The sequence below is a fragment of the Rhizobium sp. CIAT894 genome (assembly GCF_000172795.2).
Taxonomy (GTDB): domain Bacteria; phylum Pseudomonadota; class Alphaproteobacteria; order Rhizobiales; family Rhizobiaceae; genus Rhizobium.
Map to the genome: position 1 here is coordinate 1 of NZ_CP020948.1, position 57,104 is coordinate 57,104.

Below are 57,104 nucleotides of genomic sequence, written 5' to 3' on the forward strand. Positions count from 1 at the left end.
AGGTTCGCGTCGGGCCTGCGGGTAACTGTTATGGTTAACGAAATGTGACGGAAATAAAGGCGGATATAACTTCTGATTGGGGGCTTCTCGCTTTAAGATCACGGAGTTAAAGGGCTGCGCGGATCTGCGAAGCGACGGAGGAAAGGCAACCGGAGCCGTCACTGAAATAGCGGGAGTGCAACATTCCTCGATGGCGTATGGCCGGGCTCCTCAGGCTCGCAGGGCCGAGGTTGGGGTCGTTCCTCTTCCGAGCGACGTACAGAATCGACCGTGAAATTGGATAGGCAAAAGGCTCGGCATTGAAATCGCTAGTGAAAAATTGGACCTTTTGCGGAGGCTAAATCTAAGCAGCATATTACTTTTTTACGTTTGAAATCTGGAGGTAAGAGCGCCCAGATTCGATTGCTTTTCTTACGTATTCGCCGTCGTCGCCTTGACGCTATCGGCGTCATTTGATGATAGTTTTTAAAGACATTGTGAATGGGCCGATGAGTGAAAAAGTCCTGACTTCTGCCGAAAGTCTCAAAGACCAGGCCCGCGTTGCGCTGGGTCAGCGCAATCTTGTGCTTGTCGGACTGATGGGGGTCGGGAAGTCCTCGATTGGCTGGCCTCTTGCACAGCAGCTCGGCATTCCCTTTGTCGATACCGATGTCGAGATCGAGCGCGTTTCCCGCATGACGATCACCGAACTCTTTGCCGCCTATGGTGAGCTGGAGTTCCGGGCGCTGGAAACGCGTGTCCTCAGGCGTCTCCTCGAGGGTGGACCACGCGTGATCTCGACGGGGGGCGGCGCCTTCATCAACGAGAGCACGCGCCAGCACGTCAAGCGCGACAGCCTTTCCGTCTGGCTGAAGGCCGATCTCGACGTGTTGTGGGATCGCGTCAACAAACATGACGAAAGGCCGCTGCTCAAGACAGAGAATCCGAAGCAAACCCTCGAGAACCTGATGAACGCGCGTTATCCGATCTATGAGGAAGCCGATGTCACGGTTCTCTCCCGCAACGTGGGCAAGGACATCATGGTCAAGGAAATCCTGGCTGCCATCGTCGAGGGGAAGGCAGCAGAAGGCAAAATGTCATGAGTGCATGTCGGCGCGATCGGCGGTGACGGACGTGAAGACTACGATCATGGGCACAAATGTTGCGCCGACGGTTGTCGGCCCTCGACACGATGTCCTGCAGTTGACGCGAAATGGTTTTTGACGATACGGCAGGGCGATAGCTTAATTGGCGGGAACCGCCGTGGGGCAGGGGGAGCTGCGGAAGCATGGGTTTGAAACGGGCGGTGGATTTTTTCCTGGCTTTGATGGCGTCGGTGGTCCTGCTCGTTCCGATCCTTATCGTCGCTCTTTGCGTTCGCCTTACCTCGCCCGGACCGATCCTCTATTGGTCGAAACGCGTCGGCCGTTTCAATCAGATCTTCCTGATGCCGAAATTCCGCAGCATGCGCGTCGACACACCGACGGTTGCTACGCATTTGCTCGAAAATCCGGATCGGTTTTTAACCCCCATCGGCTCGTTCCTGCGCAAATCCAGCCTCGACGAACTGCCGCAACTGTGGTGCATCCTTGAGGGAAAAATGAGTTTCGTCGGCCCCCGGCCAGCGCTCTACAATCAGGACGACCTGATAGAGCTGCGGACGGCCCATGGCGTCGACAAGCTCCTGCCGGGATTGACCGGGTGGGCGCAGATCAACGGCCGCGACGAGTTGCCGATTCCGGAGAAGGTGAAATTCGACGTCGAATATCTCGCGCGGCGTTCATTCGGCTTCGACATGCGCATCCTGTTTCTGACCGCAGACAAGGTCATACGCCGTAAGGGAATCAGGCATTAACCTACCTACTTCTGATAGATAAGCGGGACGGAGGGCCTTGATTTCCGATTATTTCAGTTGCGCTCATTGCAGAAAGCGACAAGAAGGTGGTTGTCTGTTGATCTGCGAGACGCTGGTAAGCAATGTCCGAACATTCTCCTTCTGAGACACCGCGCTCAAGATGGTTCTTAGTGCCGATGCAAGCGCTCGTCGCCCCCTTGCTGGCGATGCCGCGGGTTGCCAAACGCGCGCTGGCTTTGCTGGTGGATTCCAGCTTTTGTGTTCTGACGATCTGGCTGGCCTATTGCTTCCGGCTGAACGAATGGACGGTGCTGACCGGCGTGCAGTGGCTGCCAGTCTTCGTCTCTCTGTGCATGGCCCTGCCGATCTTCATCGTCATGGGCATGTATCGGGCGATCTTCCGTTATGCCAATCTGGCTGCTTTCATTACTGTTCTGAAGGCGATTGCGATCTACGGCTTCGCCTTCATGACGATATTTACGGCGCTCAGCGTCCCGGGTGTTCCGAGAACCGTCGGTATTCTCCAGCCCTTCCTGTTGCTGATCGGGATCGGTCTGTCGAGATTGGGTATCCGCTATTGGCTGGGCGATGCCTACCAGCGGATCCTTCACAAGAATATGCTCGCGAAGGTGCTGATCTATGGGGCAGGCAAGGCCGGCCGGCAACTGGCCGCCGCCTTGACGAACAGTGCCGAACTCAATGTTGTCGGCTATCTGGATGATGATCCGCGCCTCAAGGGCGGCGTCATGGGCGGCTTGCCGATCTACGACCCCTCGGATCTTCCGGTGCTTGCCGAAGCGCTTGGCGTGCACAATGTGCTTCTTGCTCTCCCATCGGCATCGCGGCAGCGGCGCAACGAAATCCTGGAGCATATCCGCAAGGCCAGGGTGAATGTGCGCACATTGCCGGACCTCACGGCGCTCGCTCAGGGACGGGTCGCCGTCTCCGACATTCGTGAGCTGGAGATCGAAGATCTGCTGGGGAGAGAAGCGGTCGCGCCACGCCAGGAGCTGCTCGACAAGGCAATGCGCAACAAGGTGGTGATGGTCACGGGCGCCGGCGGCTCGATCGGCGGCGAGTTATGCCGCCAGATTCTGCGCAACAAGCCTTCCAGTCTGATCCTTCTCGATCAGAACGAGTTTGCGCTTTATAACATCCATGCCGAATTGCTGAAGCTGGCCGAACTGTACGAACATGAAAATCTGCAGATCGTACCGATCCTCTGTTCCGTCCGCGATCAGGATCGCATGGAGCATATCATGCAGAGCTGGCGACCTCAGACGCTTTACCATGCTGCCGCCTACAAGCATGTACCGCTTGTCGAACACAATGCCGTGGAAGGCATCAAGAACAACGTCATGGGCACACTGGTCACCGCGCGCGCGGCGCATAAATGCGGCGTCTCGAATTTCGTGCTGATCAGCACGGATAAGGCCGTGCGGCCGACCAATGTGATGGGCGCCAGCAAGAGGCTGGCGGAGATGGTTCTGCAGGCGCTCGCAGCAGAACTGACGACCGACAGAATGCGAACGAATTTTTCCATGGTCCGCTTCGGAAACGTCCTCGGCTCCTCCGGATCCGTCGTGCCGCTTTTCAGGCAGCAGATCAAGGATGGCGGCCCCGTTACGCTGACACATCCCAAAATAACCCGCTATTTCATGACGATTTCGGAAGCCTCGCAGCTCGTCATCCAGGCCGGCGCGATGGCCGACGGCGGCGATGTGTTCCTGCTCGATATGGGAGAGCCCGTTCGCATTGCAGATCTTGCCCGCAAGATGGTGGAGCTTTCCGGGTTGACGGTCCGCGACGAGAACAATCCCGAAGGGGATATCGCGCTTTCCGTTACCGGTCTCAGGCCCGGCGAGAAGCTCTATGAAGAGCTGCTGATCGGGGACAATCCGGAAACGACCGAACATCCGCGGATCATGAAAGCGCGTGAGGATTTCCTGTTCTGGCCGGAGCTTTTGAAAAAGCTCAACGGCCTCAATGCGGCATTGGATCGCAACGATATGATCGCCGCACGCGCGACCTTGGCGGAGCTTGTTTCGGGCTATTCGTCAACGGGCGAGGTTTCAGACCTGGCGTTCACCGGCACTGAAGCCACTACGGCTGCCTGAGAATCGAGCATCATACTCCTCCCTAGCGTCAGTCGCGAACGACGGGCGCAAAACCTGTGCTGCCGCGATCCGCGCAAATCAGGGCGACCAGATAGGCAAAGATCGGATCCAAGGCCTTCTGATTGAACATGATGCCAAAGCTGCCGGTTATGACGTAACTGCTGACGAGCAGAAGAGCGATCGCGATGGCCAAGTCCCGGCCCGGCCCGGCTTCCTTTCGCCACGCGCCGATCACAGGTGTCGCGAGCATCAGCGAAAGCGCTGCAATGCCGAAAATGCCGGCGTCGATCCCCGCGGTGAGAAAACCATTATGGACATGCGAATAGGTCAGTTGCGGCCTTATGCTCTCGGGCAGCTCTGCCAGCACCGAAGCCATCCGGTTTTGCGGGCCATAACCGGTCAACGGATCCTTGCTGATTGCTGACACCGCACCCTTGTACAGAGCGAACCGTGCACTCAGCGACGTGACTTCGCCGTCACTGCGTTCGAGCGATGCCATATTGTCCTGCAGCGCCTCGATGCGATGGAGGATCTGGCCGCTGCCGAGGGCAATCAGTCCCGCAAACAGCAAAGAGCCGGTGATGGCGAGGCTGCGTAAACTCAGATGGAAGCTGTGTTTGCGAAAATACCAGAGAAAGATGACGATATGGACGGGGATGACCAGCCAGGCCGAGCGCGTTCCGGAAAGCAGGACGCAGCCCAGACCGGCGGCATATCCCAGTATGGCGATTCTTTGCTCGACACTCTTGGGGGATTGAACGTTCAGAAGCGAAATACCGCCGAAAAGAACGCCTATCACGCCCAGCAGTGCGGCGTTCGAAGTCCCGGCCTCTGCCCTCTCCATCAGAAACATGATCTGCAGCAGACTGAAGAGAAAGGTGACGATCATGCCGATACCGGCGCTGAGGATAAACAGCGGCATCAGGCGGCCATCGGGAGACTGGCGCATTCGGGGCAATATCAGCCAGACCGAAAAGAAAGGCAGCAGCCGGAATATCCAGTTCAGTTCTTCGGAGTAGGGCGGATTGATGAATATGCTTGCGATCATCACCAGCGGGTAGACCGACATGCCAATGGCAACCAGCCGGTCGGATCTCGACAGGTTCAAGGCCAGCCGGCCCGTCGCCAGACAGTAGATGCCCCACACCATCGACGCCAGAAGGATGAATGAGTTAAAGTTCGGCGAAAGTCCGGGCAGGATTGCAAAGAGGAAGACCGCGATGCGGTTGTTTCGATCGAGCGCGCTTCCCGCCCCATTGTCGGGATAGAGCACTGCTATCTTCAGTTGTTTCAGATATTTCACGTGCCGATCCTGACCATGCCGATGCCGTCTGGCTAAGGATCGTGATCACGACTGTCAAGCGACCGGGGATTGGATGCAATCTATGGCTTTATTCGTCGTGGTATTCCGGCAACAGTTGCTTGAGGAGATGACGATAAAAGTTGAACGCATTTCCCACGTGGCTTGGCCGGACGATCGGCATGCGGGAATTCTGACGCGCGATTGTCGGGCTCTTGTTTTCGATCTGCGGCGCTTGCGGCCACCGGAGGGCTTTCCGTCACTCTCGGCCGCCCGTATTGGCAAAGCGACATAACTGGTATACTAGTATGCCAGAAATTTCCTCACCCTGGTATCTCATGCGACACGCATCAGAAAGCGAAGTTTTGGTCGGGCCGGCGTCGCAGCAGACCGGCAGGCTGCGTCGCGTCACCACGGCCGGCGCCATCTATGAACGCCTGCATGCCAATATCGTGTCGCTGCGAATGCCGCCCGGCATGTTGCTGCAGGAAAAGCGCATCGCCGACGATTTCGGTGTCAGCCGCACGCCGGTGCGCGAGGCGCTGCTCCGGCTTTCCGAAGGCGGGCTGGTCGATATTTACCCGCAATCGGGTACCGTCGTGTCGCGCGTGCCGGTTTCTGCGATTCCCGAGGCGGTCGTGGTGCGCAAGGCGCTCGAAGGCACGACCGTCGAGACTGCGGCTCTGATCGCCACCGCTGCGGACATCGCCCGTCTCGATACCATCATCGCCCGCCAGCAGTCGCATGTTGCGGCCGGCAATACTTCAAGTTTCCATGACGAAGACGAGGCCTTTCACGAGGCGATCGCACAAATATCGGGATATCCCGGAATCTGGACGATTCTGAAAACGGTCAAGGTGCAGATCGACCGGGCGAGGCGGCTGACGCTGCCGGTGCTGGCGCGGATGGACAATGTGGTGCACGAACACATGATCATCCGCGATGCGCTCGCCGCCCATGATGCGACGGCTGCGCGCAACGCGATGACCCATCATTTGAGCGCCGTCATTCCCGATGTCGACGAGCTGCGCTTGCGTTATCCCGATTATTTCTGCTGACGGCAGGACCGAATACGAAACGAAAAGCGAGAGAAGGAAGAAGAATGCGGCAAGGTTGGAGATGGTTCGGGCCGGAAGCGCCGGTAACGCTGGATGATGTCCGTCAGACGGGCGCGACCAATATCGTCTCTTCGCTGCACCAGGTGCCGATCGGCAGGGCCTGGACGGAGAAAGAAGTGCGCGACCGCCAGTCGCTGATCGAGACGACGCCCGGCGATCGTTCGCCGCTCGTCTGGTCGGTGGTCGAGAGCATCCCGATCCCCGATGCCGTCAAGCGCAAGGGCGGGGAGGCGAGGGCCGAAATCGAGGCGTGGATTGCCAGCCTCGAAGCGGTCGCCGCCTGCGGCATCCCGATCGTCTGCTATAATTTCATGCCTGTCGTGGACTGGACCCGCACCGAACTCGATTTCGTGACGCCGACGGGTGCGACCGCCATGCGCTTCGATCACGAGCGTTTCGCAGCCTTCGACCTCTTCATTCTGGAGCGGCCGGATGCGGCACAGCACTATTCCGCGGAAGACCGCGAACGGGCGCGTATCGTCTTCGAAGCCATGTCGGACGACGAGATCGCCGACATCACTCGGATCATCACCTCGGCTCTGCCCGGCTCGACCACCGAACCTCTGACCATTCCGGCCTTCCGGGAAAAGCTGGTCGCCTATAGCGGTATCGATGCCGCAAGGCTGCGCCGCCATCTGATCGAATTCCTGGAAGCGGTGACGCCGGCTGCCGAAGCGCGCGGCGTCAAGCTGACGCTGCATCCCGATGATCCGCCGCGGTCGCTGTTTGGCCTGCCGCGCATCGCCTCGTCGGCCGAGGATTATGCCGCTCTGTTCGATGCGGTGCCGTCGGCGGCGAACGGCATGTGTTATTGCACCGGCAGCCTCGGCGTGCGTGCCGAGAACGACCTGCCGGCGATCGCCCGGCGCTTCGCCTCGCGCATCCACTTCGCCCATCTGCGCGCCACGACACGCGAGGGGGACGGCCGGACGTTCCATGAAAGCGCGCATCTGGAAGGCGACGTCGACATGGTCGCGGTTCTCCGGGAACTGGTGGCGGAAGACCGCCGCCGCGGCCCTGACGACACGATCGTCTTCCGCTCGGACCACGGCCATCGCATGCTCGACGATCTCGACAAAACAGTCACGCCCGGTTACCCCGCCATCGGCCGCATGCGCGGCCTTGCCGAACTGCGCGGCATCCTGCACGCGCTGGGCGCCCCGCCGAACTGAGGGCGTTCCCAGGCGTAGTCGCTCTCTGGAGCTCAGGCAGCCCTTCAGAGTGCGCAACCCTTCAAAAACAGATCGGCGCACATCTTCGCCCGCGCCGCGATTGCGTCGATCTTCGGCGGCGGCTCCTGGCGCAGCATCGCGGCGCGCTGGGGCTCCATGATCATCATGCCGCGCAGCATGCCGCAGGCCGCATGCGGATCGTCGAGCGCAATCAGCCCATGGTCGATCTGCCGGCGCAGCCAATCTTCCATCAGCGTGTTGGTTCTGACGATCGCCTTTTCATAAAAGCTGTTGGCGATCTCCGGAAAGCGGTCGGACTCGCTGATGACGAGCCGGGTGACGGTGATCGTATCCAGTGACAGCGTCAGCATGCCATAGGCCGTCAGCATACGTTCCAGCCCCTGTCTGAGATCCGCCGCGGCGAGCGTGCCGGGGTCAAGCGCCATCAGAAAGCGCCCGGTCCGCTCCGTGACCATCTCGGAAAAGAGGTCCGCCTTCGTCGGAAACAGGCGGTAGAGCGTCTTGGTCGAGACACCCGCCTCCTGAGCGATGGCGGCGATGCTTGCCGCCGCATAGCCGTTCTCGTGAAATTGCCGGTTGGCCGCCTCGATAATCACGCTTCTCGTATCGTCATCGCAACGGACCTGCGGCCGGCCCCGCGGCCTTTTCTCGATTTCGTGATTTTGGACCATGATTATTTTCCAAATTCTGGTTGACATCCATTTTCTAATACATATTTTGGAAAATATCAAGTTTCCTAAAGTGCATTCCACCGAATTCAAAGGCCGCGGCCGATAGCGACAGCGACCACTCCCAGGAGAGAGACAATGTCCATCAGAACGCTGCAGGCTCTGAACAACAACGCGCCTGCCTCGGAAACCACGGCGGAAGCCGCACCGGCAACCCTTGACGCCGGCAACACGCCGCGCCTCACTGAGGCTGCCGTCGTATCGGAGACCCTCGTTCGCAAGCGCCGCGGCCGCGGATTGCTGCTGGGCGCAACGGCGATCATCGTGATCGCTGCAGGCGCCTATTTCGGCCACGACTACTGGACGGTCGGCCGCTTCCACATCTCGACCGACGATGCCTATGTGAAGGCTGACAACACGACCGTCGCACCGAAGGTTTCGGGCTATCTCGCCGAAGTGCTCGTCAGCGATAACCAGGTGGTCAAGGCTGGTCAGCCGCTTGCTCGCATCGACGACCGCGACTTCAAGGCTGCTCTCGACCAGGCCAGGGCCGATGTCGCCGCGGCGGAAGCGACGCTCAACGCCAAGCAGGCTTCGCTCGATATCCAGCAATCGACGATCGCCGCTGCCCGCGCGACGGTCGACGTCGACCGCGCGAACGAGACTTTCGCCGAGCAGAACAACAAGCGCTATTCGAACCTCGCCACCAGCGGCTATGCCCCGGTCCAGACGGCACAGCAGGCGGCCTCGCAGATCGCGGCCGCCCAAGCCACGATTGTACGCGACAGCGCTTCGCTCGACGCCGCCGTCAAGCAGGTCGATCTCCTGAACGCCGAGCTTGCCCAGGCGAAGGCGGCGCTTGCCCGCAGCCAGGCCGTTCAGCATCAGGCTGAGCTGAACCTCTCCTATGCGACGATCGCCGCACCCGTCGATGGCACCATCGGCAACCGGACGCTGCGTGTCGGGCAGTACGTCCAGGCCGGCACTCAGCTGATGTCGGTCGTGCCGACGAGCGCGGTCTATGTGATTGCCAATTATAAGGAAACGCAGCTCACCAACGTCCGCGCCGGCCAACTGGTGGAGATCGAGGTTGATACCTTCCCGGGCCGTATCTATCACGGCCGTGTCGACAGCCTCGCTCCGGCAAGCGGCCAGGAATTTGCTCTGCTGCCGCCTGACAACGCCACCGGCAACTTCACCAAGGTCGTCCAGCGCATCCCGGTCAAGATCGTGCTCGATGGCGACGCCGCCGTGAGCGGCGACCTGCGCCCCGGCATGTCCGTCCAGCCGAGCATCGACACCAAGGCCGATGCCGACCGCAAATAGGCGCCGGGCCAGGAGATCGTGTCATGTCCACCATTGCAGCAACAGCCTCAGCCACATCGCAGCCGCGCGCCGGCACCAAGGCGAGCACCAGGGAATGGATCGCCGTTCTCGCCGGCATGATCGGCGCCTTCATGGCGATCCTCAACATCCAGATCACCAATGCCTCGCTCCTTGAGATCGAGGGCGGCATTGGAACGGGCGTCGACAACGGCGCTTGGATTTCGACCTCCTACCTCATCGGCGAGATCATCGTCATTCCGCTGACGGCTTATTTCAGCAACGTCTTCTCGTTTCGCCGCTATATCCTGGTCAACTCCATCCTTTTTCCGCTGTTCTCGATCGCCTGTGCCTTCGCTCACGATCTCGGCACGATGATCGTGCTGCGCGGCCTGCAGGGCTTTGCCGGCGGGGTGCTGATCCCGATGGCCTTCACCATGGTTCTGACCAAGCTGCCCAAATCGCAGCAGCCGCTCGGCCTCGCTATCTTCGCGCTTTCGGTGACTTTCGCACCGGCGATCGGTCCGACCATTGGCGGTTATCTCACCGAGAATTATGGCTGGCAGACGATCTTCTTCATCAACGCCGTCCCGAGTGCGATCATGGTAGCGGCGCTTGCCTTGACGCTCGACAAGCAGCCGATGCAGCTCGGTCTGCTGAGGCAAGGCGACTGGGCCGGTATCTTCACCATGGCGATCGGTCTTTCGGCGCTGCAGACGGTGCTTGAAGAAGGCAACAAGGAGGACTGGTTCTCCTCGCCCTTCATCGTCAAGCTGAGTATCGTCGCCTTCGTCTTCCTCGCCGCCTTCATCTGGATCGAGCTGACGGTGAAGAAACCGCTGGTCAAGCTCAGCCTGCTGACGCAGCGCAATTTCGGCATCGGTGTTGCGGTCAACGTGCTGGTCGGCGTCGCTCTCTTCGGCAGCGTCTATATCCTGCCGCAATATCTCGGCCAGGTGCAGCGCTACAATGCCGAGCAGATCGGCAATGTGCTGGCCTGGACCGGCCTGCCGCAGCTGCTGCTCATCCCGCTCGTGCCGATGATGATGAGGCGCTTCGATGCTCGCTACATCGGTTTCCTGGGCATCTCGATCTTCGCCATCAGCTGCTTCATGAACATCATGCTTTCGGCCGATACCGCCGGCGATCAGTTCTGGATCCCCAACATCGTCCGCGCCATCGGCCAGGCGCTGGTGCTGACGCCGATCACCGCCATCACCACAGCAGGCATCGCGCCCGCCGATGCCGCCGCCGCCTCGGGCCTGACCAATATGCTGCGCAATCTCGGCGGCGCGGTCGGCACGGCAACGCTCGGCACGGTGCTGACCAAACGCGAGCAGTTCCACTCCAACGTCATCGGCCAGTCGGTGACGCTCGGCCGCGACGAAGTCCGCAACCGTCTCGACCAGGTGACCGGCTACTTCATGTCGCACGGGGTCTCCGACCATGCGGTTGCAACGCAGAAAGCGGTCGTGGCGCTTGGGCAGATCGTCAAACGCCAGGCTCTGATCATGGGCTTCAGCGATACCTTCGCCGTTATCGGGACCGTGCTTGCCATTGCTGCGATCGCCCTGCTCTTTGCCCAGAAGCCACGCGCAGGCGGGGGCGCCGGCGCCCACTGACGCCTCCCTTTTCCAGAGAAAGCCCTTCTTCGCGCAAAGGAGAGCTTTTTTGCACAAGCCTATTGCGGAATCTCGACCGTAATGGCGAAGCTTGCCACGGCACTCGGCGCCAGAATCGTCGTGGAGGGACGTTTCGACAGTTCGCTCGAACTCCCAGCTTCCGCAGCCGTTCCATGCCAAGGCTCGATGCAGATGAAGGGGGCGCCCGGTTTGGTCCACAAAGCGAGATTGGGCAGGTTCTTGAAGCCAAAGCGCAAGCTCGGCCCGCCTTCGGCGCCGTAACGCAGCCCTTCGCCTGCGCCTTGCGGGAAGATCATCGCGTCCTGCTCGAACATTGCGTGATCCAGCACCAGCCGACCGGCCTTGAACGGCGAGGGCAGCGCCGCAGGATTGATGAGACCACCCTCCAGCCGCACGAGCCCTGGCTCGCCCGCATTCTCGAGCGTAATCGTGTGGGCCTGCCCGCCAGCACCGGGCAGCGGCCAGGCGAAGGCCGGATGAAAACCGAGCCCGAACGGCATCGCCTTTTGATCGCGATTGGTCACCTCGGCCGTCACCGTCAAAGCGCGGCCTTCAACCGCATGCTCCAAGGCCAGCTGAAAATCGAATGGATAGACCGCTCTTGAGGCTTCCGAGGCGACCAACTCGTGCCGGCACATCGTTGCTGTGGATGCTGCAAGCGTAAACTCGCTTCGGCGGGCAAAACCATGCTGGGCCATCGGGTAGACCGTGCCGTCGATCGCGATCTTGTCATCCGGAGCCTTGCCGACGATCGGAAACAGGATCGGCGACCGCCCGGTCCAGAAGGCTGCATCGCCCGTCCACAACCAGGAGCGTCCGTCGCTTGAGGTGAGCGCCTGCATCTCGGCGCCGAGAGGAGAGATGTCGACGGTGAGGTCCTGATTACCGATCCGGATCAAGGTTGGCATCGCAATTCCCTTTCGCACTGGTTCGGTACCAAGCCATACCTTTCCGCGGCGGGGATTTCCAGCCAATAGGTGGAAGGGCCGGGTACCGGCGACAGGCTATTTCCGCACCGCGCCCAATCGTGCGATCACTTCGTTCGGGATGCCGTAGCGCTGAACGGCGTCGCGATTGTTGCGCAGCCCGCACATCTCGCGCTGGATGAAGAATGCCCAGACGGCGTCGGACGCTTCATTCAGAAGCTTCTCGCGTTCCTCGGCGCTCTGGCGCTCGGGAGTCCAGGCCTTCAGGCCGGCGAGCGCCGCCTCCACCTTCAGCCCGTGACGCCCGAGTGCATCGGCCCGTTCCGACATCAGCTCGTATTCGAGGACGTTGAAGCCGTTTCTATCCTGCTGGGATTGTCTGAAGGACTGCGGCGGACGAACGCTCATTGGCACGAATTCCCTTCGGCGAAGGCTTTAATCTTAGCCAATCCGGCTCGACGGATCGAGAGGGTTCGAAACGGGCCTATCCCGGCATTTCCATGCGTGCCATAAGGGCGCCGAAAAAACTTTCCCCTGGGCCCAGCGCACATCATGATTCGTATCGAGAATATCAGCAAGCAGCTCAGCCACCGGATCCTCTTCATCGAGGCATCGGCGGCTCTGAACAGAGGCGAGAAGATCGGTCTCGTCGGCCCGAACGGCGCCGGCAAGACGACGATCTTCCGGATGATCAACGGGGAAGAGCTGCCCGATGAAGGCCAGGTCTCCTGCGAGAAGGGCGTCACTATCGGCTACTTCAACCAGGATGTCGGCGAGATGGCGGGGCACAGCGCCGTTGCCGAGGTGATGAATGGCGCCGGTCCGGTCAGCATCGTTGCCGGCGAGTTGCGCGAGCTCGAAGCCGCCATGGCCGACCCCGAAAGGGCCGACGACATGGAGGAGATCATCGAGCGCTACGGCGAGGTGCAGGCGCGCTACGAGGAGCTGGACGGCTATGCGCTCGAAGGCCGTGCCCGCGAAGTGCTTGCGGGCTTAAGCTTCAGCCAGGAGATGATGGACGGCGATGTCGGTGCGCTGTCGGGCGGCTGGAAGATGCGTGTGGCGCTTGCCCGCATTCTGCTGGCGCGGCCCGATGTCATGTTGCTCGACGAACCGAGCAACCATCTGGATCTCGAAAGCCTGATCTGGCTGGAGGAATTCCTGAAGGGGTATGAAGGTGCGCTGCTGATGACCTCGCACGACCGCGAGTTCATGAATCGCATCGTTACCAAGATCATCGAGATCGACGCCGGCACGCTGACGGCCTATTCCGGCGACTATGAATTTTACGAGCAGCAGCGGGCGCAGAACGAAAAGCAGCAGCAGGCCCAGTTCGAACGCCAGCAGGCGATGCTCGCCAAGGAAATCAAGTTCATCGAGCGGTTCAAGGCGCGCGCCTCGCATGCCTCGCAGGTGCAGAGCCGGGTGAAGAAACTGGAGAAGATCGATCGGGTGGAGCCGCCCAAGCGCCGGCAGTCGGTCGCCTTCGAATTCCAGCCGGCCCCGCGCTCCGGTGAGGATGTGGTCAGCCTGAAGAATGTGCACAAGAAATACGGCAGCCGAAGCATCTATGAAGGGCTCGATTTCATGGTGCGGCGGCGGGAGCGCTGGTGCATCATGGGCATCAACGGCGCCGGCAAATCGACGCTGCTGAAGCTGGTGACCGGCACCGCCGAGCCTGACGAAGGCAGTGTCGCGCTTGGTGCCAGTGTCAAGATGGGTTATTTCGCCCAGCACGCCATGGATATTCTCGACGGTGAGCACACCGTCTTCCAATCGCTGGAAGATCGGTTTCCCCAGGCAGGGCAGGGCCCCTTGCGGGCGCTCGCCGGATGTTTCGGCTTTTCCGGCGACGATGTGGAGAAGCGGTGCCGTGTGCTTTCGGGCGGCGAGAAGGCCCGGCTGGTCATGGCGATGATGCTCTTCGACCCGCCGAACCTGCTGGTCCTCGACGAGCCGACGAACCATCTCGACCTCGACACCAAGGAAATGCTGATCAAGGCGCTCTCGCAATATGAGGGCACCATGCTGTTCGTCTCGCACGATCGGCATTTCCTGGCGGCACTTTCCAATCGCGTGCTGGAACTGACGCCCGAAGGCGTTCACCAATATGGCGGCGGTTATACCGAATATGTGGCGCGCACCGGCCAGGAAGCGCCGGGTCTGCGGAGCTGACCGATATTTTTGGACGGCATGTCGAAGCCGTCAGGCGGCTTCGACGGTCCAAAGCACGGATTCGGCGCTCGTCGCCACGATGATGACCAAATTCCGTGGTGTTCGGAGCCCTCTTCATGCAATCGGGGACGCGCATATCGGCATGGACTGGATCAATCGCTATATCGATCAGCCGCTGCTGCACGGCGCGGCGGGCTTGTTGCGGGGCTGGCACATCCGCACGCGGCAGCCGCCGGAGCTGCTGGAGCCGACATGGAATCTCGTTGTTCTCTCCGTTCTCCTGATCGCAAGCGGGCAGGTCATGGCCGGCAGACCTTTTGCGCTGAGTGTTGCGGCGCTGATCATGCTGGCGCTGCCATCGGCGCGAAAACTGCTTTCAGCGATGAAGGCAACGGGCAATTATGGCGCCCGGGAATATAAGTCGCTGAGAGCGCGCGCCATCGCCAAACGTGAGGCGGAGTGGTCGGTGCGGATCATCGTCCTGTTTTCCTCTGCCTGTCTTCCCTTCATCGCGCGCATCGACGATCCGGTGGGAGCCTGTTTCATGCTGGGAGCAAGCGTCTGGTTCGTATTGACCGGGCCGCTCAAGGCCTATCTCGATGCTGCCGAGCCTCCCGAGCCGAATGAAGGCGACCGAACCTATAGCGGCGCCTTTTATTTCGGCTGAGCCGATGCGACGTCGCATGTGCCGGCCGTGAGATCGGCAGGGAACCAAATCGGGCGGCTTCCGTTATCTCCGCAGCAACGTAAAAGGAGATTGCGATGCTTTATTACGCTCTGGTGTTTCTCGTTGTGGCCTTGATTGCCGGCGTCCTCGGATTTGGCGGTATAGCAGGGGCTTCAGCTTCCATCGCCCAGGTTCTGTTCTTTATTTTCCTGGTGCTCTTCGTGGTATCGATCGTCATGCGCCTGATGCGAAGAGTATAGTGCGCAGAGATCAAGTTTAAATCCGGCGACATCGGACCGGTCTCCGAAAGTTGGACGTCAATTTTCGGGGACGGTTCAAGATATCGCCGGGTTTTCTCCATCACTGAAGATTTCCGTTGCGGTCGTGGTCGGCGGTCGCGAAATCCGCCATCACGCGCTGCATGAATTCACTGCGGCTGATGCGGCCGTTGTGGTCGGCGTCGGTCAACGTGAATTGCTCGACGGTCAGGATCTGAACCGTCTCGTCGGACTGGAGGCTGCCGTCCTTGTTCTTGTCGAGACTCCCGAAGGCCGTGCCCATGAAGGTTTCGTATTCGGAGCGATCGACCGTCTTGCTGCCATTGCCGTCGAGCCGGTCCATCTGGCCCTGATACATCGATCCGGGCTGCTGTTCTTGCGCCGCTGCCCCAAAACATTGGCACAGGATGAGTGTCGTCGCTAAAGCCAAGATTTTCATCGCTCGATATCCCTCCACTTATCGACAAGCCAGGCGATTGCCCACGAAACCGCCGCCGCCGATGCCGGCGGCGACAGCAAGCACTTGCCCGGTTCCAGCCCCGATCGTGCTGCCGATCAGGCCGCCGACAATCGCGCCGCCGACGGTTCCCGCAATGCAGCCGAATTCGGAATTGTGATCCGAGACGCTCTGGGGTGTCGGCCCGGACTGGCAAGCGGAGACGGCAAGGCATGCCGCCAGTGTGATGTTTGTCGTGCGTAAGCGCATTTTTTCCTCCCGATAATGGCCCGCCATCTCCAATAGAGATCGGTAGGCGTACGATTGCTCGGCCCCTGCGAAAATATCGCCTGATTATATTTCTCGAGTTCAGACTTTATTTCTGTTCGAACAGAAGGAGAATTCCGGAAAACGCCCGTAAATTCTGTGGCAATGCAAAGCAGTCATGCCGTTTCCCCCTCCGTTACAGTTTTGCGAGGGGAATTATTGCCAAATAATACAGCTATAGGGACAGCATGGCAACCTGCACGGTCATCATCGCATATGCAGCAAGGCGCCGGCGTTTGTCCGGAAAGACGACGGCAATCGCGACCGTGCCTTTCTGGCAACCATTCCTGACAAGATCGTGAAATAACCGGATGACGTGAATTAGTGCCTTCGAAATGTCCCAATGGGGCTGAACCGTAGGCATGTTTGTCGCTTGTGCCCTCCCATGCGCTTCGACAGGCGATGCGAAAAGGATGCCGGTTCGGGATTGTTTTGCGGTTCCATCCGTTATCTGTAGCCGAATCTGGTGGCGAGTAGCCGGGTATTTGCTCCCGTCACGATTTGAGAAGGAGACACTTATGAAAAAGACTTTTGCGACGGCGTTTGCCGCGGTATCGTTGAGCCTTATCGGCGCGGGGGCGGTCAATGCCGCCGACCCGGTCACCAGGACCTATGAAGAGCCGGACCTGCGCAACGGCGTGAAGATCGGTTATCTCACCTGCGATATCGGCGGCGGCACGGGTTATGTGCTCGGTTCATCCAAGGAAGCCGATTGCATCTTCCAGTCGACGGTCGGCAATGAGCTGTCGGATCGCTATATCGGCGAAGTGAGAAAGCTCGGCATCGACCTCGGCTTCACCACGCGCAGCCGACTGATCTGGGCCGTGTTCGCGCCGACGGCGGGTTATCATCGCGGGTCGCTCGCCGGCCTGTATGTCGGCGCCACCGCCGAAGCGACACTGGGTGCCGGCGTCGGCGCCAATCTCCTCGTCGGCGGGACCTCGGGCTCGATCCATTTGCAGACGGTCAGCCTGACCGGCCAGCTCGGCCTCAACGTTGCCGCCGGCAGCGCATCGATGACACTGACGGCAGACAATTGATGTGCCGTTGGCGCCCCCCGCCGCGACGCGGCAGGGGCGCCACCCATCCGAAGGGTTTTTCACGCCGCAACATGCCCCGGCCGGTCACGAAATGATGAATATTTGAATGAGCAATACCCGGCGAGGACGATATCCTGGAGCGGCGTCTGACCTCGTTCCTTGCGGGCGGTGAAATCGCCGTTTCCGGAGGTCATCCGGGAAGAGCAGCGGCTGCACGGTACATCTGGTCCGTCTATGTCGAGGCCTTCCGCCGGCGCGGCCTCGCATCGGCTCTGACCCGCAAGGCCGTCGACTATCTGAAATCGATCGGCTGCACGACCGCCGTCATCCACGCTTCGGATGCCGGCGAGCCGGCCTACCGGGCCGCTGGTTTCGAGCTGGCCAAGGAAATGCGCCTGCAGTTTCCGGCGCAGTAACGAAGGGCGATGGCCGAAGCGTCGACGCGGCGTCTTCCGCTTACGTTTTCGCCCGGCCGGGCGCGGTAAAGGCGGCGATCGTCGCCTCGTCATATTTTTAGCGCAGTAAGTCGATAATTTCGCATTCAAATATCTCCCGGCGATCGAGACAATATCCTCTCGCGCGCGACGCGCGATGCAACAAGACGCTGCTTGGTATCCTCCAACACTTTCGGTGATGCTTCCTTTGGTGTGCCGGAAGAAAATGGCGGTGCAGGAGCATATTCCAGTGCGAGCTGGATTATTTCGGCTTCTGTTCGTCCGAAAAGCGCAGCAATCACGGACAATCCGAAATCGATGCCCGAGGTTACACCGCCTGCGGTGATCAGATTGCCATCCTGAACGACACGATCCTCGACAGGCGTGGCGCCAAAGCGAGGCAGGAAATCGAGCGCATTCCAGTGGGTCGTCGCGCGTTTGCCCTTGAGCAACCCCGCCGCTCCCAGCACCAGCGCACCAGTGCAGACGGATGTGACGTAGCGCGCCTTCGCCGCGCGCTGCCGAACAAAAGCGAGCACCATTTCGTCGAGCAACAGCGCGTTTATACCGCTTCCGCCCGGAATGCAGAGAACGTCGAGCGGCGGGCATTCGGCAAAGGTCGTGGTCGGCGTCAAAGACAGCCGGGTAGAGGCCAGAACGGGCTGCAAATCCTTCCAGATCAGATGAACCTCTGTTCCTTCAGCCGAGGCGAAGACCTCGTAAGGGCCTGTGAGATCGAGTTGTTGGACATCGGGGAAGACGAGGATTCCGCAAGAAAGCCGCATGGGGGAACTCCTGATTGACTTTCCCAATCTAGTGGAACTATGATTGGCGTGTTTGCCAATAATCCCTCGGTTCATGCCAAATAACCCTCGCCGTATCGAAATCCTGACCTTCCCTGACAGCCAGCTTCTTGATGTGGCCGGCCCCTTGCAGGTCTTTGCAACGGCCAACGATCTGGCTACGCTCGGTGGCAAAGCGCGACCCTATGAGGCTGTCGTGGTGGCGCAATGCGCTCAGGTGAGAACGTCGTCGGGTCTCGCCCTGGGAGCCTCCCCGCTGCCGTCGCCAGATGCGCCGTTGGACACGCTCGTCGTGGCGGGAGGCTGGGGCGTCAATGCGGCTTGTGAAAACCGCGATCTGGTAGAATGGGTGGCATGCCGCTCAAAGGCGGCTCGGCGCACCGCTTCCGTCTGCAGCGGTGCATTTCTGCTCGCTACAGCAGGATTGCTCGACGGACGGCGTGTCGTCACGCATTGGCAGCGTTGTGCTGAATTCAGAAAACACTTTCCGTTGGTGCACCTCGATCCCGACCCCATTTTTATCCGTGATGGCGACATGTGGACATCGGCCGGCGTGACAGCGGGAATCGACCTTGCCTTGGCGCTCATCGAGATCGACCTAGGCCGGAAGGCGGCGCTCGCTGTTGGAAGGCAGTTGGTAGTTTTTCTGAAGCGGCCAGGCGGCCAGTCGCAATTCAGCACGACCCTCTCACTGCAGGAAAATAACGGGCGTTTCGACCAACTGCATGTATGGATCATGGAAAACCTAAGCGGCCCATTGCCGTTGGCGGCTCTTGCCGAGCAGGTCAATATGAGCTCGCGCAGCTTTTCGCGGCATTATCGGCAGGTAACAGGGGTGACGCCAGCCCGTGCGATCGAAGACATACGGATCGAAACCGCCCGACGCCTGCTGGATGAAGGCCTGTCTGTTGCCAGGGTCTTCAAGCGTTGTGGTTTCGGATCGGAGGAAACCATGAGGAGAGCCTTCTTGCGCCACTTCGGCACTAGTCCGCAAGCCTACCGTGAGCGTTTTGCGGGCTAGACGAATGTCCAGTCGTTTGCGTATCGCTTTGTTCCCGTCGATAGAGGCCTCCTTCACAACAAACCCCGGTTTGATGTGACGCTGCGAAGCTATCGTAAAGATTCCGGAGAAACCGTCAAATTTCATAAATACTCGTGCAGAAACCTATACTCGGCCCCCATTTCGGGCCGGTGTCCGGCCCAATCGCCTACCCGGCGACGACAGCAGGCTTTCGATCCGACGCGAGGTACCAGAAGACGGCGGCCAGAACGACCGCGCCTCCAACAAGGACCGGCAGCGAAATCTGTTCACCATAGAAGAGCCAGACCCACACCGGCCCAAGCACGACGTCGAGCATGGAGAGCAATCCCGCCTCTCCGGAACCGATACGACGAGACCCGAGGAGCAGAAGGATATAACCTATGCCCGTCGTGAAAACCCCGTAGAGCGCGCAGGCAAGAAGCTGCTGCGGGGCGGGGATCCCGAAGTGCATCAGCGGCAACGAGATGCACAGGCACGCAAGAGCCGCAAAGGCTGTCATCATCGTCGTGTCCATGTCGGGAAAGCGCCTCGCGATAACGATTTGGGTGGCACACCCTGCCGTCAGAGCAAAGGCACACAGGATACCGAGCGCATCCCGAGCCGACACGGCCGCGCCGACCGAGATGGCCGTGCCGACGAACGCCGCAAAGCCGGCGGTGACGAAACGATAGCTTACACGGTCCCGGAGCCAGAAGAAGGCGATGCCTGTCGCAACGAAAGGCAAGGTGGCGTAGACCGTCATCACATTGGCGACCGTCGTCCACTGAAGGGATGCTATATAGGTGATAGCAGCGAACGCGGAGACAGCGGAGGCGGCGACACCCGGCAACCCGAAGCCACCGAACTGCGACCGCCTGCCCACCCCTCCCCGGACCACCAGGAAAGCTCCAAGCGTCACGAAGGAGAAGGCCGACCGCCAAGCGACTATCGACCAGACATCCATGTCGGCCATGCGCACGAACAAACCTGCGGTACTCCACAAGAGCGCCGACGCGATGACCATATATATCCCTGTACGCCGTTCCTGTGATAAACTCATGGTGAATGCTCCACGCAGGTATCGTGTATTTTCAACCTCGTAGACGATCGGTCTAGTTATGGATATTCAATCCGCGACGCGTACGCGTCTCATTTCCGAAGGCTTGCGACAGTTGCTCGCGCATGGATACGAAGGCGTCGGGATCGGACCGATCTTGAAGGCTGTCGATGTCCCGAAGGGATCGTTCTACTACTTCTTCCGGAGCAAAGACGATTTCGTGGTCGCGATCATCGAGGCATATGAGGCCAAGTACAGCAGGATCAGGAAGGCGCTGTTCTCGGACACGTCGCGCCGCCCGCTGGCCCGTCTTGACGCTTATTTTGAAATGCTCGAACAGGAGTTGGTAAAAGAAGCACCCTATGCAGGGTGCCTCTATGGGGTGCTCGCTCAAACGGCGGCAGGACGCAGCGCCTTCGTATTTGATGCGCTGGCCACCTCATTCGATCGCTGGGAACGGAGCATCGTAGAACTACTGTCCATTGCCCAACAGGAAGGCGACCTCGCGAAGGGGGAGGACATAGCCGATCTCGCCGCATGCATCGTCGAGGCCTACGAAGGAGCGCTTATCCGAGTGAAGGCGACGGACGACATGTCAGCGTTTACCCGCTTCCGGAACAAAGGCCTCAAGAGGCTAACCCTGCGGGCGGCGTCGAGTGCCTGCTAGCGCGCTTCCTTCCCCAACCAGTCTCGGCTCCCGGATTCAGACCAGGATATACCACCCCATCCCCGGCGATCAGCAGGTGGGCGGGCAGGGGCATTGATAAGCTGTGTTCGCTGACGGACGAACAGGCCCTGCGTCCGGAAAACCCCGAAGCAGGCCTGCCGGCGTTCAGTCTTCGGAACAACGAACCGCATCGACGGACGAGTGGCGGCTTCGAGATCAAACGAACTTCATGGCCGAGATTCCCGATCTCACCTACCCAGCAATGCGCGGTGGCACAGCGCAGAGAGCAGCGCGGCGAGGATGGTTTCGCGGGGGCCTTTTCTTGGGTTCAACCTGTTGGAAGACGATCACGCTGTGGGAGTGCGCCGGGATAAACCGTGAGCGGTCGTCAGATGCCCTTGGCCTCAGTTGCGATCCACCCGATAAAGGCCTCAACCTCGCCCCTTTCGATTGCGCTGCGCGTCGTCACCGCGTCATAGCCGACGTCGGTGCGAAGGCTTTGCGGCACTGCACGGACAAGCAGCCCCACCGAAACAAGATCAGCAAGAACCGGTCCACTTCCAAGTACGACCCCCTGACCGGCGATCGCAGCCTGGACCGCCAGATTGTAATCGCTGAATCGCAAGCCGCTGGAAGGCTTGACGCCTGATGCTCCGATCTGCTCCAGCCATCGTGTCCAGTCCATCCAAGTCCGCGTGGCGGTCGCCCAGCCGAGGGCAGAGGTCTCCCAATGGATGAACCGGCAACGCGCAAGATCGGTGGGCCCGTCCAGCCCTTCCGCGATCTGAGGACTGCAGAACGCGCACAATTCCTCATCGAATAGCCGGTGGGTGACAACCGTGTCATCCGGCCTTGCTCCAAAGCGGATGGCGATATCCGCATCGCCCCGAGCCAGATCGACCAGGTGGGCCGAGGAGTCGATCAGCACATCCACGTCGGGCTCGCGAAGGCGGAACCGCTCCAGCCGCGGCACCAGCCAGGCGGTGGCAAAGGACGGCTCGACCGAAACGACAAGCCGCCGGCGCCCTCCCTCGGCGCGCATGCGCCGGACAGCCCCGACCAGATGATCGAAGCCGGTTGTCAGTTCGTCTCGGCCCGCCGCTCCGGCGGTCGTCAGCCGCAGCCCGCGCCCGGCGCGTTCGATCAGGGACAGACCGAGTGTCTCCTCCAGCTTGCGCACCAGCTGCTTCACGGCTGCTGGAGTGACGTGCAGCTCCACTGCCGCCCGAGCAAAACTCAGATGTCGGGCAGTCGCCTCGAAGGCGCGCAGGGCATTCATTGACGGCAACCAATCAGACATGAAGTCAGATTATCTAACCTTTTTCGACGAATCAAATGCTTTGCATAAAGCCGGTAGATCCACAATCCTACAGGAAATCTTATGTCTGACCTGAAGGCATCCTGATGAGTGACTCCGTCCGTTTTGATCCAAACGACACCGTTCGCGTTGGCGCACGCCGATTTGAACCGTCGCCCTTCCGACACCTGTGGGAGACACCCGAAACCCTCATGGGCGTCTATGCCGGACGGTTCTATGCCAAGCATATCGGCGAAAATGTCGAGTCCTGCTGAAGCGACGCGGGATGGTCACCTCATTCTCGACGGTGTCGAAATCGTCGCGTCCGCCGACCTGTATCGCGGACGAAGTGTACCAACGTCCGTAAGATCCTCGACGAGTTCCCAATGACCTTTGTAGCCTCCGACCGCGCCGCCGCAACCCACATTTATCACCGCTCCCGCGGTCCCGAACAGTGGGGGACCCGAGCCATGTACCTGGCGGTAGGCCTCGCGATGGCGGCCTGGGCGCCGCTCGTACCGTTCGCGAAGGCGCGAACTGCCATCAACGACGGAACCCTAGGCCTCGTCCTTCTCTGCCTCGGGCTCGGCTCCCTCGTCGTGATGCCGCTCACCGGACTTCTGGCGAACCGCTTCGGATGTCGGGCAGTACTCTTCGCATCCTCGCTCGCCGTCGCGCTCATCCTACCAATGCTAGCACTTTCGAACGACGCGGTGACGCTGGCGATCTCGCTGGCGATCTTCGGCGCGAGCCTCGGCACTCTCGACGTTGCGACCAATATCCAGGCGGTGATGGTCGAGAAGGACAGCGGCCGCAACATGATGTCAGGCTTCTACGGGATCTTCAGCCTTGGCGGTATCCTCGGGGCGGGCGGTGTCAGCCTTCTCATGCATTCGGGCTTCGAACCACTGCATGCGACCCTTGTCGTCAGCGGGGCTGTGGTTGTCCTCGCGCTCGCGTCGCGCCGGGTTCTCCTCTCTTACGGCAATCGTGAAGCGGAGGGCGCGCCGCTCTTCGTTGCGCCTAATGGGATCGTCATCGTTATCGGTCTCTTGTGCTTCATTTTGTTCCTCGCCGAAGGCGCAATCCTAGATTGGAGTGCGCTCTTCATGATCGAGGCACATGGCCTCGATCCCGCCGTCGCCGGCTTCGGATATGCGACTTTCGCAATCGCGATGACCGTAGGCCGTTTGACTGGCGACGGGATCGTGAAGGCCTTTGGGGGTACCTGGATTCTCGTGGTCGGTAGTCTCGTCAGCGCTGCGGGGTTCGTCCTTGCCGTCTTCGCGCCGATGCGGCTCCTCGCCTTGGCCGGCTTCCTCCTTGTCGGCCTCGGCGCATCCAACATCGTGCCAGTCCTCTACACCGCTGCGGGAGCTCAGAGCCGCATGCCAGCAAGCCTTGCGATCGCAAGTGTCACGACCATTGGCTATACCGGCATTCTCATGGGCCCGGCCGCGATCGGCGGCGTTGCGCAGATCTCCAACCTCGGCACGGCGCTGCTCCTGATCGCTGCGGCACTCGCCTTCGTCGCGGTAGCCGGGCCTCGAACGTTGCGTCGGTGAGCGCGCGGGTGTGAAACGCCAGCTTCATTCGTGAGGTGCTTGAAAACCGACGGTGCGATTTCCATCCCATTCGAGCCGGAAGAGCTTTAAAGGGAATGGCGAAGACGTAGTTACAAGCCCGATGCGGCGGCCCGGATCTTGTCTTTCATCAGAACCGGGCGCGAGGAGCGGCGTCCGGCTACATCTGGTCCGTCTATGTCGCCGACGCCTTCCGCCGGCGCGGCCTCGCATCGGCGCTGACCAGCACGGCTGTCGACTATCTTAAATCAATCGGCTGCACGGCTGCCGTTTCCGGCGGAGTAACGAAGGGTTTTCTGCTTACGTTTTCGCCCGGCCGGGTGCGATAAAGGCGGCGATCGTCGCCTTGTCATGGCCGGCCTCGTGCAGGAAGCGGCTGGCAAATTCGATGGCAGGACTTCTGAGCGCGTCGTCCGGCCGGATCAGGTGAAAGGCCACGTGATAGTCGAGCGTCCGCTCAGACACGGCGACGACGCGCCCGGCGGCCAGTGCGGCATCCGAGAGCGGTGGGCGGGCAAGCGCAATGCCGAGCCCTTGCGCACAGGCATCGATCACCAGATTGTAGTCCTCGAAGCGGCGATCGTGGCCGCGCGGCGTGTAGTCGACGCCTTCACGGGCAAGCCAGCGGCGCCAGCCTTCGATATTGGAATCGTGCAGGATCGGCAGGTCGAGCAGTGAAAGAGCGTCGGAGCGCTGGCCGAGCCGGTCTGCCAGCGCCGGGGCGGCGATCGGAAAGGATTTCTCCTGCCACAGCGGCAGGGCGCGCACGCCGGCCCACGGCCCTTTGCCGCAGCGGATGGCAAGATCGGTACCTTCGCCGAAATCTGCCAGCCGGTGTTCGAGCGTCAGTTCGACATGCAACTCGTTTCCTTCGAGCTTCGGCAGACGCTGAAACAGCCATAACGAGGCGACGGAGGGCGTCACCGACAGGCGCACCACCGCCTTGTTGCGGCGAGGCAGCCAGCGCTCGCCGCTATTGCCGAGCAGCGAAAGCGCTTCCTCCGCCCGTGCGAAAAACCGCATGCCCTCCGGCGTCAGGCGCACGCCTCTGGCTTCGCGGGCAAACAGGCGCACCCCCATCCAGCGCTCGAGCCGCGAGACCTGACGCGACACCGCGCCATGGGTAATGCCGCTTTCCTCGGCCGCAGCGGAAAACGAGCCGAGCCGGGCGGCGCGAGCAAAGGTCTCGAGAGTATCGAGTGGCGGCAGAACCGGCGAGCTGTGAACCATAGGCACATTTGATCATCGATTGCGATGCTTTTCAAGCACGCATCGTCGGCTTAATCCTTGGTCAAAGCACAAATGGAGGTGACAATGAGTATGGCGGCAAGCGCATCGGTTTCGGCGAAGGAACAGGGCAGGTTCGATCTGGTCGCCTTTGCGGCGATCGTCGTCACCATTCTCTTCTGGGCGTCTTCCTTCGTGGTAATCCGCATCTGTCTCGGGCCGCTGACACCGATCGAGCTGGCGACGGCGCGTTATGTGGCAGCCGGCGCCATCGCCCTGGTCTACCTCGTCATCTACCGGCCGATGCCGGAAAAGCGTGATGTCTTCCGCCTCTCCGTCGCCGCCGTGCTGTTCATTGCCGCCTATGCGGTGCTGTTGAACACCGGCGAGCAGACTGTCTCGGCAGGACCGGCGAGCTTCATCATCAACACCATGCCGGTCTTTACCGCCCTCATCGCCACCTTCGCGCTCGGCGAGCGCTTCGGCCGCTGGGGCTGGGTGGGAACTGCGGTTTCCTTCGGTGGCGTGGCGCTGATTGCGGTCGCCTCCGACGACGGCTTCAAGCTCGATCCGAATGCCGTCATGATCCTTGGTGCGGCGCTCTGCTCGGCGATCGCCAGCGTGCTGCAGAAGCCGCTGCTCGGGCGGCTGCCCGCGCTTGCCGTCACCGCCTGGATCCTGCTGATCGGTTCCGTGCCGCTGTTTCCGGCCGTTCCGGCGACAATCCATGCGCTGGCGGCCGCACCGGCCGACGTGAATTGGGGCGTTGCCTATCTCGTTATCTTCCCCACGGCGATCGGCTATCTCACCTGGGCGATCGCGCTGAAGCGGCTGTCAGCTGCGCGCGCTTCGAATTTTCTCTATGGCGTTCCGCCGGTCGCCACGCTGATCGGGTTCGTCTGGCTCGGCGAGACGCCGACAGTACTGGGCGCGGTCGGCGGCGTCATGGCAATCCTCGGCGTGCTCGTCGTCAATGTGATGCGGAAGCGATAGACGCAATTCTTCTGGACCTAGAGCATGATGCCGAAAAGCGTGAGCGGTTTTCGGGCGTGTCTTTGATGAGGTCACGGCGTTTATGAGGTCACGGCGTTTATATGTCGACCTCCTCGACCCCCGCCAAAACGAACAGCTCCTGCGTCACAGCGTGGTACGATGCCGGCGTTCGTGGTATTTTTCGAGCACGGTGGAGCGGGATCAACGTCGATGCAGACGATTGAGGATTGGCTAGGTCAACTCGGACTCGGCAAGTACGCCGACGCCTTCGCCGAGAATGACGTCGATCTGAGAGCGCTCCCTCATCTTGCCGAATCCGATCTCCAGGAGCTCGGTGTCTCGCTGGGGCACCGGAAGATTCTTCTCGCTGCTATAAACCGGCTTGCGCATCAGGATCCGGACGAACAGCCTCCTGGTTCGGCTGGTACCGAGGCTGGATCGGAAGCCGGGGCTGACCGGCGGCTGCTCAGCGTGCTCTTCTGCGACCTGGTCGGGTCGACAGCGCTGTCCGCGCAGCTCGACCCGGAAGACATGCACGAGTTGACACGCCATTATCAGGATAGCGTCGCCGGCGCAGTCACGCGCTTCGGAGGCTATGTCGCCAAATATCTCGGAGATGGCGTGCTGGCCTATTTCGGATGGCCGATGGCCTATGAGGACCATGCCGAGCGTTCAATCCGGGCCGGCCTTGAGGCGATGGCCGCCGTCGACGCCCTGCAGTCGCCCGATGCACAGCGATTGAAGGCTCGCATCGGCATTGCATCCGGACGCGTGGTCGTTGGCAACGCCGATGGCAGCGCCAAGGAGCGTGCGTCGATCGCGGGCGACACTCCCAATCTGGCCGCACGCCTGCAGGCCGCGGCCGCCCCAGGTCAGATCGTGATCTCCGACAGCACCCGCCGCCTCGCCGGGCAGTCGTTCGAAATCGAGAGCCTTGGCGCGCAGGAGCTCAAAGGCTTCACCTCGCCCATTGCGTTGTTCGAAGTCCGCGGTGAGCGAGAAGTGGATAGTCGTTTCGAAGCTGCGCATGCGAGCGGACTTTCGAAATTTGTCGGCCGTGTTAGCGAGATCGGCCTGCTGCTCGACCGGTGGGAGTTGGCCAAGGCCGGGCAAGGCCAGGCGGTCTTCCTGTCGGGGGAGGCTGGCATCGGAAAATCGCGCCTTATCGAGGCTTTCGAAGAACATCTGCAAGAGTCACAGCATGAACTCATCCGATTGCAGTGTTCACCCTATCACCTTACATCGGCCTTTTACCCGATCGTCGAGCGACTGAGCCGGGTCGCGTCGTTTGCGCCGGCAGACGACCGGAACACGCGCGTCGAAAAGTTTCGCGCCCTTGTTCGCCGCTACGGCGAAAATCCCTCCGAAGTTGGTGCCATCTATGCCGAACTGCTTTCGCTCGACGTCGGCGACGAGTTCAGGCCGCCGGATCTCTCCGCCCACCAGCGCAAGGAGCTTCTCGTCCGTACATTGGTGAACCGTTTGCTGCTGGCGGCCAGAATCGCACCGGTGCTCATGGTTTTCGAAGACGCGCACTGGATGGACCCGTCCACCAGCGAAGTGCTGAGAGAACTCGTCAGCCGCCTTCACGGCGCTGCCGCCCTTGTCGTTGTGACCCACCGCCCGGAATGGAGCGCGAACTGGGCAAGCGGACTGGCGCAGGCGACGACACTCTCCGTTGGGCGCCTGACCAGGCCGCAGATGCGCGAGCTGATCGAATCCATGGCTTCCGACATTCCCGAACAGCTCGCCGAAAGAATTGCAGAGCGAACAGACGGAGTGCCGCTGTTTGCCGAGGAGTTGACCCGCTCGGTCGTGGAAAGCGGCAAACCATCTGGCCTCGACGCAGAAATCCCGGACAGTCTGCAGGGCTCCCTGATGACACGTCTTGATCGTTTAGCGACGACGGCCAAGGAGGTTGCGCAAATTGCCGCGGTCATAGGCAGGGAATTCGATCGCGGCCTTCTTTCGAAGATCGCAGGCCTCGACGATCAAGCGCTCGAGAAAGCGCTGCACCAGCTCGAGTCCAGCCAGATCGTCGTCGAAGGCGGCGTCTTGCACGATGCTCTCGTTTTTCGACACGCGCTCATCCAGGATGCGGCCTATCAATCGCTCCTCAACCGGCGCCGGCGCCATTTCCACGAGAGGATCGCCAGGGCTCTCGTCGAACAGTATGACGATGTCGCCGCCACGCAGCCCGAGCTCATCGCCCAGCACTACGAGAAAGCGCAACGGATTGAGTTCGCTCTTCCCTACTGGGTGAAGGCCGGAGAACGCGCCCTGGCACGATCAGCCAACTACGAGGCGGTCGACCATTTCCAGAACGCATTGGCAATCGCAGAGCAGTTGCCTGAAGGACCTGAGCGGCAAAGTGAGTTGCTCACCGCGATCCTAAAACTCGGCGACGCCCTGTTCGCCGCGGGTCGCATGACGGATTCGCTGGCGAAATACAGACTGGCCGCCCCATTGGCGCGCAAAGCGGCCGACACGCAAGCCTTTGTTCGCGCGGTGATCGGTCTTGACGGCTCCAAATTCGTTTCCTCGAATTCGCTCATCGAAACGGTGCCGCTTCTCGAAGAAGCCCTCGAGATGGTTGAACCAGCGGACCAGAGTTCACGGTGCCAGCTTCTCAGCCGCCTTGCGCGGGCATATACCTACCTGAGCGACAGCAAGAACGCCGCAAAATGCCATGACGAAGGTATCGAGCTGGCCCGACGGGTCGGCGATAAGACTGCGCTTGTGGAGCTCTCCGCACTGCCATTCCTGACGCCGGCACCGGTCAAGTCCGTTATGGAGAGAAACGACCGGATCGCTCGCCTGGATGAAATACGACGCCTCGCAGGTGAGATCGATGACGACGATGTGCAAAGCCGAGCACTTTCAGTTGAAGCCTATGTCTCCACGGAGCTCGGCGATCGCGCCCGTGCCGATCGGGCGGTTGACGCGTTGGATGAAATTGGTACCAAGCGGCAGCATCTCCATGTCCAGTTCTACGCCCGCATCGCAAGAGCGATGATGGCCATCCTCGATGGAAGGTTCGCCGCCGCGGAGGAGCTTGCTGAAGACGCGCTGAAGCTGGGCATGCGGACCCTTGGCGCTGCGCCTGAGGGCGTTTACGGCATGCAGATGTTCGCGATCCGACGGGAGCAGAGCCGCCTTTCGGAGGTCGCGCCGGTCATGAAACTGTTGATTGAGGAAAACCCGGAGGAAACCACCTGGCTGCCGGGTTTCGCGTTGGTTGCCTTTGACTTGGGCTATCGGGATGCGGCCCAACGAAGGTTGAGCGAACTTGCCCACGCCCGCTTCGCCCTTCCGCTTGACGGAAAACGGAGCGCGTCCCTCTCGTTTCTGACGGAAGTCGCCGCCGGTCTCGGCGACGCGGATGCTGCCCAAATCCTCTATAAGCTTATGCTGGACTACAAGGAGATGACCGTCACGATAGGGATGGCGACCGTTTGCTTCGGCGCGGCAAGCCGCTATCTGGGAGTGTTGGCAGCGGCTTTGGGTGAATTTGACAGAGCGTCGGAGCACTTTGAGCACGCGCTCGAGTTGAACGCGGCGATCGGCTCGCGGCCGTGGCTCGCGCACACGCAGGCAGAGTATGCGGACTTGCTAATGAAAAAAGGTAGCCCGGCCGCGATAAAGAGAGCAATGTTGCTATCCGAGAATGCCCGGACAACCGCGGCCGAACTGGGAATGGTCCGGCTGCAACAGCGACTGAAATCGACGATTCATTAGAACCAACAATTCGCTGCTTTGGTGGGAAGAAGGTCTCCTCATGCCACGCTACATCATCGAAAGAAACTTTGCAGAACAACTCGATCTATCGAAAGAGGGGGTCGAGCAGATCAACCTGATCAACGACCAGGAAGGAGTGAAGTGGATTTTTTCGTTCCTCAGCGCGGACAGAAAAAAGACTTACTGCCTTTACGAGGCGCCGAGTACGGAAGCCATTCTCGCCGCGGCCCGAAGGAACAATGTCCCCGCGGATGTGATCATCGAGGTCAGCGAGGAAATCGGTCCCAATATGTTTGCTTAGCGCTCCTCCGCCAAGCATCGGCGTAGGCGCTGCCGCGAAGGCTGCCGGAACGAACTGTTCGCCGGTCGACATCCGACTTGTCTCCTTTCAGAGGCTGCAGGTTTAGAATTTCGGATGGTCAGTCTGAAATTAGACGGAAGGCGAGATCAGATAACAGATAGGCATTGCGCAGGCGTTCGCTTTCTTTAAAACGAAAGCAGATCGAAAGGTGCGTGCGCATGTTCTTGACCGACCGGCAAACTGAAATCGTGGCGATAGCGAAATCGAGCGGCAGGGTCCTGGTCGAAGAACTCGCTTCCCGCTTTTCGGTGACGCCGCAGACGATCCGTAAGGACTTGAACGATCTCTGCGATGCGCAGGTGCTGACGCGCATCCATGGCGGCGCCACATTCCCGAGCGGCACCGAGAACGTCAAATATGAGGCACGCCGCCAGATCGCTGCTTCGGAGAAACAGGCGATCGGCATGGCTGCGGTCGAGCTGATCCCCAGCGGGGCCTCGCTCTTCATCAATATCGGAACGACGACCGAGGCGGTGGGCGAAGCACTGGCCAACCATCACGAATTGATGGTGATCACCAATAATATCAACGTCGCCAACCGGTTGCGGCTATTTCCGGCAATCGAGGTGGTGATCGCCGGCGGAGTCGTGCGCGGTTCAGACGGCGGCATCGTCGGCGAAGCGGCGGTCGATTTCATCCGTCAATTCAAGGTCGATTATGCCGTTATCGGCGCTTCGGCGATTGATATCGATGGCGCGCTTCTCGACTATGACTTTCGCGAGGTGAAGGTCGCACAGGCGATCATCGCCAATGCCCGCCACGTCATTCTCGTTGCCGATTCCACGAAGTTCGAACGCACCGCGCCGGTCCGGATCGGTCAGCTCTCCCAGGTTCACACCTTCATCACCGACCACTGTCCGGTGCCGTCGATCCGCAATCTCTGCCTGGAAAACAATGTGAAGCTGATCGAAACAAACAGCAGATCGCGATAACGCGTCAACATTCGTTTGACATTCGTATTCCTTTCGTTTTAACTGATGTCACTTTCGCAATCGCGCAAATTTTGTGCGATGCGAAATCAGCAGCAGGCTCGGAGGGGCAATTGGGCCGGGAGATATACGACATTTTCGTCATTGGCGGCGGCATCAACGGCTGCGGCATCGCGCGTGATGCTGTCGGGCGCGGCTATTCCGTCGCGCTGGCGGAGATGAACGATTTCGCCTCCGGCACCTCGTCGGGCGCCACCAAGCTGATCCATGGCGGCCTGCGTTATCTCGAGCATTACGAGTTCCGCCTGGTGCGTGAATCGCTGATGGAGCGCGAGATCCTCTGGGCGATGGCGCCGCACATCATCTGGCCGCTGCGTTTCGTGCTGCCCTATCACAAGGGCGGTATCCGCCCGGCCTGGCTGATCCGGCTCGGCCTCTTCCTCTACGACCATCTCGGCGGCCGCAAGCTGCTGCCGGCGACATCAGTGCTCGACATGCGCCGGGATCCGGCCGGCAAGCCGCTGAAGGCGTTGTTTGCCAAGGCCTTCGAATATTCCGACGGCTGGGTCGACGACGCCCGCATGGTGGTACTGAATGCCCGCGACGCCGCCGACAAGGGAGCGACCATCATGCCGCGCACCAAAGTGGTGTCGGCAAGGCGCCAGAATGGCCTGTGGCATATCGAGACGACCGATACGGTCACTGGCCGCAATGACAGCCATCAGGCCCGCATGCTGGTCAATGCCGCCGGCCCCTGGGTCGACCACGTCATCCGCGCTGCTTTCGGCCAGAACGAGGCTCGCCATGTGCGCCTCGTTCAAGGTAGCCATATCGTCGTCAGGAAGAAGTTCGACGATCCCAGGGCCTATTTCTTCCAAAATCCCGACAACCGCATCATCTTCGCCATCCCCTATGAGGGTGAATTCACCCTGATCGGCACCACCGATCGCGATTATACGGCCGATCCCAAGGATGTCCGGATCTCCGAGGAGGAGACCGTCTATCTCTGCAATGCGGCGTCGGAATATTTCAAGGAGCCGGTGAGGCCCGAGGATATCGTCTGGACCTATTCGGCGGTCCGGCCGCTTTTTGACGACGGCGCCTCGAAGGCGCAGGAGGCAACGCGTGATTACGTGCTGAAACTGGAAGGCGAAGGTGAGGCGGCGCCGCTGCTCAATGTCTTCGGCGGCAAGCTCACCACCTATCGCCGGCTTTCCGAACATGCGCTGGAAAAGATCGGCGCTGCGATCGGCGTCAAGGGCGCGCCGTGGACAGCAAAGAGCCATCTGCCGGGCGGCGATTTTCCGGTCAAGGGTTATGAGGCCGAGGTCGCCAAGCTGAAACGGCGCTATTCGTTCCTGGCAGATCCGCATGCCCGTAGGCTGGTGCGCCGCTATGGCACGAAGGCCGAGGTGCTGCTTGGCGACGCCCGCGGGATCGACGATCTTGGACGGCTGTTCGGCGGCGATCTTTACGAGGCGGAAGTCAAATATCTCGTCGAACATGAATGGGCCCGGCACGGCGAAGACGTGCTGTGGAGGAGAACAAAGGATGGTCTGCGCCTTTCCAAGGAGCAGGCTCAGTCACTGGAGGAGTACATGGCTGCCAGACCGGCAATGGCCGGATAGAGGCGGCGTGTGGTCCCCGCTGCGTGGAGGCAGGGGAATCGGAATGCTGGAACTGCGAAACGCCGCCAAGATGGTGGGCGCGGACTATCATATCTATCCGACCGATCTGGTCCTCGAGCGCGGCACGCTGAACGTCCTGCTCGGGCCGACACTGTCTGGCAAAACATCGCTGATGCGGCTGATGGCCGGGCTCGACCGTCCCACCGGCGGCTCCGTTCATTTCAACGGCGTCGATGTCACCGGCATGCCGGTGCAGAAGCGCAACGTCGCCATGGTCTATCAGCAGTTCATCAACTATCCGGCGCTGACCGTCTACGAAAACATCGCCTCGCCGATGCGCATCTCGGGCAAGGATGCCGCGACGATCGACCGCGAGGTGCGCAAGGCTGCCGAGCTTCTGAAGCTCACGCCCTATCTCGACCGCACGCCGCTCAATCTGTCCGGCGGCCAGCAGCAGCGTACGGCACTTGCCCGCGCCCTCGTCAAGAATGCGAGCCTGGTGCTGATGGACGAGCCGCTCGCCAATCTCGATTACAAGCTGCGTGAGGAACTGCGGCAGGAATTGCCGCGCATCTTCGCTCAGTCCGGCGCGATCTTCGTCTATGCCACGACGGAACCCTCCGAAGCCTTGTTGCTGGGTGGCAATACGGCAGCGCTCAACGAGGGCCGGGTCACGCAGTTCGGCCCGACGATCGAGGTCTATCGCAATCCTCTCGATCTGACGACGGCGAAAACCTTTGCCGACCCGCCGCTGAATTTTATTGATCTGGTCAAATCGGCAGGCAATTTCCTGCGCGATGGCGCTGTGATTTTTGCCGTGCCGCCGCATCTTCAGAACGTGCCGGATGGGCCGGCAACGATCGCGTTTCACCCGCATCACCTTGCACCAACCGCCCAGACGGCTGATTCGGCGCGGCTGACAGCACGGACACAGATTTCGGAGATCACCGGGTCGGAGAGTTTCGTGCACCTGCAATTTGCCGACACCCGCTGGGTGATGCTCGCGCACGGCATCCACAATATCGAGCCGGACACGGACCTCTCCGTTTTCATCGATACGCGCCACCTGATGGCGTTCGGCGCGGACGGCCGGGCGATCACCGCCGGGCAGAGGGGCTAGGAGAAGATCATGGCACGCATCACCCTCGATCATATTCGCCATGCCTATGGGCCGAACCCGAAGAGCGAGAAGGACTACGCTCTCAAGGAAGTGCACCACGAGTGGAACGATGGCGGCGCCTATGCGCTGCTCGGACCTTCAGGCTGCGGAAAGACCTCGTTGCTCAATATCATTTCCGGCCTTATCCAGCCGTCCGAAGGGCGAATTCTTTTCGACGGGCAGGATGTGACGAACCTGCCGACGCAGCAGCGGAATATCGCGCAGGTCTTCCAGTTTCCGGTCATCTACGACACGATGACCGTCTATGACAATCTGGCTTTCCCGTTGCGCAACCGCGGAGTGGCGGAGCCAGATGTTGATCGTCGCGTCCGCGAAATATTGGAGATGATCGACCTTGCAGACTGGGCCAAGCGTCGCGCGCGCGGGTTGACGGCAGACCAAAAGCAGAAGATTTCGCTCGGTCGCGGCCTCGTGCGCTCGGATGTGAACGCGATTCTCTTCGACGAGCCGCTCACTGTTATCGATCCGCATATGAAATGGGTGCTGCGATCGCAGCTGAAGCGACTGCATAAGCAGTTTGGTTTTACGATGGTCTATGTCACGCATGACCAGACGGAGGCGCTGACCTTCGCCGACAAGGTCGTGGTGATGTACGATGGCGAGATCGTGCAGATCGGCACGCCGGCCGAACTTTTCGAGCGTCCAAGCCATACTTTCGTCGGCTACTTCATCGGTTCTCCGGGCATGAACTTCATGCCGGCCAAGGTGGAAGGCCGCACGGTTCGGGTCGGCGAGCACGCGCTGACGCTCGACTATGCGCCAAAGACTTCGGCAGCGGCCAAGGTAGAGCTTGGAATCCGGCCCGAGTTTATCCGGGTCGGCCGCGAGGGCATGCCTGTGACGGTCAGCAAGGTGGAAGATATCGGCCGGCAGAAGATCGTCCGCGCGCAATTTGCCGGCCAGCCGATCGCGATCGTCGTCCCTGAGGACGGGGACATTCCGGCTGACCCCCGGGTGACCTTCGAGTCGTCGGGTATCAGTATCTATGCCGACTCTTGGCGCGCCGGACCGGAGGCTTGATCATGGAAAAAACCTGGAACAACAAAGCGTGGTTTCTGGTCCTGCCGGTCCTCGTGCTGGTGGCGTTCTCGGCCGTCATTCCCTTGATGACGGTTGTGAACTATTCCGTTCAGGACACTTTCGGAAACAACCAGTTCTTCTGGAACGGAACGGACTGGTTTACCCAAGTCCTGCATTCCGACCGTTTCTGGGCCGCCCTGCAGCGAAACCTGATTTTTTCGTTGATCATTCTCGCTCTTGAGATCCCGCTCGGTATCTTCATTGCGCTCAACATGCCGAAATCGGGCATCGGCGTGCCGGTGTGCCTGGTTCTGATGGCGCTGCCGCTGCTCGTCCCGTGGAACGTTGTCGGCACGATCTGGCAGGTGTTCGGCCGCAACGACATCGGTTTGTTCGGCTATTACATCAATGCCATCGGTATCGATTACAACTATGTGCAGGATCCGCTCGACGCCTGGGTGACGATCATCATCATGGATGTCTGGCACTGGACGAGCCTGGTCGTCCTGCTCTGCTATGCCGGCCTCGTTTCCATTCCGGATGCTTTCTATCAGGCGGCCAAGATCGACGGTGCCTCCCGTTGGGCCGTATTCCGCTATATCCAACTGCCAAAGATGAAGCGCGTTCTTCTGATCGCCGTGCTGCTGCGTTTCATGGATAGTTTCATGATCTACACCGAGCCGTTCGTCGTCACGGGTGGCGGCCCGGGCAACTCGACCACGTTCCTGTCGATCGATCTGGTCAAGACCGCGCTCGGACAGTTTGACCTCGGTCCGGCCGCCGCCATGTCGCTGATCTATTTCCTCATCATCCTGCTGCTTTCGTGGGTGTTCTACACCGTCATGACAAGCCACGACGCGGAGAATTGAAATGAGCGTCTCCAACGAAACGACAGCGAGCCGAAAGATTTCAGGCGCTACCAGTGTCGCAAGCGGTCTCTCCTCCGACGAAGTCAGCCGTCTGATGCGCCGGCGCGGCGAGGAATCGCGCTGGTGGTGGCTGGTTCCGACGATCTATATCATCGTGCTGCTGCTGCCGATCTATTGGCTCGTCAACATGAGCTTCAAGACCAATGCGGAAATCGTCAATTCTCTGACGCTTTATCCTCATAACCCGACGATCGCCAATTACGTGACGATCTTCACGGAGAAGGCGTGGTATTCCGGCTACATCAATTCGATCACCTATGTCGTGATCAACATGGTGATCTCGGTGGCAGCCGCACTGCCGGCCGCCTATGCCTTCTCCCGTTATCGGTTCCTGGGCGACAAGCACCTTTTCTTCTGGCTGCTGACGAACCGGATGGCGCCGCCGGCCGTTTTTGCCCTGCCGTTCTTCCAGCTCTACTCGGCCTTCGGACTGATCGATACGCACATTGCCGTGGCATTGGCGCATTGCCTCTTCAACGTGCCGCTGGCGGTCTGGATCCTTGAAGGCTTCATGTCGGGCGTGCCGAAGGAAATCGACGAAACGGCCTATATCGACGGTTACTCGTTTCCGCGGTTTTTCCTGAAGATCTTCACGCCGCTGATTGCGAGCGGCATAGGTGTCGCCTGCTTCTTCTGCTTCATGTTCTCCTGGGTCGAGTTGCTGATCGCGCGAACCCTGACGACGACCGACGCGAAGCCGATCGCTGCCACCATGACCCGCACCGTCTCTGCATCCGGCATGGATTGGGGATTGCTGGCCGCCGCGGGTGTTCTGACCCTGATTCCGGGGGCGTTGGTGATCTGGTTTGTGCGCAATTACATCGCCAAGGGCTTCGCCCTGGGGAGGGTTTGATGAGCTTTTCGCTTCCCGATTTTTCATGGATGGCATGGACCTGGCCGACCGCCGCTTTCTTCATCGTCATCATATTGCTGCTGATCGGCATGGGGGTCTGGGAGTATGCCGCCCCGGGCGGTAACCCGCGGATTGGAATCCTGCGCTTCGAGACGACGCGCGGTGACCGGCTTTTCCTTTCGCTGCTCGGCAGCGCCTTTATCCATCTTGCCTGGCTTGGTCTCGCGGGATCAAGCCTCTGGTGGGCTCTCGCCCTCTCCGTTGTCTACGCCGTCGGCGTATTTCGTTACGTGTGAGGCAAACTGATGCAGATGGCCGGGGGTATTTCTGGCCGCCTGAGACATGAAGACTGCAATCGCAAACCCTGGGAGGATATTATGCGAAGGCATTTATTGACGACGACAGCAGCGGTACTGCTGGCCATGACCGGGTCGGCCTATGCCGGCATGGACGAGGCAAAGACTTTCCTGGATAAAGAGATCGGCGACGTGTCGACGCTCTCTCGCGCCGACCAGGAAAAGGAGATGCAATGGTTCGTCGATGCTGCGAAGCCCTTCGCCGGCATGGAGATCAAGGTTGTTTCGGAAACCTTGACCACCCACAAGTATGAGTCCGAGGTTCTGGCTCCGGCCTTCACTGCGATCACCGGCATCAAGGTCACGCACGACGTCATTCAGGAAGGTGACGTTGTCGAGAAGATCCAGACACAGATGCAGACCGGGCAGAACCTGTATGACGGCTGGGTCAACGACTCCGACCTGATCGGTACCCACTGGCGCTATCAGCAGGTGCGCAACCTGACCGACTGGATGGCTGGCGAAGGCAAGGACGTTACCAACCCCGGCCTCGATATCGACGACTTCATCGGCACCAAGTTCACGACGGCGCCGGACAAGAAGCTCTACCAGCTTCCCGACCAGCAGTTCGCCAACCTCTACTGGTTCCGCTACGACTGGTTCAACGACGAGAAGAACAAGGCCGATTTCAAGGCGAAATACGGCTACGATCTCGGCGTTCCGGTCAACTGGTCGGCCTATGAGGACATTGCCGAATTCTTCACCGGCCGTGACGTCAACGGCAAGAAGGTCTTCGGCCATATGGACTACGGCAAGAAGGACCCGTCGCTCGGCTGGCGCTTCACCGACGCCTGGCTGTCGATGGCCGGCAACGGCGACAAGGGTCTGCCGAACGGTCTTCCGGTCGACGAATGGGGCATCAAGGTCGACGAGAAGTCGCGTCCGGTCGGTTCGTGCGTCGCGCGCGGCGGTGACACCAACGGCCCGGCATCGGTCTATTCGATCCAGAAGTACCTCGATTGGTTGAAGGCTTACGCGCCGCCGGAAGCTCAGGGCATGACCTTCTCGGAATCCGGTCCGGTTCCGGCACAGGGTAACGTCGCGCAGCAGATCTTCTGGTACACGGCGTTTACCGCAGACATGGTCAAGCCTGGCCTGCCTGTCATGAACGAGGACGGCACGCCGAAATGGCGTATGGCGCCGAGCCCGCATGGCGTTTACTGGAAAGACGGCATGAAGCTCGGTTATCAGGACGTCGGTTCCTGGACGCTGATGAAATCGACCCCGACGGACCGTGCGAAAGCCGCGTGGCTCTATGCACAGTTCGTGACCTCCAAGACGGTCGACGTGAAGAAGAGCCAGCTCGGTCTCACCTTCATCCGCGAATCCACCATTCGCGACAAGAGCTTTACGGAGCGTGCTCCGAAGCTCGGCGGTCTGATCGAGTTCTATCGTTCGCCGGCCCGCGTTCAGTGGTCGCCGACCGGCACCAACGTTCCCGACTATCCGAAGCTGGCTCAGCTTTGGTGGCAGGCTATCGGTGACGCCGCTGCCGGCGCCAAGACGCCGCAGGAAGCCATGGATTCTCTTTGCGGCGAGCAGGAGAAGGTCATGGGCCGTATCGAGAAATCGGGCGTTCAGGGCGATATCGGCCCGAAACTGGCCGAAGAGCATGATCTCGCCTATTGGAACGCGGATGCGGTGAAGAAGGGCAACCTTGCGCCGCAGCTGAAGATCGAGAACGAGAAGGAAAAGCCGGTCACCATCAACTACGACGAACTCGTCAAGAGCTGGCAGTCGAAGTAAGGCGGACCTCGGCCGGAGGCGACGAGGCTTCCGGCCATCACATCTAGCCACCGGCAGCAAGCCGGTGGCACCCACAATCTTTATCTCCTGAAACATCGGCGCCTGCCCTTCCCGGCAGGCGGAGCGGTTTCGTGCGAGCCGGAGACGGATATGAGCGGCTATATTCTTTCGATCGACCAGGGCACGACGTCTTCGCGCGCAATCATCTTCGATGGCGGCATGAAAATGGCCGGTTCGGCGCAGGCGGAGATCACCCAATATTATCCGCAGCCCGGATGGGTGGAGCACGACGCGGCCGAAATCTGGCGATCCGTGGTCGACACCGCGCGCAAGGCGATCGCCGATGCCGGTCTTGATGCTGCCGCCATCACCGCGATCGGCATCACCAACCAGCGCGAGACGGCGGTCGTCTGGGATCGTCGGTCCGGGACGCCGCTATACCGGGCGATCGTCTGGCAGGACAGGCGCACGGCCGAAATGTGCGAAAGCCTGAAGGCCGACGGATATGAGAAACTGTTCAGCGCCAAAACAGGCCTGCTACTCGATCCCTATTTCTCCGGAACCAAGCTGCGCTGGCTGCTCGACAATGTCGCCGGGCTGCGGGAGAAGGCAGAGGCGGGCGAGGTCTGCTTCGGCACGATCGACAGCTGGCTGATCTACAAGCTGACGGGCGGCCGCGTACACGCCACCGATGCGACCAATGCCTCGCGAACGCTGCTCTATAATATCGATGACGGCGCCTGGGACGAAGAGCTTCTCGGCATTCTCGGCATCCCGGCCGCGCTGCTGCCCGAAGTGAAGGAATGCGCCGATGATTTCGGCCGCGCCGACAAGGCGCTGTTCGGTACCGAGCTTCCGATCCTCGGGGTCGCCGGCGATCAGCAGGCGGCCGCCATGGGCAATGCCTGCTTCGAGCCCGGCATGATGAAGTCAACCTACGGCACCGGCTGCTTTGCTTTGTTGAACACCGGCAGGGACCGGGTGTCCTCCTCCAACCGGATGCTGACAACCATCGCCTGCCGCCTCGATGGCGAGACGACCTATGCGCTCGAAGGCTCGATCTTCATCGCCGGCGCGGCCGTGCAATGGCTGCGCGACGGACTCGGCATCATCGATCAGGCATCGGAGGCGGGCGTGCTCGCGGCCAAGGCCGATCCCGGACAGCAAGTCTATATCGTCCCGGCCTTCACCGGCCTCGGCGCCCCCTATTGGGATCCGGCCGCGCGCGGCGCGATCTTCGGCCTGACGCGCAACAGCGGGCCGGCGGAATTCGCCCGCGCCGTGCTCGAATCCGTCGCCTATCAGACGCTCGATCTGCTGGTGGCGATGAAGAAGGACTGGGGTGTCAACCAGCTGGAAACCGTGCTGCGCGTCGATGGCGGCATGGCGGCTTCGGACTGGACGATGCAGTGCCTGGCCGACATGACGGGAAATCCGGTCGACCGCTCGGCGATCCGTGAGACGACGGCGTTGGGGGCCGCCTGGCTTGCCGGCTCCAAAGCCGGCATCTGGCCCGGCAAGCGGGAGTTTGCGCAGGCCTGGGCCTGCGACCGCCGCTTCAGCCCGTCGATGGAGGAGACCGAGCGGCAGGCCAAAATCATCGGCTGGAAGAATGCCGTCTCGCGGATGATTTCGGACGCCTCAATAGGTTGATCCGTCCGGAGACGGTGTCCCTTTATGTAGCCCCGGCGGTCTTCCTGTTGATGAAGCTCAGCGCCAGCACGGCGAAGATCAGCGTTCCCGTACCCACCTGCTGCCAATAGAAGTTCAGATCGGTCAGCAGCAGCCCGTTGGCGACGATGCTGAGCAGCAGTGCGCCGAGAACGGTCCCGCCGACATTCGGCCGCCCAAGCGGGCTGAGCGTCGTGCCGATGAAGGTCGCGCCGATGGCGTTCAGCAGGAAGGCATTGCCTGAGGAGGGGATGTAGGTGGTGACTGTGGCGGTCAGGATCAGGCCGGCGATCGCCGCGATCAACCCGACCAGGATGAAGGTCACCGCGACATGGGCAGGTGCTGCGATGCCGGAATAGCGCACGACGCCCGGCTGGATGCCGATCGACAGGATGACGCGGCCGAAACGCGTGCGGGCAAAGACAACGGCAGCGGCCGCGATGACGACGATGGCAACGGCTAGCGGCGCCGGAAAGCCGGCGATCGTACCGTGGCCGAGGAAACGGAAGGCTTCCGGCACGCCGTTCGGCGGCAGATAGACCGGATTGCCGCCATTGGTCAGCAGTTGCTGAACGCTGCGGCCGATGAACAGGGTGCCGAGCGTGGCGAGGAACGGCGACACGCCGATCCCTGAGATCAGCAGCGCGTTGAAGGCGCCGACGAACGCGCCGGCCGCCAATCCCGCAAATGCGGCGATTGCCACCGGCTGTCCGGCGAGAACGAGCGAGACGAAGGCGAAGCTGGCGAAATCCATCGCCGTTCCGACGGACAGATCGATGCCGCCCGACGCCACGGCGAAGGTCATGGCGATCGAGACGATGGCGAGCAGCGTGAAATTGTTGACCAGGATGCTCTGCAGGTTGGCAAGCGTCAGGAATGTCGGCGTTATCAAGGAAAAGGCGGCGAATACCGCAATCAGGGCGAGGATCAGCCCATAGCGCACCAGACCGCCGGCGATGAGGCGCGGCAAGTCGGTGGCGGGGGAAGGGGAGGTTTGCAGCGACATGATTAGGCCTCCTGCCGGCGCAGCAGCGTGGTGGCGGAAACGACGATGAGGATGAGCACGCCCTGGACGCCGCTCACCAGCGTACTCGAAATATTCAGCAACTGGAAACCGTTGGTGAGGAAGCCGACCAGCAGAGCTGACAGCAGCGTCCCGGTGACCGTCGGAATCAGCCGGCGCGAAAAGACCGAGCCGAGCAAAGCCGTCACGACGACGGGCAACAGCAGCTCGCCGGAGCCGGTCGTGCTGCCGCTCAGATAGGAAACCGACAAGATGCCGGCGATGCCGCCGGAGACGCCGCTGGCGACGAAGGCGCCGGCGAGCAGGCGGCGGAGCGGCAGGCCGGCGGCGCGCGCCGCATCCGGAAACTCGCCGACGGCGTAGAGCCGCAGGCCGAGCGGGGTATATTGCACGATCGCCGTGGCGATTGCCGTGAAGCCGAGCAGCACGTAGGCAAGAACAGGGATGCCGAAAGCGTCAGAGGCTGAAAGCGCCGACAGGAAAGGCGTCGAAGCCGGCAGGACAGTATTGCCGGTCAGCACCAGTTCCAGGCCGGCGACGACGTTCATCACGGCAAGCGTGGCGAGCAGCGGTACGATGCCGGCATAGACGACGGCGATGGCATTGACCGTGCCGATCAGCGCACCGGTCGAGATCGCTGCCGCAATCGCAGCCGTGTCGCCATAACCGAGTTGCGTCAGGCTCGCATAGATGGCGGCGCTGAGGCCCATATTGGCCGCCAGAGACAGGTCGATGCCGCCGGTGACGACATTGGAACCGCCAGCGATCAGCACGATCGTCAGTCCGATGGCAAGCACGCCTGAGATCGCCGATTGGCCAAGCACATTGCCGATATTGCCGATGCTGAGGAAATAGGGAGCGGTCAGCGAAAAGACGATCAGGATGGCGGCAAATGCGATCAATGATCCGAAGCGCAATACAGCGGCCCCACCGTTGCCGGCCGGTCGGGGAGCGGTTTCCGCTGCGGAAAAACGGGAAGGCGCGAACTCCACTTCAGCCGACATGGCGATGTCCCTCGGATGATCCGGTCGATTGCGCCAGCACGGCATCTGCCGTGGTCTCCGACGAAATGAATTCCCGCACCACGCGGCCGCGGAAGAGCACAAGGATGCGATCGGTGATGCCGACGAGTTCGGGCAGATCGGAAGACAGCACGATGACGCCGGCGCCCCGCGCCGCAAGCTCGCCGATCAGCGTGTAGATCTCGACCTTAGAGCCGATATCGACGCCGACCGTCGGTTCGTCGAGGAGATAGACCTCTGAGTGACGGCTCAGCCATTTGGCGATGGCGATCTTCTGCTGGTTGCCGCCCGAAAGGGTGCGCAGCAAGGCATCGCGTCCATTGGTTTTCACCTGCAGCCGCGTGATCAGAGCATCGACCTCACGCTGTTCGCGTTTGCGATCGAGAAAGCCGAAACGCGTGAAGCGGCCAAGGCTCGACAGGCCGATATTTTCCTTAACACTGAGGTCGAGCGCGACGCCATGGCGGCGCCGATCTTCCGGCACCAGCGCGATTTCGCGGCCGGCCGCCTGCGTCGGATTGGCGAAACGGGCGCTCTTGCCGCTGATCTCGATACGACCGGAAGCCGGGGTCTCGAGCCCGAAGAGGGTGCGCACCAGCTCCTTGGCGCCGGAGCCGAGCAAGCCGGTCAGGCCGAGCACCTCGCCGCGGCGAAGCGTGAAGCTGACGTCGCTATATTTTCCCGGCGCCGATAGTTGCTCGACCTTGAGGATCTCGTTGCCCGGCGTCACCTGAGGCTTCGGAAACATCTCCTTGATGTCGCGCTCGACCATCAGCCGGGCAATCGCCGTGGCCGAAGTCTCGCCGATCGGCACGGAGGCAACGTCCTGTCCGTTGCGCAGCACGGTGACGTGGTCGCAGAGCTCTTCGATTTCATTCAGATAGTGAGAGATATAGATGATTGTAACGCCTTCGTCGCGCAGACGCCGGATCAGCCGGAAGAGGATATCGGCCTCACGGCGCACCAATGCGGCCGTCGGCTCGTCGAAGACGAGCACTTTCGGCTGATTGAGGAGGGCGCGGGTAATTTGCACGATCTGCTTTTCGGCGGTCGACAGCTCGCCAATCAGAGCCGCGTTCGGCAACCGGATGCCGAAATAGTCATTGAGAATATCGGTCGCGCGGCGCTGCATCAGGCGCCGGTCGAGGAAAGGCGTGCCCGCAATGCGCGGTTCCCGGCCGAGAAACAGGGCTTCGCCGACGGTGAAGGTCGGCACCAGCAGCCGATCCTGGTGAATGAAATGGATGCCGAGTTCTTCGGCAAGATGCGGCGTCAGCCTGTCGAATCTCTGCCCCTCGATCTCGATCCGGCCGCCATCCGGCTGGTGAAGACCGGCCAGCAGCTTGATCAGCGTCGACTTGCCGGCGCCGTTCTGGCCGACGAGACCGTGGATGGTGCCGCGCCTGACGAGCAGCGATGCGCCGGCCAGCGCTTGCGCGCCGCCGAAGTGCTTGACGATCCCTTCGAAGCGGATGATGTCGTCGCGCGCCGTCACCGGCTGCTTCAAGGAAATGGCCGTCATGTCGATCTCTCCGGGCAAATTCCGAGCGATCCGGTCACGGCCGGATCGCTCGGGAGCCTTGTCAGCCGATGCCGAGCTTCTTGGTGACATCGCCGACATTGGTCTTGTTGGCGAGCAGTGCCGGAACATAGGTTTCGCGCGGCAGCGTTTGGCCGGCGAGCAGCTTGGCGACGTTACGGATGGCGGTGCGGCCGATTTCCGCCGGCTGCTGCGCGACGTCGGCGCCGGCCGGTGAATTCGGATTGGCAACCAGTTGCAGCACCTCAGGGCTGCCATCGACGCCGTAGGTGCGGATCTCGGTCCGTCCGGCGGCTGCCAGAGCCTGGGTTGCGCCCAGCTGCGGAATATCCCAGGCCGACCAGATTGCCTTGATCGAACCCTTTTCCGGATACTTGTTGAGGATTGCCGTGATCTGCGTGAAGGCGTCCTGCACGGTGTTCGGGATGACGTCGCGCAGCTCCGGCTGGAGGATTTTCACCTTCGGAAAATATTTGACGACATTGACCAGCTGGTCGTAGCGGATCGCGCAGGGCGTGACGCCGTAGAAGCCGTTGAAGACGACGATATTGCCTTCGCCGCCGATATCGGAGACGAGCTGCAGCGCCAGGTCCTTGCCGATGCCCCAGTTGTCCGACGTGGTGTTGTTGATCGAATTGGTCGAACCGACGTCGACGGTCAGGACCGGGATACCGGCGTCACGTGCCTTCTTCAGCCAGGGATCGATAACGCTGAGCGTGCCGAGGATCTGAACGATCGCATCCGGCTTCTGGGCAATCAGCGTCTGCAATTGCGAGACGAGCTTGCCGTCATTGCGTCCGGCATCGACGGCGATCGGCTCGCCGCCGAGGCGCTTCACCTCTTCGATCTGGGCATTATAGGCCTGCAGGTCGAAGAAGTGATCGGTGCCGGTGGCGCTGATGGCGATGCGCTTACCTTTCAGCGACAGTTCTTCGCCGGCCGCAAAAACCGGCTTCTGTCCGACCAGCGAAGCACCGGCGAAGGCGACCCCCGCCGCTGCGGACAGTTTCAACAGGTCTCGTCTTCCAAAGACGCTCCCGGACTTTTCGATGCTCATTGCCATTCTCTCCAATTAATTATGTCTATAGATTAAATGGATTAATGGGGATGGATAGGAAGGAATTTCCAAAAGAACGAACTTCGGGGAAAAGAGTGGAGGGAGCAAAAGCGCATCCATGGCAGCGGATAGCTGTCGTCAGCAAGACCTTCGGCGAACGCTGGTGCCAGGGGAAGCGCTGCGTCATCCTGATGGTCCCAAGTGTCGGCGCCGCGTCGATAACAATATATTGATCATCCCCGCCCATCCGGATTTCGCATCGATCGCGGTCAGTCTTCGCCAACCCGTCTTCTGGGATCGTCGTCTGTTCGGGGTGTGATGGGGGAGAGGCTTTCGCCACCTGCCTCCACTAAATATCCCGGTTATCCTGTCGTCCGCAGATGTTCTTAAGAGGTTGTCCATCGACTTACGGCTGTGCCCGGCGAAGCGGGCAAGGTCTGAACCTCGTCATTTACCTTAAAAAATAACGTCAATTTGGTGCGTAGCTATGACGCACGGTGGTCTAATTGACTCCCCACACTTGGCATGTAATTGCTGAGCCGATTTTAAAAAATTCAAGTAGAATATATGTATCATCTCGGCGAAGTTGTAATACGACGACAGCAAGAAAAGTTGATTAAATCGGTAAGGAAATTTGTTGGTAAAGGGCATCCTTACGTTATAATGGATTTTCCGTCCGCCAAAGATCCCGGTCATTACGCAAGTTGGTTGGGATTGATTAGGGTGTTGCATGAAGTAACAGGTCGGTATCCAGTGCTTTCTGGTGGCTCTGCTGAAAGTATTGACGAGATAAAAAATACTCCCGGCGACGCTCCAATATTCATTTGCGGCTGGTCCGATTTCGGAGGTGGCCAGATCGGCAGGGACGATATTCGCTTTCGTCTGGCCTGCAGATATCCGGATCGAACCATTATTCAGATGCCTCAAACCATCGATTTCGCCAACGAAGCACTTCTGGAATACGCCAAGCGTACGATTGGCAGGCATCGCAAATTTTTCTTTATGACGCGCGACGAGCAGAGTTTCGGGCTGGCAAAAGCGAATTTCGATTGCGATGTCGAGGCTGGCCCGGACACGGCATTCGGTATTGAGCTGCTCAAGCCGTTCGAAGCCGATCCTCTCAGGCTACTATACGTCATGCAGTCTTTTGGAGAAGACGATGTCGATATAGCCGAAGCGCGAGCAATTGCTGACGGCCCCCTTACCAATTGGATCAACGGTCCGGATAGTTTGTCGCGCATGCGCAAGTCGAGTGTCGTCAAGGCGGCGATGCGGCTTGGCTTTAGCCGCTCCCAGATGATGGCCCAGCATCGCGAGGATGTCGCTGCTCGATATGTCGATTATGGCGTGAAGATGCTGTCCGGCGCGCAGCGGATCATCACCAACCGTTTACATGGTCATATTCTCTGTCTTTTGCTCAATAAGCCGCATGTCGCGGTTGCGAGAAACGGAAGTAGGCTGCACGACGCCATCAGTAGCTGGGCTAGCGACAGCCCTCTGGTGGAGAAAGCGACAAATGCCGGTGAGCTTTTAGCGGCGATGTCCCGCCTTCCGTATGAGATGAACGGAACCTGGTACAAGGCAGGCAGACCCATGGATCTAAGCTCCAGCCTTCCTGCCCGAGATCTAGTCCCTCATCCTTCGATCGTTTGATTCCCAGTAGGAGCTCAGTTTTGTCGGTTGTACGAGACGATGATATTCTATTCAGCCATGTCAATAAGAACCGATCCTCGGCGGCCGTAACGGGTGCCTTCTGGTCGGCGATGAGCACGCTCATTCCGACAGTCCTCACCTTCGCAGTTTTCGTGGTGACGTCTCGAGTCCTCCAGCCTCAGGATTTCGGTCTTGTTGCGCTGGCATTCAGCATCGTGTCGTTTGCCGGCAGTTTTGGACCGACCGCATTTGGCGAAGCAATCATACAGCGATCCGAAATAAGGCGAAGCCACCTCGATACGATATTTATGCTTTCGCTTGCCTTTTCATTCTTGGTCTATGGCGTTTTGTGTGTCGCCGCTTCGCCCATCGCGGCCTACGTGGGACATAAAGAAATCACGTCCCTTATCTACATCATGGGACTGAAGGTGTTCTTCGACTTCACGGCCGTCGTTCCGAATGCGATCGTCAACAGGAAGATGTCATTCCACCTCGTCGCCGTCCGGACTGTTATCGCCACAATTACTTCTGGTTGTATTTGCCTTGTGTTGGTTCTCGCGGGTTTCGGCTTGTGGGCGCTTGCGATTGCCCAGATCGCAGCCACAGCGGCATCATGCGGCGCTGCTTTCTGGGGCGCAGGGTGGTCGCCCGGGCTTCACGTGAAGAGAGAAAGTCTGAACGACCTGCTGCATTACGGGTTTTTTGCATCCGGCACTCGGTTCTTGCAAACGATGAGCTTGGACAATTTGATCATCGGCGTGCTCCTGAGCCCGTCAGCGCTCGGTATCTATAATTTCTCGAAGCGTTTGTTCGATATGATCAACAACGTCATCGCCGGGGGCTTAACATCGGTCACCCACGTCTTGCTGTCCTCGTTGCGGACCGATCCGAAGAAAGTTCGAGAAGCATTTTTGATGGCGACGTTTGGCTGCGCCCTGGTTTCCTACCCCGTCTTCATCGGCCTTGCCGCAGTTGCCGGTGATGCGATCACGACAATTTTCGGTGCGCATTGGATCGAGGCCGTTTGGCCGGTTCGGTTCTACTGCGTTATCGGGTTGATGGCTGGGATCGGCTACGTGCAGGCATCCTTGATCAAGAGCCAGGGGGAGATGGATTGGTGGTTCTACTACCAGTTGGCACGAAATCTCCTCACGCTCGTGACGATCGCAGTTCTTTATCCTTTCGGCGTCACAATAGTTGTTTTCGCGATTATGATCGAAGTTCTGTTGTTTTGGCCGATCACCAGCTGGAAGGTTTCGCGCCATATAGAGCTGAGTGTCGGGGCCTATCTGATGCAGTTTCTTCGGCCCAGCATGGCTTGTGCAGGAATGGTCGCTGTGGTTTTGCTCCTGCATGAATCGCTCATTCATTGGTCCCCCTATCCACGTCTGGCCGTGGAAATCGTTGCCGGCGGAATTGCATATTGCTGCCTGATCTTTGTTCTGTGCAGATCTCATCTCAATGTCTTGATCGGCAGCATAAAGCAGGTACGACAGCGCAAAACCAACAGGGACGAGCTTGTCGACCCTGTGGCACATCAATCGTGATATCGGGGCACCTCCGCAGACCAGCCTTGCGGAGGTGCCACTGATGCGCAAAGTGGTCGGCACGGATGTCAGTTTCAATCCACCGCATCTGACCGCCGCTCAGGCACAAGCGAATAGGATATCGATCAGATGACCAGTCTCGACCGCGGTTATTCGCCATCGACGATTGACGCCGCGGAAGTCTGGATTCCCGACCGCAGCCGTTACTATTCCCTGGATGCAATGCGCGGCTTTGCCGCGATCTGTGTCGTCGCCACACATTTCCAGGAACGATATGCCCCGTCGGCCTATCTGGCGGTCGACTTTTTCTTCGTACTCAGCGGGTTTATTATCGCCGAGATTTATGGAAAACGGCTTGCACGTGGCCTGCCGTTCCCGGCGTTCATGGCGGCTCGAATCAAGCGCCTTTATCCGCTTTATTTGATCGGAATTTTGGTCGGTCTCGTACAGATCATATTGTTAACAGGCTGGGGCCTGAGACATCAGAGCGTCATTGACCTGTTGGCGTCGACCGTTGCCAACGGGATTTTTCTGCCCAGCCCGATGTATTTCCTTCAAACCAACCCAATGCAGGGTATGTTTCCAATCAATGGCCCGGCATGGTCGATGTTCTGGGAACTGTTGGTAAACATAGTCTTCGCGCTATGGCTCTTCCGGCTCTCTGTCCGTGCCCTTTGCCTCGTCGCTTTGGTTTCAGCTGCGCTTTTGGCCTTTGCGGGTCTTAAGTACGGTATGTTGAATATCGGCTGGGAATGGCCTTCCGCAATAGGTGGTCTCCCAAGGGTCATGTTTTCATTTACTGCAGGGGTCGTGATCAGCCGTCTATTCGGTGGCATGCCGGCCTGGAGGAAGGGTTGGACGGCGATCCTGCCGTGCCTTCTTCTGATGATTTTCATGGCCGCGCCGGTTCCTTCCCTCCTGCGGCCCTACTACGATCTGATGTTTGCGATGGCCCTGGCGCCGCTCATCGTGATGCTTGGCCTCTTTCTGGAGATGCCTGCAAAAGCCGAGAGGTTGGCGACGTGGGTGGGATATATCTCCTACCCCGTCTACATTCTGCACCGCGGTGTGATCGGTGTTTTCAAGCCAGTCGCCGGGTCGATCGGATTGAGCGGCCCTCTCGCTTTTTTCGTGCTTCTCAGCGCGGTCGTGTGTTTCGCTTACGGAACGGCTCGTCTCGTAGACAAAACAATGACCATGCGGGCTCGGCCAGCTCGATAAGCCGTCAACGGATCTCGTCTGATTATGCGCTCTGCCGCGGCGAGCGGGCCATCAGCCGGGCATAGGCGATGGCCGACAGCATGTTGACGTGGTTGGCTTTGCCGGTGCCGGCAATGTCGAAGGCGGTGCCGTGATCGACCGAGACGCGGTCGATCGGCAGGCCGAGCGAGACGTTGACCGCCGTCTCGAAGGCGACGAGCTTGATCGGGATGTGGCCCTGATCGTGATACTGAGCGATGACGAGATCGAAGGCGCCGTTATAGGCGCGGGCGAAGACCGTATCGGCCGAAATCGGTCCGACGACGTCGATGCCGCTGGCCTGCGCCTGTTCGACGGCGGGTGCCAGGAATTCCATGTCCTCGGTGCCGAACAGGCCGTTTTCGCCGCAATGCGGATTGAGGCCGGCAACGGCGATGCGCGCCTTCTTGCCGAGCCGCAGGAAGTGCCGGTGGCCGGCCTCGATGGTGGCGAGAACCCGCTCCGTCCTCGCGCGCTCGATCGCCCCCTTCAGCGAGATATGGGTGGAAACATGGATGGTGTTCAGCCGCTCGGAGGCAAGCAGCATGAAGGAACTCTTCGAGCCGGTGAGATGGGCGAGAAGCCCGGTATGGCCGTCATGGTGATGGCCGGCAAGGTTCATCGCTTCCTTGTTGATCGGCGCAGTGACGATGACATCGGCTTGCCCTGACATGGCGAGGTCGACGGCGCGGGTGATATAGCGCACCGAGGCATCGCCGGCGACCGGGCTGACCTTGCCGATTTCGGGCAGGGCCGCACTGAGTGCGACTTCATCTACGGCGATCCTGTCATCGCCGGCGGCATCGGCAGGCCCGAATTTCAGCCCGGCGCCGGTGGCGCGCTCGGCGCGCTCCAGCGCTTCGACATTGCCGACGATGACGAAGTCGCGGCGCTCTTCGCTCGGAAGAGCCGCCAGGGCCTTGACGATTACCTCGGGGCCGACGCCGGCGGGATCACCGAGCGTGACGGCGACTTTCGCATTCCTGTCCATCATCAAAGTCCCTTCTGAAAACTATGCCGCCTAGAAGGCGGCTGCGTAAATCGAGCGAATGTCGGCGCGTGTGAGGTCGCGCGGATTGTTGTCGAGCAGGCGGCGGATGGCAAAAGCATCGTCGGCCATGGCGTCGAGATCGCTTTCCGGCACGCCGAGCCCTGACAGTTTCATCTCGATGCCGAGTTCGGCGCAGAAAGCATAGGCCGCATCGAAGACGGAGGCCGTGTCTTCCGAGGTTCGACGCCCAAGCGCTTCCATCACCGCTTTCGTCTTCTCAGGCGCAGACGGGGTGTTGAAGGCGAGAACATGCGGGAAGATCAGCGCATTCGCAGCGCCATGCGCCACATGCCAGCGCGTGCCGAGCGGATAGGCGAGCGCATGGCCGCCGGCAGTGTTGACCGGACCGAGGCAGAAGCCGCCGTAGAGCGAGGCGAGCGACAGGCCGGCGCGCGCTTCGGCATCGTTGCCATCCTTGACGGCGCGGGCGAGATATTTGCCGACCAGCCGCGTTCCCTCGATCGCGTAGATATCGACCATCGGATGGGCCTTGCGGTTGGTGAAGGCCTCGACGCAATGGGCCATCGCGTCGACGCCGGTGGCGGCGGTGGTGCGTGCCGGCACGGTGAAGGTCAGGGCCGGATCGATGACGGCGATGTCGGCCAGCATGTGCAGGCTTTCGACCGCGAGCTTGGCCATCGTCCTGGGATCGGTGACGAGGGCGCGGATGCCGGCTTCGCTGCCGGTGCCCGATGTCGTCGGCACCTGGGCGAGTGCTGCCTTGCGCGGCCCATGCACCTTGTTCGGGCCGACGACGTCTTGCAGCGTCTGCGCGGAGCCGGCAAGAACGGCGGCGAGCTTTGCCAGGTCCATAGCGCTGCCGCCGCCGAAGCCGACGATCAGCTCGGCGTCGGCGCCGTTGGCCGCCGAGAGCACCTTTTCGAGGTTTGCCGTATCCGGCTCCGGCGTCACTTCGGCAAAGACCGTCACCTCGCCCCTCAATTCCAACGTGTCGACGCGCGAGGCGTTGAAAGCATCGGAGATGACAAGCGTGCGCCTATAGCCCTTTTCGGCAGCCCATTTGCCGAGCTTTGCCGCCGTGCCGATGCCGAATTCGATCAGATGCGGCCGAACGATCGTGATTGGCGAATCCAAGCTGGCCATGAACCAGTCCTCCTGCAAGATCTTGCGGCGATAGTGTCACTCCATTTATTGTAAAGTTGTAAGATCAATGTCAAGCTGACAATCCAGGTCGGCGGGAATTTTATCGCCGAGCATGCCGCAGAACAGGCCTCAGGCGCTTGCTGTGTACCAATATATTATTTAAAATCAAGTGCTTATAATATGTATGGATGAAGCGGTCAGTTAAAAGGTCAGCCGCCATCATGTCGGCGGCGGGGAGGCCAAACCTGTTGTCAAATCCTCGGCGTGACCGGCCGATCTGCCTGTGTCCCGCATCGTCTCATGCGGGATCGGAAAGCAGATTTACAATTCCAGGCCGGCATCTTGCTTACGGCAGCGCTTGCGGGGCGAGTCGCACATATTTGATGGCGCGCCGGTAATAGGTGTAGGCGACATGGAGCGTGCCGTCGCTGCCCTGGATGACCGAGGGATAGGAGAATTCACGGTTCAGCGAATCCTTGGAATTGTTGCTGAGACAGAAGCCGTCGCCTGTATCGAGATCCATGCGATGCGGAAAGGTCCTGCCGCCATCCCTCGAAATCGCCAGGCTGAGCGGCGCACGCGGCACACCCCAGACCGCCTTGCGGCCGGTATCGGCAACAACAACAGTGGACTCTCCAGCCTCGTCACCCTCGATTTCGTCGTAGAGAGACTGACGCCGCGCATCCGACATATCAGCATTCGAATGGTTGTAAACCATTGCGATTGCTGCATCATTTAACATGGTGGCCTGGATCGAGGAATTGTTGTTCGGCAGTTCGGTCGGCTTGGGCGGGCTCCACGTCTCGCCGCCGTCGGACGATCGGCTGAAAAGAATGTTTTCGGCGAAGCGGTTGCGGTAGAAGGCGATCATCTCGCCGCCGCCGAGCGGCAGGATATTCATGTGGACGGCGCCGATGCTGTCGGGAATATCGTGCATCTGCCAGCTCGCGCCGCGATCGCGCGAGATCAGCACCGCTGCCGTATCGGCATTACCGCTCCAGCGCTGACCGTCGAGGCCGACGCAACGGAAGATCGGAAGCAGCCAGTCGCCCCTGCCGTTGACGACGATCTGCTGACGAACGAAAGTGCCGGGGCTGTCGCAGAGGACCCGGACCGGGCCGAATGTCTTGCCGCCGTCATCCGATATCCGGCATTTGACAATCGAGCCATCCTGGTTGCCTGAGGTCTGCGATGTGTAGAGCAGCCATGTCTTTCTGTCCGGGGCGTTGAATATCAACGGGTTCTGCTCGGATTTCTTCGGATCGTCGCTCATCTTTTCCGGTTCCGACCAGCGCTCGGCGCCCGGCGCCAGCCGCGACATGTAAATCGAAATGTCGCCCATGCCCTCCATCGTGCCGCCGAACCAGACGCAGCTCAGCGTGCCGTCGGGCAGAAAGGCGAGATTGGCTGCATGGTTCTGGATGCAGGGTGAGGGCAGGTAGGCATCGGCGCGGCCTGCGACAGAGGGGTGAGGGGTGACGCTCCCGGTCATCAAAGCGGAGACGGCTTCGGGAGCCAGGCCGGTAAATGTCATGGCGGATCTCCTCAAGGCAGTTTGGCGTAGCTATCGGCGAGCGCGGCAGAGTCGACCTCGCTCAGCGGCATCAGCGGCGCGCGGGTGCGCTTCCAGGCGGGATTGCCTGTCTTCAGCCCGATCATTGCCTTGATGGTCGGGATCTGGACGTAGGAATTGGAAAGAGTGCGATAGGCATTGATGCGTGCCTGCGCCGTCTCGACATCGGCGCTGCGCGCCTCGTCATGAACATGGTCGTAAATGGTCCGCAGCGAATCCGCCACGAGATTGGAAGTGGCCGTGATGCAGCCGGCGCCGCCGGCCTTCATGAGCGGCAGCAGCAGCGGATCGGCGCCCGCCAGCACCGAAAAGCCGGGATGGGCGGCGATGATGGCCTGCATGTTATTGAAATCGCCGGCAGATTCCTTGATTCCAACGACGGTTTCCGGGAAGGCCGCAATCAGCCGGCCGATCAGCGGAATGGAGAGCGGCACGCCCGAGACCTGCGGAATGTGATAGAGGATGACCTGCAGGCGGGTGTCGGCGACCTTTTCCAGAACCTGCGAATAGGCGGCAAACAGGCCGTCGTCGGAGACGCCCTTGTAATAGAAAGGCGGCAGCATCACCACCTTGGTGACGCCGAGCGATAGGGCGTGCCGCGTCAGTTCCACGGTCTCCGGAATGGCGACGACGCCAGTGCCCGGCAAAAGCTTGTCGGCCGGAATGCCGGCCTTCACCGCCGCCTCCAATATGGCGCGGCGCTCGGCTCCGGAGAAGGAATTGGCTTCTCCGGTCGTGCCGAGCAGGGCCACGCCATGACAGCCCTCGGCCAGCAGTCGCCGGCAGTGGTCGGTGAAAAGGGTGAGGTCGGGCGTATTGTCTGCCGTCAGCGGCGTTGCGGCCGCGCTGAAAACGCCTGTAATCCTGTGGCTCATTCCGCCCTCCTCGGTGCGTCCCGTCTTTTCCGGCTGCACGGGCAATTGTCATTCGTCTGTCGCGATGGATTGCGAAAAACTTTTCCATTGCAGTTCTTTTGTCAAGAAGACAAAATGCGTTCATTCCTGATGGAAAAATTATCTAATTGTTATTGCTGTGATATTTTTCGTTATAAATTTTGTTGCGACAAAAATTGCGATTTTTTGTTGACATATTTACAATAACGAGAGAACGATAGGCGACGGATTGTGCTGCGCCTGGCAGTGCAGGGAGAGCGCTGCCGATTTCACCTGGGAGGAATGCCATGTCTCTTGATCAATCTGACAAAACCAATTTATCGCGTCGCAATGCATTGAAGCTCGGCCTCGCCGCCGGTGTCGGCCTTACCGTGTTCGGGATGAATGCCCGCATCGTGATGGCCGATGACGGCCAGGTCCTGAAGGTCGCCCATCCGGCCTTCGACCAGGACTGGTCGCCGCTGCGCGGCGGCGGCAGAACGTTCCGCTGGAATTCGATCTGGTGGGCGTCGCCGATGTATTTCGACAGCCAGGGCAATATCAAGCCCTACGTCTTCGCAAGCTGGGAATCGGCCGACAACACGGTGTGGACTTTCAAGATCGATCCCAAGGCCGTCTTCTCGGACGGCAGCAAGATCACCTCGGCCGATGTCAAGGGATCGTGGGAAGTTGCCTCGATGCCGAACACCAAGAGCCAGCGCGCCGACCAGGTGCTGAGCAAGGTCAAGGGCTATGCCGAAATCGCCGCCGGCTCCGGCAACGAGCTGACGGGTGTGGCGACTCCTGATGAGGGGACAGTCGTGGTGACGCTCGCCGCTGCCGATCCGATCTTCTTCATGCGCCTGGCAAACCACATCGCGCCGATCACCAAAGCGTCGCAATCGCGCGGCAGCGACGGCGAGGAAATCATCGACTGGTATAAGCCCGAAAACAAGCCGGTCTTCTCCGGCCCCTTCAAGCTGACGAGCATCGATATCGATGCCGGCAAGATCACCTTCGAGCCGAATGAAAACTTCTTTGGGCAGAAGCCGAAGCTTGCCCGCATCGACATCACCTCGATCGAGGACAATGTCACCGCGACGTCGCTGATCAAATCCGGCGAGTTCAACGCCCATACCGAGCTCGTCACCTCGACGATCATCCAGGATCTCGGCCCGGAATTCTCGGCCGGCCCGCTGATCCCGACCAGCCAGCACTTCTGGTTCAACATCTCCCGTGCGCCGATGGACGATCCGAAGGTCCGCCAGGCGCTGATCATGGCGGTCGATCGCGACGGCCTGTTCAAGGCCTCCTATCCCGATGGGCCGCACAAGAAGGCCGATCAGATCCTCAATTCGGTTCCCGGCGCCGACAATTCCGGCTTCGAGCCCTTTCCCTATGATCCGGCAGCCGCCAAGAAGCTGCTTGCCGAATCGAGCTATGGCGGGCCCGAGCGCCTGCCGAAAATCCTGTTCGTCGGCATTTCGGCGCCGGCCATCCAGGCCGCCGCCCAGTTCATCGCCGAGCAGTGGCGCCAGAATCTCGGCATCACGGCCGTCGACATGAAACCGCAGCAGGACGCCTATGCCGGTCCGGATCAGAACTCGGTCCAGATCTTCCGCGACGACGTCGGCACCCGTGTTCCCGACGCCGTTTCCTATCTGGCGGGCAGCATCGCCTCGACCTCGTCGAACGCGCAGAACAAGCTCGGCGGATACAAGAACGACAAGGTCGACAGCGCCCTTGCCGAAGCGGCGACCAAGGCTGCGGACGATCCGCAGCGCATCTCCCTCGCCCAGGCAGCCCAGAAGGCGTTCCGCGAGGATTGGGCCTTCATCCCATGGTATTCTCAGGCGATGTCGCGCTGGGCCACCAAGGAGGTCAAGGGCATGGAGAAGAACCTCGACTGGCAGATCGCCGAACCCTGGAACATTTCCATCGGCTGATTGGGCCTATCGTTTCTGGCAATGAGCGCGCGAGGGCCGCAAGGCCTTCGCGCAAGTTTCAAGAAGAGATGCGATCCGCCGGGCTTCTGCAAAGGGCGGGAACGCATCGAACAACAGGTGGGAGGTGGCCTTGCTGCGCTACGTGCTAACCCGGTTCGCCATCTGGATTCCATCCGTTCTGGTGGTGATGCTGGCGGTCTACGCGCTGGCCTTTTATGGCGCCGGCGATCCGATCAAGCTGATCTTCCTGCGCGCGCCAGGCGATGTCGCCTATAATCCGCAGCGCATCGAAGCCATCCGCGAAAGCGCCGGCCTCAACAGGCCCTTCATCGAGCAGTTCGGCCTTTACATCTGGAACCTGCTGCACGGCCAGTTCGGCAATTCGTTGACCTCCGGCCGCGCCGTCTGGGCGATGGTCTCGGCTGCCGCCCCGGTCTCCTTCCAGCTTGCCCTCTGTGCCATCATCCTGACGGCCCTCGTCGCAATCCCCCTCGGCATGATCGCTGCGCTGAACCAGAATTCGCGCCTCGACTACGCCATTCTGGGCTCGGCGCTTTTCCTCTGGGCGATCCCGGCCTATGTCGCAGGTCCCTTGCTGATGGTCGGCCTGATCGTGCTCTTGCCGGGCGCAAGCGTGCCCTATGGCTGGGGCGGTGTCTTCGATGTCCGCATCCTGCTGCCGCTGCTCGTGCTTTCCTTCCAGCCGATCGCGCTGATCGTGCGCCAGACCCGCGCCGCCGTCATCGAGGTGCTGTCGGAGGATTTCGTCCGCACCGCCCGCGCCAAGGGCGTGCCCGAGATTATCGTGGCGCTGCGCCATATCCTGCGGCCGGTGCTGACGCCTGTGGTGACCCAGCTCGGCCTGATCATGATCACCATCGTCAACGGCGCGATCTTCGTCGAGCTCGTCTTCGGCCTGCCGGGTCTCGGCCGGCTGA

General features: G+C 60.5%; 50 protein-coding genes and 4 pseudogenes (1 of these 54 running past the window's edge). 35 read left to right on the forward strand and 19 right to left on the reverse strand.

The window, feature by feature from the left end:
- Positions 1–488 precede the first annotated feature (488 nt).
- From RHEC894_RS21665 to RHEC894_RS21675, 3 genes are all read left to right on the forward strand, one after another.
- Positions 489–1,082: a shikimate kinase gene (locus tag RHEC894_RS21665; protein ID WP_010062192.1), complete on the forward strand. Its 594-nt coding sequence runs from the start codon at positions 489–491 to the stop codon at positions 1,080–1,082.
- 185 nt (positions 1,083–1,267) lie between these two features.
- Positions 1,268–1,834, forward strand: coding sequence for a sugar transferase (locus RHEC894_RS21670; protein WP_085739086.1), 567 nt, complete (start codon positions 1,268–1,270; stop codon positions 1,832–1,834).
- 122 nt (positions 1,835–1,956) lie between these two features.
- A complete protein-coding gene (locus RHEC894_RS21675; RefSeq protein WP_085739087.1) occupies positions 1,957–3,951 on the forward strand; it encodes a nucleoside-diphosphate sugar epimerase/dehydratase in 1,995 nt (664 codons plus the stop codon).
- A gap of 28 nt (positions 3,952–3,979) precedes the next feature.
- Here RHEC894_RS21675 and RHEC894_RS21680 read toward each other — a convergent pair whose 3' ends face one another.
- The gene (locus RHEC894_RS21680; RefSeq protein WP_085739088.1) at positions 3,980–5,254 is read right to left on the reverse strand and encodes an O-antigen ligase family protein; all 1,275 of its coding nucleotides are present in this window, start codon (positions 5,252–5,254) and stop codon (positions 3,980–3,982) included.
- Positions 5,255–5,336: 82 nt separating this feature from the next.
- Here RHEC894_RS21680 and RHEC894_RS32590 point away from each other — a divergent pair, with 82 nt between their 5' ends.
- Genes RHEC894_RS32590 through uxuA form a run of 3 tightly spaced genes read left to right on the forward strand, consistent with a single transcriptional unit; the run spans position 5,337 to position 7,541 of the window.
- Positions 5,337–5,546, forward strand: coding sequence for a hypothetical protein (locus RHEC894_RS32590; protein ID WP_125460988.1), 210 nt, complete (start codon positions 5,337–5,339; stop codon positions 5,544–5,546).
- 43 nt (positions 5,547–5,589) lie between these two features.
- Complete coding sequence (locus RHEC894_RS21685) at positions 5,590–6,309, forward strand: GntR family transcriptional regulator (RefSeq protein WP_085739261.1); 720 nt, start codon at positions 5,590–5,592, stop codon at positions 6,307–6,309.
- Positions 6,310–6,353: 44 nt separating this feature from the next.
- Positions 6,354–7,541: a mannonate dehydratase gene (uxuA, locus tag RHEC894_RS21690; protein ID WP_085739089.1), complete on the forward strand. Its 1,188-nt coding sequence runs from the start codon at positions 6,354–6,356 to the stop codon at positions 7,539–7,541.
- Between the two features lie 44 nt (positions 7,542–7,585).
- On the opposite strand, the gene RHEC894_RS21695 is transcribed toward uxuA, so the two are convergent.
- Positions 7,586–8,233 carry a TetR/AcrR family transcriptional regulator gene (locus RHEC894_RS21695; protein ID WP_085739090.1) on the reverse strand — a complete coding sequence of 216 codons (648 nt, stop codon included), beginning with the start codon at positions 8,231–8,233 and terminating at the stop codon, positions 7,586–7,588.
- 135 nt (positions 8,234–8,368) lie between these two features.
- Between RHEC894_RS21695 and RHEC894_RS21700 the strand changes: the two genes are divergently transcribed.
- Together RHEC894_RS21700 and RHEC894_RS21705 are read left to right on the forward strand one after the other, a co-directional pair.
- On the forward strand, positions 8,369–9,556 hold the full coding sequence (locus RHEC894_RS21700; RefSeq protein ID WP_085739091.1) for an HlyD family secretion protein: 1,188 nt from the start codon (positions 8,369–8,371) through the stop codon (positions 9,554–9,556).
- 23 nt (positions 9,557–9,579) lie between these two features.
- On the forward strand, positions 9,580–11,175 hold the full coding sequence (locus RHEC894_RS21705; RefSeq protein WP_085739092.1) for a DHA2 family efflux MFS transporter permease subunit: 1,596 nt from the start codon (positions 9,580–9,582) through the stop codon (positions 11,173–11,175).
- A 59-nt stretch (positions 11,176–11,234) separates the two neighbouring features.
- Here the strand turns inward: RHEC894_RS21705 and RHEC894_RS21710 are convergent, their stop codons facing one another.
- Together RHEC894_RS21710 and RHEC894_RS21715 are read right to left on the reverse strand one after the other, a co-directional pair.
- The gene (locus RHEC894_RS21710) at positions 11,235–12,104 is read right to left on the reverse strand and encodes an aldose 1-epimerase family protein (protein ID WP_085739093.1); all 870 of its coding nucleotides are present in this window, start codon (positions 12,102–12,104) and stop codon (positions 11,235–11,237) included.
- Between the two features lie 96 nt (positions 12,105–12,200).
- On the reverse strand, positions 12,201–12,530 hold the full coding sequence (locus tag RHEC894_RS21715) for a DUF6665 family protein (protein WP_085739094.1): 330 nt from the start codon (positions 12,528–12,530) through the stop codon (positions 12,201–12,203).
- Positions 12,531–12,674: 144 nt separating this feature from the next.
- Here RHEC894_RS21715 and RHEC894_RS21720 point away from each other — a divergent pair, with 144 nt between their 5' ends.
- The 3 genes from RHEC894_RS21720 (at position 12,675) to RHEC894_RS21730 (ending at position 15,224) form a co-directional block, all read left to right on the forward strand.
- Positions 12,675–14,297, forward strand: coding sequence for an ABC-F family ATP-binding cassette domain-containing protein (locus tag RHEC894_RS21720; protein ID WP_085739095.1), 1,623 nt, complete (start codon positions 12,675–12,677; stop codon positions 14,295–14,297).
- Positions 14,298–14,376: 79 nt separating this feature from the next.
- Positions 14,377–14,964 carry a hypothetical protein gene (locus RHEC894_RS21725; protein WP_085739262.1) on the forward strand — a complete coding sequence of 196 codons (588 nt, stop codon included), beginning with the start codon at positions 14,377–14,379 and terminating at the stop codon, positions 14,962–14,964.
- A gap of 95 nt (positions 14,965–15,059) precedes the next feature.
- A complete protein-coding gene (locus tag RHEC894_RS21730) occupies positions 15,060–15,224 on the forward strand; it encodes a DUF1328 domain-containing protein (RefSeq protein ID WP_085739096.1) in 165 nt (54 codons plus the stop codon).
- 100 nt (positions 15,225–15,324) lie between these two features.
- Here the strand turns inward: RHEC894_RS21730 and RHEC894_RS21735 are convergent, their stop codons facing one another.
- Complete coding sequence (locus RHEC894_RS21735) at positions 15,325–15,681, reverse strand: hypothetical protein (RefSeq protein ID WP_085739097.1); 357 nt, start codon at positions 15,679–15,681, stop codon at positions 15,325–15,327.
- Between the two features lie 18 nt (positions 15,682–15,699).
- Positions 15,700–15,948, reverse strand: a complete 249-nt coding sequence (locus tag RHEC894_RS21740; protein ID WP_085739098.1) for a hypothetical protein — start codon at positions 15,946–15,948, stop codon at positions 15,700–15,702.
- 575 nt (positions 15,949–16,523) lie between these two features.
- Here RHEC894_RS21740 and RHEC894_RS21750 point away from each other — a divergent pair.
- On the forward strand, positions 16,524–17,045 hold the full coding sequence (locus RHEC894_RS21750; protein ID WP_085739100.1) for a DUF992 domain-containing protein: 522 nt from the start codon (positions 16,524–16,526) through the stop codon (positions 17,043–17,045).
- A gap of 171 nt (positions 17,046–17,216) precedes the next feature.
- Positions 17,217–17,461: pseudogene (locus RHEC894_RS21755) on the forward strand (GNAT family N-acetyltransferase); the annotation flags it as partial.
- Between the two features lie 125 nt (positions 17,462–17,586).
- On the opposite strand, the gene RHEC894_RS21760 reads toward RHEC894_RS21755, so the two are convergent.
- On the reverse strand, positions 17,587–18,264 hold the full coding sequence (locus RHEC894_RS21760) for a DJ-1/PfpI family protein (RefSeq protein ID WP_085739101.1): 678 nt from the start codon (positions 18,262–18,264) through the stop codon (positions 17,587–17,589).
- 73 nt (positions 18,265–18,337) lie between these two features.
- On the opposite strand from RHEC894_RS21760, the gene RHEC894_RS21765 reads away from it, so the two are divergent.
- Complete coding sequence (locus tag RHEC894_RS21765) at positions 18,338–19,303, forward strand: GlxA family transcriptional regulator (RefSeq protein WP_085739102.1); 966 nt, start codon at positions 18,338–18,340, stop codon at positions 19,301–19,303.
- Between the two features lie 187 nt (positions 19,304–19,490).
- On the opposite strand, the gene RHEC894_RS21770 is transcribed toward RHEC894_RS21765, so the two are convergent.
- Positions 19,491–20,327: a DMT family transporter gene (locus tag RHEC894_RS21770; protein WP_245339529.1), complete on the reverse strand. Its 837-nt coding sequence runs from the start codon at positions 20,325–20,327 to the stop codon at positions 19,491–19,493.
- Between the two features lie 94 nt (positions 20,328–20,421).
- On the opposite strand from RHEC894_RS21770, the gene RHEC894_RS21775 reads away from it, so the two are divergent.
- Positions 20,422–21,027, forward strand: a complete 606-nt coding sequence (locus RHEC894_RS21775) for a TetR/AcrR family transcriptional regulator (protein ID WP_085739104.1) — start codon at positions 20,422–20,424, stop codon at positions 21,025–21,027.
- 89 nt (positions 21,028–21,116) lie between these two features.
- Here the strand turns inward: RHEC894_RS21775 and RHEC894_RS33445 are convergent.
- Together RHEC894_RS33445 and RHEC894_RS21780 are read right to left on the reverse strand one after the other, a co-directional pair.
- A pseudogene (locus tag RHEC894_RS33445) lies at positions 21,117–21,304 on the reverse strand (IS110 family transposase); the annotation flags it as partial.
- 111 nt (positions 21,305–21,415) lie between these two features.
- A complete protein-coding gene (locus tag RHEC894_RS21780; RefSeq protein WP_164517705.1) occupies positions 21,416–22,306 on the reverse strand; it encodes a LysR substrate-binding domain-containing protein in 891 nt (296 codons plus the stop codon).
- Positions 22,307–22,710: 404 nt separating this feature from the next.
- On the opposite strand from RHEC894_RS21780, the gene RHEC894_RS21785 reads away from it, so the two are divergent.
- Both RHEC894_RS21785 and RHEC894_RS21790 read left to right on the forward strand, forming a co-directional pair.
- On the forward strand, positions 22,711–23,889 hold the full coding sequence (locus tag RHEC894_RS21785; protein WP_085739106.1) for an MFS transporter: 1,179 nt from the start codon (positions 22,711–22,713) through the stop codon (positions 23,887–23,889).
- A 111-nt stretch (positions 23,890–24,000) separates the two neighbouring features.
- Positions 24,001–24,179, forward strand: a pseudogene (locus RHEC894_RS21790) (GNAT family N-acetyltransferase); the annotation flags it as partial.
- Positions 24,180–24,207: 28 nt separating this feature from the next.
- On the opposite strand, the gene RHEC894_RS21795 reads toward RHEC894_RS21790, so the two are convergent.
- On the reverse strand, positions 24,208–25,137 hold the full coding sequence (locus RHEC894_RS21795) for a LysR family transcriptional regulator (RefSeq protein ID WP_085739107.1): 930 nt from the start codon (positions 25,135–25,137) through the stop codon (positions 24,208–24,210).
- A 72-nt stretch (positions 25,138–25,209) separates the two neighbouring features.
- Here RHEC894_RS21795 and RHEC894_RS21800 point away from each other — a divergent pair, with 72 nt between their 5' ends.
- The 12 genes from RHEC894_RS21800 to glpK all read left to right on the forward strand — a co-directional run bounded on the left by RHEC894_RS21800 (position 25,210) and on the right by glpK (position 40,520).
- Positions 25,210–26,127, forward strand: a complete 918-nt coding sequence (locus RHEC894_RS21800; protein ID WP_206427933.1) for a DMT family transporter — start codon at positions 25,210–25,212, stop codon at positions 26,125–26,127.
- Positions 26,128–26,337: 210 nt separating this feature from the next.
- Positions 26,338–29,865: an adenylate/guanylate cyclase domain-containing protein gene (locus RHEC894_RS21805; RefSeq protein WP_085739109.1), complete on the forward strand. Its 3,528-nt coding sequence runs from the start codon at positions 26,338–26,340 to the stop codon at positions 29,863–29,865.
- A 40-nt stretch (positions 29,866–29,905) separates the two neighbouring features.
- Positions 29,906–30,166: a DUF4242 domain-containing protein gene (locus RHEC894_RS21810; protein WP_003595804.1), complete on the forward strand. Its 261-nt coding sequence runs from the start codon at positions 29,906–29,908 to the stop codon at positions 30,164–30,166.
- Positions 30,167–30,384: 218 nt separating this feature from the next.
- A complete protein-coding gene (locus RHEC894_RS21815; protein WP_004673604.1) occupies positions 30,385–31,158 on the forward strand; it encodes a DeoR/GlpR family DNA-binding transcription regulator in 774 nt (257 codons plus the stop codon).
- A 110-nt stretch (positions 31,159–31,268) separates the two neighbouring features.
- A complete protein-coding gene (glpD, locus tag RHEC894_RS21820; protein ID WP_085739110.1) occupies positions 31,269–32,783 on the forward strand; it encodes a glycerol-3-phosphate dehydrogenase in 1,515 nt (504 codons plus the stop codon).
- Between the two features lie 43 nt (positions 32,784–32,826).
- Positions 32,827–33,903 carry an ABC transporter ATP-binding protein gene (locus tag RHEC894_RS21825; RefSeq protein ID WP_085739111.1) on the forward strand — a complete coding sequence of 359 codons (1,077 nt, stop codon included), beginning with the start codon at positions 32,827–32,829 and terminating at the stop codon, positions 33,901–33,903.
- Between the two features lie 9 nt (positions 33,904–33,912).
- A complete protein-coding gene (locus tag RHEC894_RS21830; protein ID WP_085739112.1) occupies positions 33,913–34,983 on the forward strand; it encodes an ABC transporter ATP-binding protein in 1,071 nt (356 codons plus the stop codon).
- Between the two features lie 2 nt (positions 34,984–34,985).
- A complete protein-coding gene (locus tag RHEC894_RS21835; RefSeq protein WP_085739113.1) occupies positions 34,986–35,852 on the forward strand; it encodes a sugar ABC transporter permease in 867 nt (288 codons plus the stop codon).
- A gap of 1 nt (position 35,853) precedes the next feature.
- The gene (locus tag RHEC894_RS21840; RefSeq protein ID WP_085739114.1) at positions 35,854–36,765 is read left to right on the forward strand and encodes a carbohydrate ABC transporter permease; all 912 of its coding nucleotides are present in this window, start codon (positions 35,854–35,856) and stop codon (positions 36,763–36,765) included.
- Positions 36,765–37,061, forward strand: a complete 297-nt coding sequence (locus RHEC894_RS21845) for a DUF2160 domain-containing protein (RefSeq protein ID WP_064837492.1) — start codon at positions 36,765–36,767, stop codon at positions 37,059–37,061. The genes RHEC894_RS21840 and RHEC894_RS21845 overlap by 1 nt, the downstream gene beginning before the upstream one ends.
- 81 nt (positions 37,062–37,142) lie before the next feature.
- Positions 37,143–38,867 (forward strand): ABC transporter substrate-binding protein, encoded by a 1,725-nt coding sequence (locus RHEC894_RS21850; RefSeq protein ID WP_085739115.1) that lies wholly within the window; start codon positions 37,143–37,145, stop codon positions 38,865–38,867.
- A gap of 150 nt (positions 38,868–39,017) precedes the next feature.
- Positions 39,018–40,520 (forward strand): glycerol kinase GlpK, encoded by a 1,503-nt coding sequence (gene glpK / locus RHEC894_RS21855; protein ID WP_085739116.1) that lies wholly within the window; start codon positions 39,018–39,020, stop codon positions 40,518–40,520.
- A 22-nt stretch (positions 40,521–40,542) separates the two neighbouring features.
- Here glpK and RHEC894_RS21860 read toward each other — a convergent pair whose 3' ends face one another.
- From RHEC894_RS21860 to RHEC894_RS21875, 4 genes are all read right to left on the reverse strand, one after another.
- Entirely contained in the window at positions 40,543–41,544 is a 1,002-nt protein-coding gene (locus tag RHEC894_RS21860; RefSeq protein WP_085739117.1) for an ABC transporter permease, read from the reverse strand.
- Between the two features lie 2 nt (positions 41,545–41,546).
- Positions 41,547–42,566, reverse strand: coding sequence for an ABC transporter permease (locus tag RHEC894_RS21865; RefSeq protein WP_085739118.1), 1,020 nt, complete (start codon positions 42,564–42,566; stop codon positions 41,547–41,549).
- Positions 42,556–44,106, reverse strand: coding sequence for a sugar ABC transporter ATP-binding protein (locus RHEC894_RS21870; protein ID WP_085739119.1), 1,551 nt, complete (start codon positions 44,104–44,106; stop codon positions 42,556–42,558). Before RHEC894_RS21870 ends, RHEC894_RS21865 begins: the two co-directional genes overlap by 11 nt.
- A 61-nt stretch (positions 44,107–44,167) precedes the next feature.
- Positions 44,168–45,181: a sugar ABC transporter substrate-binding protein gene (locus tag RHEC894_RS21875; RefSeq protein WP_085739120.1), complete on the reverse strand. Its 1,014-nt coding sequence runs from the start codon at positions 45,179–45,181 to the stop codon at positions 44,168–44,170.
- Positions 45,182–45,309: 128 nt separating this feature from the next.
- Between RHEC894_RS21875 and RHEC894_RS33450 the strand changes: the two are divergent.
- The 4 genes and pseudogenes from RHEC894_RS33450 to RHEC894_RS21895 all read left to right on the forward strand — a co-directional run.
- Positions 45,310–45,500: pseudogene (locus tag RHEC894_RS33450) on the forward strand (RES domain-containing protein); the annotation flags it as partial.
- Between the two features lie 248 nt (positions 45,501–45,748).
- Entirely contained in the window at positions 45,749–46,834 is a 1,086-nt protein-coding gene (locus RHEC894_RS21885) for a polysaccharide pyruvyl transferase family protein (protein ID WP_085739121.1), read from the forward strand.
- 20 nt (positions 46,835–46,854) lie between these two features.
- Positions 46,855–48,381, forward strand: a complete 1,527-nt coding sequence (locus RHEC894_RS21890) for a lipopolysaccharide biosynthesis protein (protein WP_085739122.1) — start codon at positions 46,855–46,857, stop codon at positions 48,379–48,381.
- Between the two features lie 129 nt (positions 48,382–48,510).
- Positions 48,511–49,602: an acyltransferase gene (locus RHEC894_RS21895; RefSeq protein ID WP_085739123.1), complete on the forward strand. Its 1,092-nt coding sequence runs from the start codon at positions 48,511–48,513 to the stop codon at positions 49,600–49,602.
- A gap of 22 nt (positions 49,603–49,624) precedes the next feature.
- Here the strand turns inward: RHEC894_RS21895 and pdxA are convergent, their stop codons facing one another.
- The 4 genes from pdxA to RHEC894_RS21915 form a co-directional block, all read right to left on the reverse strand.
- Positions 49,625–50,611 carry a 4-hydroxythreonine-4-phosphate dehydrogenase PdxA gene (gene pdxA, locus RHEC894_RS21900; protein WP_085739263.1) on the reverse strand — a complete coding sequence of 329 codons (987 nt, stop codon included), beginning with the start codon at positions 50,609–50,611 and terminating at the stop codon, positions 49,625–49,627.
- A gap of 30 nt (positions 50,612–50,641) precedes the next feature.
- Entirely contained in the window at positions 50,642–51,775 is a 1,134-nt protein-coding gene (locus RHEC894_RS21905; protein WP_010069284.1) for an iron-containing alcohol dehydrogenase, read from the reverse strand.
- A gap of 346 nt (positions 51,776–52,121) precedes the next feature.
- Complete coding sequence (locus RHEC894_RS21910) at positions 52,122–53,309, reverse strand: exo-alpha-sialidase (protein ID WP_085739124.1); 1,188 nt, start codon at positions 53,307–53,309, stop codon at positions 52,122–52,124.
- An 11-nt stretch (positions 53,310–53,320) separates the two neighbouring features.
- The gene (locus tag RHEC894_RS21915; RefSeq protein ID WP_085739125.1) at positions 53,321–54,223 is read right to left on the reverse strand and encodes a dihydrodipicolinate synthase family protein; all 903 of its coding nucleotides are present in this window, start codon (positions 54,221–54,223) and stop codon (positions 53,321–53,323) included.
- Positions 54,224–54,528: 305 nt separating this feature from the next.
- On the opposite strand from RHEC894_RS21915, the gene RHEC894_RS21920 reads away from it, so the two are divergent.
- The gene (locus RHEC894_RS21920; protein ID WP_085739126.1) at positions 54,529–56,166 is read left to right on the forward strand and encodes an ABC transporter substrate-binding protein; all 1,638 of its coding nucleotides are present in this window, start codon (positions 54,529–54,531) and stop codon (positions 56,164–56,166) included.
- Positions 56,167–56,296: 130 nt separating this feature from the next.
- Positions 56,297–57,104 carry the 5' portion of an ABC transporter permease gene (locus tag RHEC894_RS21925; RefSeq protein WP_085739127.1) on the forward strand. It continues 149 nt past the right edge of the window, so the window shows 808 of its 957 coding nt (coding positions 1–808); it begins with the start codon at positions 56,297–56,299; its stop codon lies beyond the right edge, outside the window.

Coding starts and splice junctions, on each gene's coding strand:
- RHEC894_RS21665 (WP_010062192.1), top strand. CDS start 489: ATGAGTGAAAAAGTCCTGACTTCTGCCGAAAGTCTCAAAGACCAGGCC.
- RHEC894_RS21670 (WP_085739086.1), top strand. CDS start 1,268: ATGGGTTTGAAACGGGCGGTGGATTTTTTCCTGGCTTTGATGGCGTCG.
- RHEC894_RS21675 (WP_085739087.1), top strand. CDS start 1,957: ATGTCCGAACATTCTCCTTCTGAGACACCGCGCTCAAGATGGTTCTTA.
- RHEC894_RS32590 (WP_125460988.1), top strand. CDS start 5,337: ATGGCTTTATTCGTCGTGGTATTCCGGCAACAGTTGCTTGAGGAGATG.
- RHEC894_RS21685 (WP_085739261.1), top strand. CDS start 5,590: ATGCGACACGCATCAGAAAGCGAAGTTTTGGTCGGGCCGGCGTCGCAG.
- uxuA (WP_085739089.1), top strand. CDS start 6,354: ATGCGGCAAGGTTGGAGATGGTTCGGGCCGGAAGCGCCGGTAACGCTG.
- RHEC894_RS21695 (WP_085739090.1), bottom strand. CDS start 8,233: ATGGTCCAAAATCACGAAATCGAGAAAAGGCCGCGGGGCCGGCCGCAG.
- RHEC894_RS21700 (WP_085739091.1), top strand. CDS start 8,369: ATGTCCATCAGAACGCTGCAGGCTCTGAACAACAACGCGCCTGCCTCG.
- RHEC894_RS21705 (WP_085739092.1), top strand. CDS start 9,580: ATGTCCACCATTGCAGCAACAGCCTCAGCCACATCGCAGCCGCGCGCC.
- RHEC894_RS21710 (WP_085739093.1), bottom strand. CDS start 12,104: ATGCCAACCTTGATCCGGATCGGTAATCAGGACCTCACCGTCGACATC.
- RHEC894_RS21715 (WP_085739094.1), bottom strand. CDS start 12,530: ATGAGCGTTCGTCCGCCGCAGTCCTTCAGACAATCCCAGCAGGATAGA.
- RHEC894_RS21720 (WP_085739095.1), top strand. CDS start 12,675: ATGATTCGTATCGAGAATATCAGCAAGCAGCTCAGCCACCGGATCCTC.
- RHEC894_RS21725 (WP_085739262.1), top strand. CDS start 14,377: ATGATGACCAAATTCCGTGGTGTTCGGAGCCCTCTTCATGCAATCGGG.
- RHEC894_RS21730 (WP_085739096.1), top strand. CDS start 15,060: ATGCTTTATTACGCTCTGGTGTTTCTCGTTGTGGCCTTGATTGCCGGC.
- RHEC894_RS21735 (WP_085739097.1), bottom strand. CDS start 15,681: ATGAAAATCTTGGCTTTAGCGACGACACTCATCCTGTGCCAATGTTTT.
- RHEC894_RS21740 (WP_085739098.1), bottom strand. CDS start 15,948: ATGCGCTTACGCACGACAAACATCACACTGGCGGCATGCCTTGCCGTC.
- RHEC894_RS21750 (WP_085739100.1), top strand. CDS start 16,524: ATGAAAAAGACTTTTGCGACGGCGTTTGCCGCGGTATCGTTGAGCCTT.
- RHEC894_RS21760 (WP_085739101.1), bottom strand. CDS start 18,264: ATGCGGCTTTCTTGCGGAATCCTCGTCTTCCCCGATGTCCAACAACTC.
- RHEC894_RS21765 (WP_085739102.1), top strand. CDS start 18,338: ATGCCAAATAACCCTCGCCGTATCGAAATCCTGACCTTCCCTGACAGC.
- RHEC894_RS21770 (WP_245339529.1), bottom strand. CDS start 20,327: ATGGTCATCGCGTCGGCGCTCTTGTGGAGTACCGCAGGTTTGTTCGTG.
- RHEC894_RS21775 (WP_085739104.1), top strand. CDS start 20,422: ATGGATATTCAATCCGCGACGCGTACGCGTCTCATTTCCGAAGGCTTG.
- RHEC894_RS21780 (WP_164517705.1), bottom strand. CDS start 22,306: ATGAATGCCCTGCGCGCCTTCGAGGCGACTGCCCGACATCTGAGTTTT.
- RHEC894_RS21785 (WP_085739106.1), top strand. CDS start 22,711: ATGACCTTTGTAGCCTCCGACCGCGCCGCCGCAACCCACATTTATCAC.
- RHEC894_RS21795 (WP_085739107.1), bottom strand. CDS start 25,137: ATGGTTCACAGCTCGCCGGTTCTGCCGCCACTCGATACTCTCGAGACC.
- RHEC894_RS21800 (WP_206427933.1), top strand. CDS start 25,210: ATGGAGGTGACAATGAGTATGGCGGCAAGCGCATCGGTTTCGGCGAAG.
- RHEC894_RS21805 (WP_085739109.1), top strand. CDS start 26,338: ATGCAGACGATTGAGGATTGGCTAGGTCAACTCGGACTCGGCAAGTAC.
- RHEC894_RS21810 (WP_003595804.1), top strand. CDS start 29,906: ATGCCACGCTACATCATCGAAAGAAACTTTGCAGAACAACTCGATCTA.
- RHEC894_RS21815 (WP_004673604.1), top strand. CDS start 30,385: ATGTTCTTGACCGACCGGCAAACTGAAATCGTGGCGATAGCGAAATCG.
- RHEC894_RS21825 (WP_085739111.1), top strand. CDS start 32,827: ATGCTGGAACTGCGAAACGCCGCCAAGATGGTGGGCGCGGACTATCAT.
- RHEC894_RS21830 (WP_085739112.1), top strand. CDS start 33,913: ATGGCACGCATCACCCTCGATCATATTCGCCATGCCTATGGGCCGAAC.
- RHEC894_RS21835 (WP_085739113.1), top strand. CDS start 34,986: ATGGAAAAAACCTGGAACAACAAAGCGTGGTTTCTGGTCCTGCCGGTC.
- RHEC894_RS21840 (WP_085739114.1), top strand. CDS start 35,854: ATGAGCGTCTCCAACGAAACGACAGCGAGCCGAAAGATTTCAGGCGCT.
- RHEC894_RS21845 (WP_064837492.1), top strand. CDS start 36,765: ATGAGCTTTTCGCTTCCCGATTTTTCATGGATGGCATGGACCTGGCCG.
- RHEC894_RS21850 (WP_085739115.1), top strand. CDS start 37,143: ATGCGAAGGCATTTATTGACGACGACAGCAGCGGTACTGCTGGCCATG.
- glpK (WP_085739116.1), top strand. CDS start 39,018: ATGAGCGGCTATATTCTTTCGATCGACCAGGGCACGACGTCTTCGCGC.
- RHEC894_RS21860 (WP_085739117.1), bottom strand. CDS start 41,544: ATGTCGCTGCAAACCTCCCCTTCCCCCGCCACCGACTTGCCGCGCCTC.
- RHEC894_RS21865 (WP_085739118.1), bottom strand. CDS start 42,566: ATGTCGGCTGAAGTGGAGTTCGCGCCTTCCCGTTTTTCCGCAGCGGAA.
- RHEC894_RS21870 (WP_085739119.1), bottom strand. CDS start 44,106: ATGACGGCCATTTCCTTGAAGCAGCCGGTGACGGCGCGCGACGACATC.
- RHEC894_RS21875 (WP_085739120.1), bottom strand. CDS start 45,181: ATGAGCATCGAAAAGTCCGGGAGCGTCTTTGGAAGACGAGACCTGTTG.
- RHEC894_RS21885 (WP_085739121.1), top strand. CDS start 45,749: ATGTATCATCTCGGCGAAGTTGTAATACGACGACAGCAAGAAAAGTTG.
- RHEC894_RS21895 (WP_085739123.1), top strand. CDS start 48,511: ATGACCAGTCTCGACCGCGGTTATTCGCCATCGACGATTGACGCCGCG.
- pdxA (WP_085739263.1), bottom strand. CDS start 50,611: ATGGACAGGAATGCGAAAGTCGCCGTCACGCTCGGTGATCCCGCCGGC.
- RHEC894_RS21905 (WP_010069284.1), bottom strand. CDS start 51,775: ATGGCCAGCTTGGATTCGCCAATCACGATCGTTCGGCCGCATCTGATC.
- RHEC894_RS21910 (WP_085739124.1), bottom strand. CDS start 53,309: ATGACATTTACCGGCCTGGCTCCCGAAGCCGTCTCCGCTTTGATGACC.
- RHEC894_RS21915 (WP_085739125.1), bottom strand. CDS start 54,223: ATGAGCCACAGGATTACAGGCGTTTTCAGCGCGGCCGCAACGCCGCTG.
- RHEC894_RS21920 (WP_085739126.1), top strand. CDS start 54,529: ATGTCTCTTGATCAATCTGACAAAACCAATTTATCGCGTCGCAATGCA.